We start from the raw sequence: 57041 nt of genomic DNA on the forward strand, positions 1-57041 counted from the left end.
AAAGCGTAGATGCCATCGCCCAGATCATGGGTTGTGACCGGCGGAACATCCTGCGCGAAAGCCGGGGCAGCGCAAAGCGCGATAGATGAAAGTGCGTAAGTGATCGGGCGCATGGTAAATCCTCCAGAGTTAAATGCATAAAGTGCGGCGTTCAGAGGATTGGGCAAGCCAGTTCAAGCGAATGTCATGAGTTCCGGATGTAGAGATATTCCGGATCATAGTGCGTTCCCACCCGGTATTTGTACTCTTTGAGCAGGCCAAAGCCGTAGCGATGATAAAAACGCTGCGCACCGTCATTGAATTTATAGACACTGAGATAGAGCGGCACCCGCCCATTCCTGTCGATCCAGGCCAGCATCTGGTCCATGAGCTTATGCCCCGTACCCTGCCCGTGAAACGCTTCATCCACATAGAGACGCGCAATCTCCATCGCCCCCTCAGGGCAATCATCTACCGGCAGCGTGCACGGACCTGCTACCGCATATCCAACCAGCGCGCCGTCGTTCGTAACAGCAACCCAGATCCGCGTTTGCGGATCGCTGAGCGCTCGCTGATAGGCTTCAACGCTATGGCTCTCATCCAGAAACTGCTGCAGGTCTTCCGGCTTATAGAGATGGGCAAACTTGTCAGAAAACGTCTTCGCGCCAAGCGCGGATAGCGCTTCAGCGTCAGAGGCTGCTGCTGTGCGGATCGTAAGGTCAGACATGCCAGCCTCTTAGCGAGTGCACTGCATCAATTGAACCCCATTTCTGAGGCAGGCCGTCAATTATACCTGAACGGGCTGGGATACCCAGATAGAGGGCGGTATAGCGCGGCGCAGATCATCCTCGAATTTGCCGAGCTCTTTCTCCAGCTGTTTCAGCTCCTTGTCGGTATTGTCGTAGAGCTTTTCGCTGTCTTTGTCGTTTTGCTTGAAGCCAATCGCCCAACGCTTCACATCCCGAAACGCGTCACGCAGCTCTGACGTGAGCCCTTTCACAAAGTTCGTAAATTCAAGGTCGCCGCGAAGCTCCATAGCCTCCGGCGTCTGATCCAGCCTCACCCGTTCATACTGCATGACAGCTTCCTTTCGCTGCGTGTCGGGTAGATTGTCTGCCTCGGCAACGGCATCAGGATCGACGTCGTCTGGCTGTCCAATGTCAGACTCCGCCGCAGCTTCGTCGTCAGACGTATCCTCGCTATCGCCAGACGCTCCAGTCGCCATAGAGGCTCCGAGACTACCGACATCTGGCATAATCATGCCGCCACCGGCTGCGCTGCCCTGCAAGTCGGCGAGTTCTTTCTGGACCTTTTTATAGTCGTTCAGAACCTCTTTCAGCTCTTTAGCGAGGCGCGCAATCTGCTTGGCCATTTCACGAGGCTGAAACTGCCAGACCTTTCGCATGAGCTTAATTTCTTCTCTGATACGCAGGAGCGCTTCGCGCGCACGTCCCTTCTCCCGCGAAAGCGCCTCTATTCGGGCATCATCTGGGGAGGACTTTTTCGCGTCACTTTCCGCCGCGGTTTGAGCCAGCGGCGAAAAATTCACATCATCACGGACGAAAGACACTGCAGACCGGTTTGGTTCGGAAGGGACCGTTTTGACCGCCTGATAGGCGGACACGCCAGCACGGCGCACGCGAGCCGTTTCGGTATCACTTCGTAAGGATACACGCGGCATTAGCTGATCAACGGTCAGGCTCATTTTCTGAGCTCCTTTTTATGGTCCGCATTCTGCGACAATGGTCCGACCATAAATCAGAGCCTGTTAAGGCCCACCCTGCGCAATCTCACAAGTTTGCGTAAAATTATACGTGAGATTGCACCGAACACGCTGGACAAAATAGTCAGCTACACTGACACTCCCACCAATAATAACGGGAGGACATATCCATGAAATCAGCTTTGAGATCGGGCATCGCCTTTGCCTGCCTCATCGGCGCAGCGTGCGTACCCGCCAGCCTGTCAGCCCAGGAAGCCGCTCCAGCCGAAGCATCCATATCGGCTGAACGCCCTGTCGCCATGACACAGTATGGCGCAGTACGCGGAACAGTCGAGGAAGGCATCAATGTCTTTCGCGGCATTCCCTATGGCGCAGACACGCGCGACACGCGTTTCCAGCCAGCGAACCCACCAGAACCATGGGATGGCGTACGCGACGCGGTAGACTTCCCCGATAGCATTGTTCAACTCGGTAACAGCAATGGTCTCTTCCGCTCATGGGCACCTGATCCTACGCCGGGCATGAGCGAAGATGCGCTCGGCCTTAACATCTGGACACCGGCGCTTGATGATCACGAAAGACCCGTCATGGTGTGGCTTCATGGCGGCGGCTTCCAGAACGGCAACGGATCGAGCGCAGCCTATGAGGGTATCAACCTCGCCACCCGCGGCGATGTGGTTGTCGTCACAATCAATCACCGCCTCAACGCATTCGGCCATCTCTATCTGGCAGGACTGACAGATGATCCGGCCTATGCAGATAGCGGCAATGTCGGCAGCCTCGATATGGTCATGGCGCTGGAGTGGGTTCGCGACAATATCGAACAGTTTGGCGGCAATCCGGACAATGTGACGATTTTCGGTGAGTCCGGTGGTGGCCGCAAAGTCTCAACCATGCTCGCCATGCCGCGCGCTGAAGGCCTGTTCCACCGCGCGATTGTGCAATCAGGCTCGCATTTGCGTTTTCGCGAACCAGAAGAGGCAACTGAGCACACTCTGAGCTTCCTCAATATTCTGGGCATTTCACCGGACAATCTGGAAGCGCTGAACGATGTGCCTGCAGAGACCTTCATGGAGGCGCTCCGCACAGCCGCAGGTGAGCAAACCACCTCGCTTTACTGGAGCCCTGTGCGTGACGGAAATTCTCTGCCGCATCACCCGTTTGAAGCCGAAGAGAACGAACCGAGCCAGTCGGTTCCGATGCTCGTTGGCTCCAACAAGGATGAACTCTCTCTCTGGCTGGTGCGGCCCGGCAATATGCCGACGCTCGACTATGCAAATGCCGAAGGGCTGATCGGCGCCTATGCGACCGAAGATGAGTTCAATGAGTTCGTAGCCGGTTATCGCGAGATTTATCCGGATTACACAGACGCCGATCTGATGGTCGCAATCGCATCTGACCTTCGCTATTCGGGTAATGCCTATCGTCAGGCGCGCCTGCGCGCCGCACAGGAAGGCGCTGCACCCATCTGGGTCTATCAGTTTGACTGGGAAACACCGGTTGCTGGCGGCGTGTTCGGCGCACCGCACGCGCTCGAAATTCCATTCGCCTTCGATACGCTCGGAAATTCTGAATCCATGGTCGGCGATCCGGCTACAGCTCAACCGGTCGCAGATCAGGTGAGCGAAGCTTGGATTTCCTTTGCCCGCCATGGTGATCCAAATGCCCGCGGCCTGCCTTACTGGCCTCCGGTTTCGATCAATCAGACGCCAGCCATGCGCTTCAATATGGAATCAGAAGTCGATGAAAATTACTTCTGGGACGAGATGAATGTGATCTACCGATACGACCGGTAGTCACTCCTTATTCTCATAAAAAAGGGCGGCTCTTGCGGGCCGCCTTTTTCGTATCCGTCAGTCTTTCTTGTTCGCCATAGACAGCATATCCCGCTGCAGGGTGCGCCCTGCGAGCAGGTAATGCACAGATGCCCAGAGATAGAGGCAGGCAAACATCACGATGGCATATTGCAGTCCTTTGGCATCTGTACGCTCACACATAGCGGCCTGCGCTTCGGTGAGGTTTACCGCTGCCGTGCACACTTCAAGTGAAAGCCCGAGTTCAGAGGTCGAGAGCATCAACCCCTTCAAGGTCGTCGACAGAATACCTGACGCTGGCGGACCGAGGGCAAGACCCACAAGGTTCACCACGAACAGAGCAACCGCGACGGAGGTCGCCCGCATACGGCTGTCCACGACACCGCCAAAAACCGCATACATCGGGCCAAGATAGAAATAGTGGAGCAGCGCCGCCGCGCAGAGCGGGATAAGTGCGATGAACAGCTCCGGCACGAGGAAGCCAATCACGTACAGCGGTACAGAAACCGACATGCCGAGCGCAGGCAGCCAGGACAGTGCATTCGGGTGACGCTTTGAAATCCTGTCCGAAATCCAGCCCGACGAGAACACGCCAATCGCCGCAAACAGCCCCATGACAAGGCTATAATAAATCGCCGCTTCGGTAAGCGAGAGGCCGTGCACACGGCGCAAGAAGGCCGTTACAAAATGACCAATACCATAGCCGACAAAGGATGCGATGGCCGCACCAAGAACCACGTGAATATAGGCCGGCTTACTTTTCAGAATGCTCAGCACTTCCGACAGCTTTGCTGTTTCTTTGGTCTGCGTGGACACCGGATCGGTATACCCTCGAGGCGGCTCTTTCAGCGTAAAGATCAGAACAAAACCAAGCAAAAGGCCCGGCAATCCAACCGCCGCGAAGGCAATTCGCCACCCTTCAAGGGCGACCACATTGAGACTGTCGGCAAGGCCTTCCAGCCCCATCGATGCCATCAGATTATAGACGTTCTGGCCTGTGACATAGTCGTTAATCGGCCCCCCAGCGACGCCTGCGAACATAGCGCCCAAAGGCACGCCCAAGGCATAAATCGACACCGCGGTCGCACGGCTCGACGGCTTGAAATAGTCAGCAATCATGGACTGGGCGGGCGGTGTGCATCCGGCCTCACCAATGCCAACACCAACTCGCAACAGGAAAAGCATCAGAAAGCTTGTCGCAAAGCCGCAAAAGACCGTCATCAGGCTCCACAGCGTCAGTGCCGCCAGGATAATCCATTTGCGGCTGCGCGTCTCAGATATGCGAGCAATCGGAATACCGAGCGTGACATAGAACAGCGCAAACGCCGTGCCGCCAATCATGCCCATATGCCAGTCTTCAAGCCCGAGCGATATTTTGATCGGGTCGTTCAGAACGGCCAGAATGGCGCGATCAATGAAGTTGAAAATATAAACGAGAAGAAGGGATCCGAGCACATAGGCGCGATAACCGCGCGATCCATACCCTTCATTGATATCAGACGCCACCGCCTCTCCAGGCGTTGCCAGACTTGCCATTTTTTTTCACTCCCTCGAATGGGACAAGGTCTGCCGTTCAGCCCCGGCGCCCGTCCTCATTTTTGTACCCACAGGTAATCATCTGGCGCTCTAAAGTGCCAGACTTAGTTTTTATACGGGTCGGTAAACATATTCAGTCGCGTGAAGTGATGCGATTGGAAATATCTATTCGCAAGCGCCCTGAGACGCGACGCTCACACCGGCCGCAGCTGCGCCGCAAGCGTTGGAATAAGTGCGCCCGTCACAACCACACACAGGCGCATATTCCATAGTGCAGATTTCCGGACGCGGTGTGCATGTGCCCGCTGCATCGGCAATGGCCATGCAGGTATTTGCCTCCATCGCGCAGTAATCGGTAGCCGAAGCGCATTGGAAGCCTGCGATCCCGCCGCAAATACCGCCCGTCTCGCCCGGCCCCGGACCAGCGGGAGGCGCTGGCTCAGTCGCGCAACCGACCAGAAGCAAAGCGATCAGAGAAAGAGAGAATGTGCGGAGAAAGGTCATTTCGGAGGTGCCACCGTACTGCGCTCGACAATCTCGATGGTCTGAACCTGCAGATGCTTATCTGACAGGAACCGGACAGCCGGATCATCTTCGCGGATTTCAACATTGGAGATCAGCTTTACCGCAAGATTGGCCATGAGTGAAATCGGCTGGCGCACCGTCGTCAGGCCCGGGAACGCAATCCACGATATTTCAGAGTCATCAAAGCCTGTTACGGACAGATCATCAGGCACAACCAGTCCGCGCCTGTTTGCTGTCGCCATAACGCCCGTCGCCATGTCGTCATTGGCGCAAAAGATTGCGGTTGGCGGATCATCAAGATCGAGCAGATTATTTGCCAGCCGTGCACCCGACAGGAGCGAATAATCACCCTCAATGTAGAGCTCAGGCATGAGCGGCAAATCATGATCTGTCAGGGCCAGATCAAACCCCATCTTGCGCGCACGGCTCGCCGGGCATGAGGCAGGGCCCGACATAAATCCGATCCGTTTATGGCCCTTCTCAATGAGATAGCGTGTCATGGCCCGAGCACCGCCGCGGTCATCAAAACTGACCCGGCTGATATCAGGGCTGCCATCCATATCGCCCAGCATGACGAGCTTGGTGTTCAATTTGGAGAGATGATCAATCAGTCCTGCCTGCTGCGTTTGCAGCGGCGGCACGATCAGACCATCCAGAGACAGGACATTCAGGCGCGTTGTGGTCGTTTCACCGTCAAACGTGCCATCCGGAAGTTCATCAATGTCTTCTACGACCAGGTGATGCCCAAGCTGTCGGCTGGTGCGCAGCGCCGAGATCAGAAGCTGGCTCAGATAGGCGGAGCTGGTATTGTGATACAAAAGCCCGAGCAAGAGAGACTGACCACGTGCTAGGCTTCGCGCCATCGGGTTCGGGCGGTAATTCAGTTCGGCAATCGCAGCCTGAACACGCTCACGGGTGTCCGGCTTCACAGACGCGGACAGGTTCAGCACACGCGAAACCGTCATCTGTGAAACGCCGGCCAGATCGGCTACGTCCTTGATTGTTATGGCGCGTCGTTTAGGCACGCTCTCCCCCTGGCCATGTCGTCGCTGATACCCGCCCCGCGACAACACGCCAATCCTTACTGCACAGCGTATAGCCGCCGGTCAACAAGCCTGTCCGGCGGCGTACATAAAAAACCTGTGAGCAAACAGCTTAGTGCTGGCTTTCCGGGGTCGTGACTTTCATGCCTTCCAGCTCTGCGCCGACTGAAATCTGGCAAGAAAGACGGGAGTTTTCCTGAACACCGTCAGCGAAATCGAGCATGGATTGCTCCATCGCTTCCTGCTCGCCGGTTTTAGCCAGAAACTCAGGATCCACATAAACATGACATGTCGCACATGCACATGCGCCGCCACAGTCAGCATCAATGCCTGGAATATTGTTGCGAACTGCCGCTTCCATAACACTCTCGCCAACATTGGCGTCGACTTCACGTTCCGTACCTGAGTGATCCGCGAAAATAATTTTTACCATAGGGGTTTGCTCCTCTATTTCTGGCCAGCCATAGCTTCTGCCAGAATGTCCTTCATTGTTTTTGTCTGATCAACAACCAGTTCCGGTGAGATGTCAGCATTGACGGCGATTAGCCTCTTTGCCGTGAGAAACTCTGCCGGAGCGTTAACAGCGTCCACAGAGATCAGGCGTCCCGACCGGAAATAGAACACTGCGAAACTGTTTGTAGTTGGTTCGCCGCGAACAACGGCTTCGTCATAGTCCTGGGACAGACCTGCAATCTGCAGCTTCACGTCATACTGGTCAGACCAGAACCATGGAACGTCTTCGACCGGACGCTTGGCGTCCATGATATGCGCCGCGACGATCTTGCCCTGCTCGATCGCGTTGTGGACACTCTCAAGGCGTCCATCGCGACCGTAATGGACCAGTGGACGGTGCGCGCAGTCGCCGATGGCGTAAACGCTCGGGTCGTTCGTGCGTGCATCGCGGTCGACCAGAACTCCGTTTTTGCAGGCAATACCGGCGTCGGCAGCTATTTCTTGATTTGGAAGAATTCCGATACCAACAAGCACCAGATCACATGGGATGACATCACCAGATTTCAGAACACCGGCCGTTACAGCCCCGTCCTGCGTTTGCAGTTCAGCGAGCATAGCGCCCGTCTTGATCGTCACGCCGTGGGTCTCGTGCAGTTTCTGGTAAAACTCGGACATGACCGGCGAGGTAACACGCGCCAGAACACGGTCCGCCATTTCGAGCACAGTGACTTCCAGACCAAGTTCACGCGCTGCCGCAGCCGCTTCAAGGCCGATATAGCCTGCGCCAACAATCAGAAGGCGGCGGCCTTCCTGAACATTCGGCTTGAGCACATCAATGTCTGAGAGCGTACGCAGGTCGAACACGTTAGAGGATTCAGCACCCGGCAGTGGAAGCGCACGCGGGCGAGACCCTGTCGCAATAATCAGCGTGTCATAGTCGATCGTCTCACCATCGCTCAGCGCGACGGTTTTAGCCGCGCGATCAATCTTCTGCGCGCTGACGCCGGTCTTCAGCGTGATATTGCTGTCTTCATAGAATTGTAGCGGCTTCAGAAAGAGACGCTCCCGGTCGAGCTTGCCCTTCAGATAGGCTTTGGACAGCGGCGGACGCTGATATGGCGGCGCAGGTTCGTCACCAACTATGGTGATCATACCCTCAAAACCGGCCTGACGCAGTGAGACAGCAGCCTGACCACCAGCCTGTCCAGCGCCAATAATGACGATCTTTTGATCCGCAGACATTTTCCAACCCTATAGTTCACCGCGATTTATGACGCCTGCGTCATTTTTTTGCAAGTGCTTGATTGCCTTTTATCTTCACCCTAATCAGATCAGATGCGACAGGACCCTGATATTGAAATTTCCCTCGTCGGGGAAGAAGCCACCATCGATTTGGGGGCAAAGCTCGCATTGAATTTACAAGCGGGTGATTGCATTTCGCTAATTGGCGACCTTGGCGCGGGCAAAACCACCCTGTCTCGCGGGTTGATTCAGGCACTTCTGGGTGCTGATACCGAAGTGCCCAGCCCGACCTACACCATCGTTCAGACCTATGAGACAGCCCCTGCCCCGATCTGGCATTTTGACCTTTACCGGATTGAAAGCCCTCACGAACTGATCGAGCTGGGGTTTGAAGATGCCGAAGACGACATCATGGTCATTGAATGGCCTGAAAACGCAGGCAGCCTTCTGCCGTCGCAGCGACTCATCGTAGAGCTGATCTTCACGGATAACGGTCGGTCTGCCCGCCTGACCGGCACCACGCCAGAATGGAAGCAAAGACTGAATGACATCTTCGACCGGAGCTGACCGCAACGCGGCCATCAATGCGTTTCTGGCAGAAGCCGGATGGGGCGGCGCCGAGCGTCGCTCGCTGGGTGAAGATGCGTCCACGCGCCGATATGAGCGCGTCTATCAGGGAAGCGATGTCGCCGTTCTTATGGACGCCCCGCCCGCTGCCGAAGGCAAACCGTGCGGGCCTGATGCGAGCGCCCAGGAACGTATACTGGCAGGCTGGAATGGCCGGACACGTCTCGCCGCCTGCCGCGTGGATGCCTTTGTCGGCGTCGGCGAGCATTTGCGCTCCCTTGGCCTTTCCGCGCCGGAAGTCATCGCCTTTGACGTCGAGCAAGGCTTTGCCCTCCTCGAAGACCTTAGCGACACGATCTACAAAACCGAGATCGAAAATGGTGCCAGCGAACGCGAGCTTTATCTCGCCGCCACGGCTGCGCTGGCGCATGTCCATAATGCACCGGCGCCGGAAATTGTCAGCGCTGCTGAATGGCGCTGGCCAATCCTCGAATATGACACGCTGGCCCTGACGACAGGCGCAGACCTCTTCCCGAAATGGTATCCCGCCTATGATAAAGGCGTTAAATTCTCCGGCAGCCTGCAGCTGGAATTTGACGGCATCATCCGTGCACTGAGTGATCATCTGGCAAGCCTGCCGCAAGTCCTGATGCTACGCGACTACCATGCTGAGAACCTTCTCTGGCTTCCGGAACGCGACGGTCTGAAAAAGGTCGGCATCCTCGATTATCAGGACGCCGTACGCGGCCCTGCGGCATGGGACCTCGCCATGTTCATTCAGGATGCCCGCCGCGATGTGTCACCAGCGGTCGCCCGCGAAGTTTTCCGCGGCTATCTGGCGCTTACCGGCAATGAAGAGGAAAGCTTTAAACGGGATTTCGATATTGCAGGGGCCATCAACGCGCTTCGCATTATAGGCGTGTTTGCTCGCCTCGTTCGCCGCGACAACAAACCGAAATATGAAGCCTTCCTGCCTCGCGAATGGGGTCATCTGAAATCAAGCCTTCAAAACCCCGCGCTGAAAGATCTGAAGCGCGTCCTTGAGATCGCTGCACCGCAACTGAAAGACGCCTGATATGGGACAGCCTATCCGCACCGCCATGTTCCTTGCTGCGGGCCTTGGCACCCGCATGCGCCCGCTCTCCAACGAGACGCCGAAGCCGCTAATCAAAGTCGCAGGCAAAGCGCTTATGGATTTCTATCTCGATCAGGCAGTTAAAGCGGGCGTCGAGCGCGTCGTGGTGAATGTGCACTGGCTTCCAGAACAGGTCGAAGCGCATATGGCTGCACGTACTGATGTCGAAGTATTTCTCTCCGATGAACGCGAGGAGCTTCTGGAAACGGGCGGCGCCATCGTAAAAGCGCGTAAGCTGCTCGGCGATGATCCAATCTTCATGGTGAACACGGACGCCTTCTTTGCGAGCGGCAACGGCAATCCCTTTGCGGCCTTAGCTGCCGCTTATGATCCAGATCGCATGGATGACCTGCTTCTGCTGGCAGACCGCACAACCAGTATCGGATTTCCGGGCCCTGGCGATTTCTATCTGAAAGAAGACGGCCAGCTGGAACGCCGCGGCGAGCGTGAAACTGCGCCTTGGGCTTATGCCGGCGCACGTATTACCAAAGCCAGACTCTATGACGGCGAAGCGCTTCGTCCATTCTCGGCCAATATTATCTGGAATAGAATCCTCACAGAAAATCGCCTCTTCGGCCTACCCTTCAAAGGTCAATGGATGCATGTTGGCGAACCGGCCACCATTCAGGAGGTTGAGGACTGGATGAGGACGCACCCGACAGCATGACATCACATCTCTCAGACGCGCTTTTTGGTGATACCCGCGTATTCACCCTGCCTGCGGGGGCAGACTTTCTGGGAGACCTCGCAAAAACGTTGATTGATGTGACCGGTGCGCGTGAGCATCCGGAACAGCTATCAGATGCGCTTGTCTTTGTGCCGAACCGGCGATCTGCGCGTGCGTTCGCCGCACGTCTGTTCGCCGAACTGAATTCGCCCGGTTTTCTTCCGCCTGATATCCGGCCGCTTGGCGATGCAGGCGATAACGACCCTGCACTCCTCGGTGAACTCACAGACGTAGATGTACGCCCGCCAATGCCCAAAGGCTCCCGCCTGGGCGCACTGACGCTGCTGGTCAATCAATGGCATGACACACGCGGCGAACACATCACGCTGGCCTCAGCCATGTCGGTTGCGCGCGATCTCGCTCGCCTTCTGGATCAGGCCGCACTGGCTGGCGACGTACGCTGGGAAGAGCTTCCAAATCAGGTCGAGAATGCAGAGCTTGCCAAGCACTGGGAAATCTCGGTTCAATTCCTCTCCATTCTGACCACGAAATGGCCAGACTTTCTGGAAGAGAATGGATATTCTGATAGCAATGTGCGCGACCGAATGGCCGCAGAAGCGCTCTGCCAGCGCTGGGAACGCCAGCCGCCAAATTCGCCCGTTATCGTCGCTGGCTCTACCGGTTCCAGCCCGTCTACGCGCCTTTTAATGGCCGCCGCAATGAAATTGCCGAAAGGGGCCGTCCTCTTTCCGGGCCTCGAACATGATGTGGATGCCCAGACATGGCATGCCATCTCCAAAGCGCCGAGCCACCCGCAATTTGCCTTTGCCGAAACGCTGTCTGCCCTGCAGAGCCATCCGGATAAGGTCCTCCTCTGGCCGGGCTATACCGAACGCCCTGCCCTTCAGCCACGCCGTCAGATTATTCAGGAATCGCTTGCACCTGCTGACACGACAGCCGACTGGGTAACCCGTCTCAAACAACGCGCGGCGCCTGCTTCTCCGCAGAGCCTCACCACCAATGGCCTGAAAGGGCTCTCTCTGATCGAAGCCGCGAGTGAGGCTGAAGAGGCCAACGCAATCGCCCTGTTGATGCGCGAGGTTCTGGAAACACCGGAACGCACCGCCGCGCTGGTCACTCCTGATGCCACACTGGCACGCCGCGTCTCTGCTCTGATGGAACGCTGGGATGTGCATGTCTCGCCGTCAGCGGGCTGGCCTATCCTGCAGACGCGTGCAGGCCGGTTTATGATTGCCGCTCTGGACTGGGCGCTCGACCCTGGCGGCCCGCTGGCAATTGCGCGCCTTTTAAAACATGAACTGACTGTTCTCTCCGACGACACGTCCCGAGACGCGTCTATCTCTGCACTGGAACGCGGGCTTCTGCGTGATCTGCGCAGCTGGAAAACCCTGTCAGAGCTCGGCGACAAAGCCGTTTCTCAGGCTGAACGCGCCGAGAAAAAGCCCAAGCACGCTCTGGTATCCGCAGACGAATACGACCTCGCCAACCATCTGATCGAAGACCTGCACACACGCGCCGAAGGCAGGATCGAACCGATCCTTGCAATGATCGAGGACAAGTTCGAGCTTCGCGCTTTCGCAGAAGCCTTCGCCGAGCTTTGTGACACGCTTACCCGTCACCCCGACGATGAAGGCCCGTCCCTCCTCTGGTCCGGCCAGGACGGCTCGAGCCTTGCCCGTTTTCTTGAAGAGATAGCCGAGATGGGCGACTTCCTGCCGCCAATCGAGCAGGATGATTTGCGGCCTCTGATCACCCAGCTGGCGGGCGACCTGCGCGTTGTAGATGATCTGCCATCCCATCCGCGCCTCAACTTTTGGGGCCCTCTGGAAGCGCGTCTTCAGTCCTGCGATCTCATGATCCTCGCAAGCCTCAATGAAGGCTCATGGCCTGAAGCTCCGAGCACGGACGGTTTCCTGCCACGTAACTTCAGAGCCAATATCGGTCTGCCTGATACCGAGGCCCGCGTCGGCCTTGCCGCGCACGACTTTGCACAGCTTGCCTGTTCGCCGGAAGTAGTGCTGACGCGGTCCGAGCGAGTCGATGACAAGCCAGCCGTCGCGTCGCGCTGGCTCTGGCGACTGCGCATTCTGGCAAGCGGTGCGCTTGAAAGCCTTGAAGACACAGACGCACTCCTTCATGCGCCAACCGCCCATATTCTTGATTGGGTAGCCCATCAGCATGACGCAGAGGATGCCCCTGCCGTCACCTCTCCGGCACCCAAGCCGCCTGCCGACAAGCGCACAGACACAATTAGCGTGACAGAAGTCGAAACGCTAATCCGCGATCCATATGGCTTCTACGCAAAGAACCTGCTCGCGCTTGAACCATTGGAGCAAATCGATCCGGACCTCAGCCCGATGTCGATTGGTATCGCCATGCACAAAGCGCTTGAGAGATTCGATACACTGAAAGCGCCTTATGTGACCGTTGACAGCATGGTTGCGAGCTTCGGAGACGAACTCACTGCCGTTGGCGCAGATGATCTCTTCATCGCCGAGCGGGAAATGCTCTGGCAAAAGGCTGCAAATGAGTATCTGGACTGGATGCGAAGCCGAGATGAGATCGTCGCCACGCGCAATATGGAAGTGAATTACTCAGTCGACCTTACCGTCAAAGGTCGCAGCGTTTACATGTCGGGCCGCGCAGACATGGTCGAAACCCTGCAGGACGGCAAAATCACCATCACCGACTTCAAAACCGGGAGCCCGCCTTCGGCAGCGCAGGTTGCATCCGGCCTCGCCCCGCAGCTTCCATTACTCGCAGCGATGGCACGCATCAACGAAGATGACGCCAAACCGAAAGGTGAACCGGCGGACCTGTTCTATGTCGGCTTCGGGTCGAACAATGGTGTCACACAAATTGCCGACAGAAAGGGCAAACGCCCAATCCCTCAGCTGGTGGATGATGCGTTTGCTGGTCTGAAAGACCTGCTCTCTGTCTTTGCCGATGCGAACACCCCTTATCTTTCCGGCCCGCGCATCCAGTTCCTTTCAAAGTATAGCGATTATGACGGCCTGTCGCGCAAAGCCGAATGGGCAGACCCCGGCCATGAAGGCATGGAGGATGCACGATGAGCGAACAGATGACAGCTTACGACCGCGTCGTTGCTGCCCAGAAGCAAGCCGCCCTGCCGGAAGCCTCTATCTGGGTTTCAGCCAATGCCGGTTCGGGCAAAACCAAGGTTCTGATCGACCGTGTTGCGCGCCTCCTTTTGACGGGCGTGCAGCCGGATAGCATTCTCTGCATCACCTATACCAAAGCCGCCGCAAGCGAGATGCAGCAGCGTCTCTTCAAACGTCTTGGCGCATGGTCGGTCATGGGGAATGACGAACTCGCAAGAGACCTGAAAGACCTGCAGGGCATGGACTATTCCGGCGATGGCGAAGCCCTGAAAGCGGCACGTGCCCTGTTTGCGAAAGCGCTTGAAACGCCAGGTGGCCTTCGCATTGAAACGCTCCACGCGTTTGCAGGCCGTGTGCTGCGCCGCTTCCCGCTGGAGGCGCGCGTCCCCCCCGGCTTTAAAGAGCTGGACGAGGTCGACAATAAAGCGCTCTGGACAAAGGCTGCCCGTAAATCCTTCGACAAGCTGAAAGCCAATCCGCACCGCTGGCCGCTCTTTGCTGACCTCATGAAAGAGACTGGCGGGAAGCGCTATGACGGCGCCATTGAGGTGATCACAGGCAGCGCGTCCAAGCTGCACCGATTTCTTCATGACGCACCCTCGCCAGAGCAGCGCTTTGAAGCGATCAGTACGACGTTAGGCGCGCCCTCTGAATCGGCCGAGAAGCTCCTTTCCGATCTCATGGACACCCAACTTCCACGCGCTGAAATATCGAACGCGGTTACTGACTTAACCGCAAGCGGAGGGAATGATAAACGCCTCATCGGCGCCTACTTACAAGCTACGCTTAGCGCCACAGACCCAAAAGTCGCTTTCGATAGTTATCGAAAAGTTTTTTATGATTCCAATAACAACCGCCGAAAAAAGAATCCGTTTACGAAGAAATTTGAAGGCACATTTATCGAGGGACTATTTTCTTGGGAAAACGGCTCAGAAACCGACCGCTTTCTTAGAAAAGAAAACGAAATCAAAGCCGCGCTGCTACGTGACCGCACCGTTACGCTTCTGGAAATCGCAGCTGATGTCATGGCCGAGCACCACCATGAAAAGCGCATTCGTGCCGGCCTCGACTTTGATGACCTGATCGCCAATACACGCGACCTGCTCACGGGTCCCGGCCTTGCTGAATGGGTGCTGTACAAGCTTGATGGCGGCATCAGCCACGTCCTCCTCGACGAGGCGCAGGATACAAGCCCGGACCAATGGGTGATCGTGAACTCTCTCGTGGAAGAGTTCTTCTCCGGCGCCAGTGGTCATGATCTGATCCGTACACTGTTTGTCGTGGGTGATGAGAAGCAATCCATCTACTCATTCCAGGGCGCAGACACAGCAAAGTTTCAGTCCGAACGCCAGCGCTTTGCCTCCCGACAGACCGACGACACGATTGGCGGCAAAATCCATCTGCCGCAGGTGGAGATGTCCTTCCGTTCGACCCAGCAAGTCCTGAGCTTTGTCGACGAGGTGTTTAACGGGCCCGCCTCATTTGGCTCGGCGCCATTCTCGACCGCGCCGCCGAGCGAAGCCGATAAAATCTCACATCAGGCTTTCCGCGAACCGCATAGAGGACTTGTCGAATTCTGGCCTCTGGACGAGCCGGAAGCGGTACCGACGGGTGTTCCATGGCATGCGCCAATGGATATGGAGCGGCAGGTGTCAGCACCGGCCCAACTTGCGGGTAAACTAGCAAACTGGATTGCTGCGCGGCTCGCACCCGGCGCACCAGCCGTCTATGAAGAAGGCAAGGAAGGAAAGCCACGCCCTGCGCGGCCGGGCGATATCCTGATCCTTGTCCGGTCCCGCAAGGCGCTGTTCCATTCCATTATCCAGCAGCTAAAAGCCAAGGGGCTTCCTGTAGCTGGCGCCGACCGGCTCAACCTGCAGGATACGCTGGCGGTTCAGGATGTGATGAACCTTGTGCGCTTTGCCCTGCTTCAGGAAGATGATCTAACGCTGGCGGAAATCCTGAAAGGCCCATTCCTCGGCCTTCTGGATGATGACACGCACCTCTTCCCGCTGGCCTATGATCGTGGACCAAGCAGCCTCTGGCAGCGCCTTCAGGAAAGCGACCACGGCGATCACAAGAGGGCGGCTGCGTTCCTGAAAACGGTTTTGGAACGCAGCCGCCTGCCAGCCTTTGAATTTCTGAGCTGGGTAATGAATACGCGGCACGCAAAGCTCGGCCAGACAGGTTGGCAGTTGATCAATGCGCGTTTCGGAACACCTGCACATGACCCGCTTGAGGCTCTGATCTCCATCTCGGCCAATCTGGAAGATGCAGAAAGCGCCAGCCTGCAGACCTTCCTTGCCGCCGTTGAAGCACAAGATAGCGAGATCAAACGCGAACAGTCCGGTCCTGCCGACGAAATCCGCGTCATGACCGTACACGGATCAAAAGGTCTGGAAGCACCTATCGTCATCCTGCCGGATACCACGGGCATGGGTAATAATACGCTCTCCGGCAATCTCAGCTTCACCGAAGATGGCGTACCGGTCTGGATGGTGAAGAAGGATGAAGACTGCGCCGCCAGCGCAGCCATCCGCGCACAGGAAGAAGCGAAATCCCGCGCTGAAGCCAACCGGCTTCTCTATGTGGCCCTCACCCGCGCTAAAGATCAGCTTCTCATTTGCGGCGCATGGAACGGCGCGAAGACCGGTCAGGGCTATAAAGACGGTAGCTGGTATGATCTCTGCCAGCAGACCATTGCGACATGGGCACTAGGCGACGCAGAACGCGATGAACATGGTATCTGGCGATTTGGCGGCCTGCCACAGCCTGAAAGCGATGCGCCTCTCGTGCGCGAAGAAAAGACCGTCGCCCCGCTGCCGGACTGGATTTTCAAGCCACGCGCTGTGAGCACATCCGAACATCAGGACCAGTTGCGCGCGCCAAGTTCACTTCTGCCTGGCGACACACCTGTGCTTCCGCCCTTCGGCAAGGACCATGTGCGCCGCTTCCAGCGCGGACGCCTCATCCACGCGCTTCTGGAAATCCTGCCCGATACACCATACGAGGACCGACGCGCGCGGGCGTCCCGCTTTATTGATACCTGTCTCGATGCAGATCAGGCGCACCTCAAAGACGATATTATTAAGGTGACCTTCTCGGTTCTGGAAGCACCTGAACTTGCACCAGTCTTCGGGCCGGGCGGACGCCCTGAAGCGCCCGTGGTGGGGCGTGGCCCGAACATTCCAAAGGGTGTCATCATCAACGGTCGAGTGGACCGCCTGCGCGTCACCGAGGATGAAGTCTGGGTGATTGACTATAAAACCGACAGGCCGCCACCCAAGCGCGCAGAGGACGTGGCCATGCCATATCTGGCCCAGCTCGGCGCCTATAAGGATGTCCTGTCTGTTACTTATCCTGACAAGTGCGTTAAATGCGCTTTATTGTGGACTGACGGTCCCCACTTTATGGTCCTTGACGAATCCGCCATGCTGGCGGCGCTCGTGAAAGCGAAAGAAACAGATTGACGCGATGCGGGAGACGATTAACTCCCATCGCAAATTAGATGACGGAGACGCAAATGGCGGCCCTTGAGATTAATGACGATACTTTTGACACCGAAGTCCTGGCTTCTGAGGTTCCTGTAGTAGTGGACTTCTGGGCGGAATGGTGTGTGCCTTGTAAAAAGCTCTCACCGAACGTTGAGCGCGTTGCAGAAGAAATGTCTGGCAAAGTTAAAGTTGCCAAGCTGAACGTGGACGAGAACCCGATCACCATGACGAAGTTCGGCGTGCGCGGCCTGCCAACACTCATCCTGTTCAAAAACGGCAAGGTCACAGCTACGCACCTTGGCGATATGAGCAAAGACAAGCTGGAAGAGTGGATCAAATCTGAAACTGCTTAATCGGCAGGTTTCAGTCGATCACTTCGCCGTTCAGGCGCAGAACATCACCGGCAAGATAAAGCGATCCGCAGATTAATGCGTGGTCGCTTTTTTCTTGGGTGAGACGGGCAAGCGCCTCATCAATGCTCGTGTAGGCTGTCGCCGGAATACCGAGCGATGTCGCGATCTCGCAAAGTGTGTTCGGGTCCGCGCCATTCTGGCTGGTTTGCATAGGGATGCAGGCCAGATGGCTGATCATCGGCGCGAGGTCCGCAAGATAGGATCTGGCATCCTTATTCTTCAGCATACCAAAAGCCACTGGCATAGGCGCATAAGGCGAAATGGCCTTGGCCACCGCTGCGGCCGCATGCGGGTTGTGCCCGCCATCGAGAATTACCGTTTTGCCCGGAAGCTGGCGCGTTAGCGGACCATCCGCCAGCGTCTGCATGCGCGCAGGCCATTCCACGGTTTTGAGGCCTTTCAGCGTATTCTCTACCGTCAGCTCAAACACGCCCGCACGCTTCAAGCCAAGCAAAGCGAGCATGGAGTTTGAAACCTGATGTGGCCCCTTCAGGCCAAGTTCGACGCCTTCGAGTATTAGGTCATCGATTTGCATCGTAATGCGATCACCCTCGATGCGTGCTTCACCAGCATCAGCCACCGTATGGAACGGCGCGCCCTTATAGATCGCTTCGGCTTTCAGCGTGCGCAGAACATCAGGCGCCTGACCGCCGGTGCAAACTGGCGCGTCTTTCTTGATGATGCCCGCTTTTTCCCATGCGATCTGGCAGATATGGCGACCCAGAAATTCCTTATGATCAATATCAATAGGCGTGATCACGCAGGCGGCCGGATGATCAATTACATTGGTGGAATCAAACCGACCACCAAGCCCGACTTCAACCAAGGTCAGGTCAGCCGGATTCTCAGCGAAAGCCAGATAGGCAACGCAGGTCATGCCTTCGAAAAAGGATAATGGCTCACCAGCATTTGCCTCGAGCACGCGCGCTGAAAGCTCCATCAGATACGCGTCAGAGATAAGCTCGCCCGCAATCCGGATACGCTCATTCACGCGCACCAGATGGGGCGACGTATCGACATGAACTTTCAACCCGTGCGCTTCAGCGACGGCGCGCATGAAGGCTGTGGTAGAGCCTTTTCCATTCGTACCTGCGACATGGATGGCAGGTGGCATCCCGTCTTGCGGACGGCCAAGCTGCTCCAAAACCCGCTGCACAGGTTCCGTCGTCAGTTTGAAAACGCTCGGTTTTGGAAGTGCATCATAGGCTGACAGAAGCTCTGTCAGCACACTGGATGTATCAGTCAGGGCTTTGCCCCCAATAGCTACTCGACGACGTCTACGCGTGGCTGAGACACAGGCGGCACGCCTTTGGACGAGCTTTTGCGGCGGGACATGAGGTGGCCCAGAATGCTGCCGATGACCTTGCCCATTTCGCGGCGGTCAACGACCATATCCACGACGCCTTTATCCTTCAGGAACTCAGAACGCTGAAAGCCTTCCGGAAGTTTCTGACGGATTGTCTGCTCAATCACGCGCGGACCAGAGAACGCAATCATGGCTTCCGGCTCTGCAAGGTGAACATCACCCAGCATCGCGTAAGATGCGGATACACCGCCTGAGGTCGGGTCTGTAAGAACCACGAGATATGGCAGACCAGCTTCGCGGACGTCTTCAATCGCAAGCGTTGTGCGCGGCATCTGCATGAGAGACAGCGTGCCCTCTTGCATACGCGCGCCACCAGACGCTGTGCAGACGATCAGCGCTGCATCGCGGGCAACGGCTGTTTCAGCCGCTTTGATGAAAGCCTCACCAGCAGCCATGCCGAGTGAGCCGCCCATGAATGCAAAATCTTGTACCAGAACCACTGCCGGCTTGCCGCCGATCAGGCCGATCGCAGCGGCCATACAGTCATCCTGAATGATGTTTTCGCCGTTCGGGTCCGCCTTGTTGCGGTCAGAAATCTTGGCTTTAGCGCCCTTCAGACGGTCGACATAACGCTTGTCGTCTTTGAACTTGAGCGGGTCACGTGGCACCTCCGGCAGTTCGATCGCCTCCCATTTTTGGTCGTCGAACATGGCGCGAAAACGGACCAGAGGTCCGACGCGCAGGTGTGCGCCTGAAGGTGTTACCCAGAAGCTCGCTTCGAGGTCTGGTTTAAAGATAAGCTCACCTGATTTCGGGCATTTTACCCAGAGATTGTCAGGTGTTTCACGCTTACCAAATACCGATTTGAGGCCCGGTGGGCTGATATTGGAAAGCCAGTTCATGCGTTTCTCCGTCAAGCGACGCCGCCATTTCTGTTTAGACCAGAGCTCAGATCACGTGTGAGACGGGCAACCGACTCCACAATCTCTTCGCGTGACTTACCCTGCGCCATCTCAGATATAATATCAACGAAGGCCGATCCAACCACAACGCCATCACTGATCGCTGCCATTTCACGAGCCTGCTCACCTGTTTTTATACCAAAACCAACGCATACGGGAAGGCCAGAGATGCGTTGAGCCATCTGGACGCCCGGCGTAATGTCGCTGGCAACAGGTTTTTTCGCGCCCGTTACACCCGTAACAGACACGTAATAGAGGAAGCCGCTGGCACCATCCGCAACGGTTTTCATGCGGCCTTCATGCGTGGTTGGTGTCGCCAGACGAATGACCGCCAGCTCATGCGGCGCATACGCCTCGCGCAGAGGCATGTCTTCCTCCGGCGGCAGATCGACAATGATCGTACCATCGATGCCAGCATCACCTGCAGCTTCGGCAAAAGCCTCATAGCCCATCAGGTGAACCGGGTTCGCATAGCCCATAAGAATAAGCGGTGTTGTCTGGTTCGTTTCGCGAAAGCGCTTGGCCAGCGCCAGAACGTCCTTCAGCGTCGTACCAGCAGCAAGGCTGCGCTGACCGGCGCGCTGGATAGACGGTCCATCTGCCATCGGGTCTGTAAACGGCGCACCAAGCTCGATTACGTCCGCGCCGTTCTCGACGAGCGCGTTCAGCACCTGATAGCTGGTTTCCAGGTCAGGGTCGCCAGCCATGACGTAAGAGACCAGCGCAGAGCGGCCGTCAGAGCGGGCTTTGTCGAATGCAGCGGAAATACGGGAAACTGGCATTAGTTGGACCTGGTGTTTTCTAGAAGCCACGCTTCATAACGGGGATTGGCTGATACGCAAGGCGTAGCAAGGATGGCGGGGGTGTCAGACGGGTGAAGCGCTGTCACCAATTCATGGACAGCGTTCCACTGGTCTTTGCGGGTTTTAAGCACCAGCACGAACTCTTCATCCTGCTGGATAACACCGTCCCAGCGGTAGACCGAGCGGACCGGCCCCTCAATATTGGCACAGGCCACTAAGCGGCCATCCACACAGGATGACGCCAGCTTGTGTGCCAGATCCTGAGACGGGCAGTTCACGCGTATGAGAATAATATCAGTCATGATCGCTCCAGACGGGGCGGCGTTACATATCGATGCCAAGATGACCGGCAACAGAAAAGATATCCTTATCGCCGCGACCGCAGAGGTTCATGATAATAATCTGATCAGGCCCCATCTCTTTGGCGACCTCGCCAATGCGGGCAAGCGCATGAGATGGTTCGAGCGCCGGAATAATACCCTCCAGTCGCGTGCAGAGCTGGAAGGCTTCAAGCGCTTCGTCATCGGTACATGTCAAATATTCGGCGCGCCCTGAATCCCGCAGGAAAGCATGCTCAGGACCAATCCCTGGATAGTCGAGACCAGCCGAAATCGAGTGCGCATCGATGATCTGGCCGTCATCATCCTGCAGGAGATACGTGCGGTTTCCATGCAGAATGCCCGGCTTGCCACCATTCAGCGCAGCTGCATGCATGCCGGTTTCAACGCCATGGCCAGAGGCCTCAACGCCAATCAGACGAACGCCTTCATCTTCCACGAACGGGTGGAACAGACCGATGGCATTCGATCCGCCACCGATACACGCCATAACGGCGTCCGGCAGACGGCCTTCACGTTCCAGAATTTGCTCCCTGGCTTCACGGCCAATGATGGACTGGAAGTCGCGGACCAGTTCCGGATACGGGTGCGGACCAGCCGCCGTACCGATGCAATAGAAGGTGTCATCGACATTGGTCACCCAGTCGCGCAGTGCTTCGTTCATCGCATCTTTCAGCGTGCCCGTGCCGCTTTCAACCGGAACAATCTCGGCGCCAAGAAGTCGCATACGGAAAACGTTCGGCTTCTGACGCTCAACATCTGTTGCACCCATGAAGACAACACATTGCAGGCCAAAGCGCGCACAGACAGTCGCTGTTGCCACGCCGTGCTGGCCTGCACCGGTTTCCGCGATGATGCGCTTTTTGCCCATACGCATCGCAAGCAGGACCTGCCCGAGGCAGTTATTAATCTTGTGCGCGCCGGTATGGTTCAGCTCATCGCGTTTGAAGTAGATCTTCGCGCCGCCGAAATGATCGGTCAGACGCTCTGCGAAATAGAGCGGAGACGGACGACCGACATAATGCGTCCAGAGGTCATCCATCTGGGCCTGAAATTCCGGGTCCTTCTGAGCGGCCCGGTATTCTTTTTCCAGATCCAGAATGAGCGGCATCAGCGTTTCAGCGACATAACGCCCGCCGAATTCACCGAAGCGGCCATTCGCGTCCGGCCATTTATCCCAGGTATTGCGTAGATCCATCTTCAGACATGTCCTCTGTACGTCAGGGGCCTTTAGTCCTCCCACATAGCCCCGACGTCAAGACAGACTAGGCCTCGTAGAAGAATTCCTCGCGAGTTATTTTACCATCAAGCACGGAATAAAGCGCAATTTCACGTGCTTGTGTGCGTTCTCCGCTCTCTCTATCGGTAAAATCCATATCGAAAATAACCGTGAACTGATTGTCCCCGAAGCAGAACGGCCCGTCAGCTTTTGTCTCGTGAACCTCATGAGCGTTGTTCCACCAGTCATGTTTGGCTTTCAGGCCTTCAAGACCATAGGTTTCACGCTCCATGCCTGGCATGGCCGCGGCTTCGACGGAAACCACCCCCTCATCATAGAGCGTGGCGAGCGCTTCGGCCTCTTCACCATTATTGCAGAAATCGATCAGTTGATTGGCAACCGTCACCAATACCGGATTGAACATGTGCGTGCGTCCCTTAGCAGCCTGTGTTGAGGCCTCATCCTGACTCCGTTAAAAGAACAAAACAAGAACATATATTCGTGTTTGCGACGTTACTCACAAGAGTCCGCTGCTTGGCTTTTCCGGAACTCTGCCCCGCTCCTTCGCGTTACACAGGCAGATACACGCAAAAAATGGAGCAGGATTTGACACACCAGATCACGCTGAAATCAATCAAACCCGTAACGCACGACACCCATCATCTGGTCTTTACCCGTCCGGACAATTTTGATTTCGAGCCGGGTCAGGCGACAGATTTTGCACTCGATAAAGACGGCTGGCGCGATGAGCAGCGCCCCTTCACATTCACCAGCCTGCCTGAAAAAGACACGCTGGAATTCGTCATCAAATCTTATCCTGACCATGATGGCGTGACGAAACAGATCGCCAAAATGGAACCCGGCGATAAAGCCCTCATCGAGGACCCATGGGGCGCTATCGAAGACGAAGGCCCGGGCACGTTCATCGCAGGCGGTGCAGGCATCACGCCCTTCATCGCGATCTTGCGCGAACGCCTTGAGAAGAAGGGCACACTCGCGGGCTGCACGCTGATTTTTTCAAACTCCACCGAGAAGGACATCATCCTCCGAAAAGAGTTTGAGAGCATGCAGGGTCTGAAAACCATCTTTACCGTGACCGATCAGGACGATGCCTCTGTCCATACAGACTTCGTCGATAAAGACTTTTTGAAAGAGCATATCGATCCGACGCTTGGCAAATTCTACATCTGCGGACCGGATAAAATGGTGGACGAGATTTCCGAGACGCTCAAAAGCTTTGGCATTGAGGATGAGCGCATCATCCACGAAGATTTCGAATAGACGATATCGCCGCGTTGGTTATGCCAGCGCGGCGATTTTCTGATAGCTCGCAGCTGCCGTCTGGATTTGCTGCTGTAAGATAGTGTTCAGCTCGCGTCCGTCCTCACGAACCTCGTCAGAGCGGGCCTCTACGCTATCGCGGTCATCATCGCGTCGCGGCTCTCCAGCTCCCGATGCAGGTGCCGTTGGAAAGCCAAATGAATTATCCTGACCGGATGCCTCACCGTCATTCTCAGCTGCAGGGTTTACGTCCGCCGGCGGCGCAGCCCCCAACGGCTCCGCTCCCTCAACCGGCTCACCCTCACCTGCCTCTCCAGTGCGTTCAGCACGAGATTCCGCCGCGAGTTCTGATTGCGCCTCACGCAAAGCCGCAGCAGCGGCCTGAGCGACCTTACGATCCTGATCAGAAGGTTCAGCTGGTGCGAGTGCGGCGGCCTGAACCTGCTGCAGTTTATCAATCGTCGCCTGCGGGTCGCCTTCGATTGGCGCCGTATCAATCTTCACTTCGCCGCCAACCGCATAGCGCTTCCCGTCAGGCCCGACCTGATATTCATAAGATGGGGAACCAGCAAAGCTGCCACCTGTTGCGGCGTGCGCTGCCTCATGCGCGCGGACTTCAGCGTCGCGCTCCTTCAGCTCTTTCACCTGAGCCTGTTCTTCATCGCTCAGTTCGTTTTTGGCTTTGGTGCTTTTATCGCCGCAGGTGTTGCAGATACCGGCTGCGCATTCAGGGCATTCTTCGGCTTTCACCGTGGTCTGCGTCTCGGTGACTTTCGTCACTTGCACCTGCGTGGATTCAACAGCCTGGAGCGCCGCATCAGAGATTTCGACACGGTCAACTGGGTTGATTGCGGATGGAGACGGCGCAGATGCAGGCGTCTGCGCGGCAGGGTATCCTGTCGGCAGAGGAATAAAGGATGTCTGCGGCGAACTGCTGATCTGCATGGCAATCCCGTACGTCGAACGAGCACCAAGTATACATGTTCAGTCTTCATCAACCCTGACTGGCTGGATGTAATTTTAGGCCGATGGATTCACCGGCCCGTAACTATAACTTTCCGCAGAAAGCTTTAATCAGCACAACGTCCTTCACGCCCTTTTCGGACTCCACACCGGATGAGACATCCACCGCTTTCGCGCCAGAAATCTCTACGGCCTCTGCAACATTGTCAGGATTAAGCCCGCCTGCCAGCAACCATGGCCGGTCACAGGAAAAGTCTTTCAATATGGTCCAGTCAAAACTGTGCCCCCATCCGCCAGGCCGGTCTGCATCTTTTGGCGGTTTCGCATCAAACAGAAACCGGTCGGCGGCGGGAAAGGCGGCGACAGCCTCAAGATCGACGGGCGCAGAGACCGGAAGCGCCTTCCATATCTCACCGCTTTTGCGTCGTGCCCTGATATCTGAAATCAGCTGATTATCCTCAGAGCCGTGAAGCTGGATGTGATCGACACCCCATTCGTCGGCAAGACTGACAGCCTCGTCCACCGTCGGATTAACGAGCAGGATGACCGTCTCAACGTCTGGATTGATCGACTTGACGGAGGCCACAAGTTCAGCCCCCTCACTGCGCAGCACATGGCGCGGGCTTTTTTCGAAATGGACAAAGCCGAGCCAGCGCGCTCCGGCTTTGATTGCCTCACGCACACTGCCCCGCTCTTTCAGACCACAGATTTTGATATCAGTCTCACTCATGGCCCTTCATGTGCGTGAGAAGTGATGAAGGTCAATCCGTCAGGGTCTTGCTTTTAGCGATGCCTCACGCAAAACATGCCCGCTGAATATGTTTTGAGTACAGGATTTGAGCCATGCCTTTTGATATGCCCCGCCATGACTGGAGCCGCGACGAGATTAAAGCGCTTTACGAGCTGCCTCTCGACACGCTGATCGGCAGAGCGCTGGCCGTGAAACAGGCTAACTGGGCCGACGGCAAAATCCAGAAATCCCAACTTCTGTCTATCAAGACAGGCGGCTGCGCGGAAAACTGCGGCTATTGCAGCCAGTCAGCGCATTTCGACACCGGCCTTGAAGCCTCCAAGCTTATGCCACTCAACGAAGTTGTTGAAGCTGCACGCGAAGCCAAAGCAGGCGGCGCAGACCGGTTCTGCATGGGCGCAGCGTGGCGCGAACTGAAAGATCGTGACCTACCAAAAGTTGCTGACATGATCCGCGCGGTAAAAGCCGAAGGCATGGAAACCTGCGTGACGCTCGGCATGCTGGGCGAAGGTCAGGCTGAAAAGCTCGCTGAGGCCGGGCTCGATTACTACAACCACAATCTCGATACCTCGCGCGAATATTACGACAAGGTCGTCACAACGCGCACCTATGAGGACCGGATCGATACGCTCGGCAAAGCCCGTGAGGCTGGCCTGAACCTCTGTGTGGGCGGTATTCTCGGCATGGGCGAGAGCCGTGAGGACCGCATTGGCCTCATCCATGAACTGGCACAGCTCACGCCGCATCCGGAGAGCGTTCCGATCAACATGCTCGTACCGATCGAAGGCACGCCGCTGGGCGATTCTCCTGAAATCCCAGTTACCGAAATGGCGCGAGCGATTGCGGTTTGCCGCGTCGTCTTCCCGAAAAGCTGGGTACGCCTTTCCGCAGGCCGTGAAGGCATGAGCGAAGGCGAACAGGCGCTCTGTCTGCTTGCGGGCGCAAACTCCATCTTCGTAGGCGCACGCCTTCTGACGACGGACAATCCGGGCGAGGACCGTGACGCGTCACTCCTGAAGAATACAGGCTTTGAAGCCGTCGCCCGCGACGTGATGCAAGTTTAAGAAAACCAACGGCGTTCTGGTGGGCTAGTCCCACCAGAGGCTAACATCGCGAGTAATCACTCAAGCCTCACACCTCTGTCATTACTCGTCAGCGTGAGTTTATTCGCGCCTGAGGCTGGCATCACCTAGGATCAGGGCTCCAGACACACCGGAGTTTTCACATGATCCGCACATTCCTCGCCGCATCTCTGATCGCGGCTTCCGCCCCAGCAGCCCTCGCACAACAGGCGATGGCTGACCAAGCCCCGATGGCCGACGAAGACCAGATGATGATGCATGTCGGCCCAGCCGTGGGCGACAATTTTGCCGACTTCACCGCGCTGTCTACAGCGGGCGAGGCGCAAACGCTGGCAAACCTTTCTGGTGAAGCAGGTGCGGTCATCGTCTTTTCCCGCTCGCTGGACTGGTGCCCATTCTGCCAACGCCAGGCGATCGATCTGAAAGATGCTGCTGCACCGCTGGCGGAGCTCGGCTGGGATCTCAACCTCATCACGTATGATGATCCTGAAACACTTGCTGATTATGCGGGCAACAATGAAATCCCGTACACGCTGCTCTCCGACAAGGATTCAGCGATGATCAACGCGTTCCACCTTCGCAACACCGAAGTTCCGGCAGGCAGCCGATATGACGGCATACCGCATCCAGCCATCATCTTCCTCTCCCCGGAAGGCGAAGTACTCGCCATGCTCCGTGAGGAAGGCTACCAGAACCGTCCGCCAGTAAATGTGGTTCTGGAAACCGCCGGCGAACTGGCGAGCTGACGCAGAAACAGGGAAGCGGCGAAATCGCCGCTTCCTGCGTTGACTTGAGAGCGCCACCGGATGAAGTTTCCTCCCGATCCAAATCAATTCGGGGGGCTCTCTTGGACACGATCTACACTCTTCACCATTTTGCGTGTTCCGGCGGCACGGTGCTGTCACGCATTATCGGCGGCATTGATCGCGCAGTCGTTCTGAGTGAAATCCATCCGGACCGGCACCTGCCGCAGGTGTTCAACCCGATCTTCCAGTTTCGCAAATCCTATGGCCTCGACACGCCCGAGGATCAGGCCGCGTTCGACAATGTTTTCGTCGAAGAAATCCGCGCCATTCAAAACATCTGTAAGCGCGAAAACCGCGTCCTCTTCGTGCGCGACCATTATCATCGGGACATTATCGTCAACCGCCGATCAGAGAGCCGGCTGACTGAAGTTCTGCTGCCGCATTTCAACATTAAGCGCATCTACACTTTCCGCGACCCGCTGGAAGTCTGGACAAGCATGAAGCTGAAAAACTGGCTCGAAGGTGCGAGTGTCGATGAATTCCTCGACCTTCAGGTAAAAGCCCTCGACGAATTCAAAGGCGATCTGAACCTGAATTACCATGACGCCTGCGTGCGGCCCGGTAAGTTCAAACGCGCCGTGTTTGATTATGCCGGCATGTCTGAAGCTGAGGGTGATTTCGGCGGCCCGATGGATGATCGCCAGCACTATACCGGCCAGAGCGGACGCTTTGGCAAGGAAATGGCGCCGCGCCCGACACGTTGGGGTGCATTGTCAGACGGTGACATTCTCGCCTTCGCGAACTCTCCGGTTTACGCCGAATTATGCCAAAGGACGGGCCTGAAACTGATCCCTGACCGGGATATTCCACCTCGCGTCCAGCGACTTCTGAACGCCTAGTCGGTCGAGATAAGCCCTTCGCGCTGAAGAAATTCGGTCATAGGCGTCTCGACATAGTATGCTGACAGATCAGACGTTTCCCACATCGCAAGCAAGTCTTCGGCATCGATGAAGTATTGCTTGAGCGCCGCGAAGATGGCTTCTGCGGAAACCTCATCAATCGCGATGTGAGGCGCGTTGGCGACGTTCGCTATCTGCTCCATCGTACTGCCGCGCGGCACCACGGGCAGAACATTCAACTCGATGGCCTCGATGATGATACCGGATGACGAAGACTGATACCGGTCACTATAGGGCAGCAACACAACGTCTAATCCGGCAAAAGCGCGATAGTATTCATCCTGCGTCGCAAAGCCGGAGCGGATCGTGACATTGGGATCCTGCTCCAGCCTGTCGATGTCAGCCTGCATAAAGGGCTGGTCACGAAAATCGCGCGCCTGAACCTTATCGAACTGCAACCGCCATTCGACCGGAAAATTGCTATCATCCGCCAGCGATATAAGGTCGGGCAGCACGCCATAGCCTTTATCTTCGCGAGTCGCGCCCATCATGCCGACGCGAATTTTACGTGGCCCGTCTTCAACGCCCCGCGGGCGCCGGTGAGCACGCGCCGTCGACGCTACAGGATAGACCGCTTTTTTGAACACCTGCCCGCGCGGATCACGTTCACTGAGTTGCTCGGAAACTGCACTGAACTCAGAATGCATAAGCACATTGATCGTTCGTAGTTCGGCAAGTTTATCGAAGGGCTGAAGCACCAGCTCAGCCATCCGCGCATTGGCTTCCCGATTAAGCTCGCGCGGTGCGTATGCTACAGGCAGAAGATCGATGATAACACTGAACGACCGCTGCCCATCCTGTTCGGCCAGCCAGTTATAGACAGCCTTCAGCATGTTAGGCGTAACAGTCTTGAATACGATCAGATCGACATTCTCAACATCAAGCCGGTCGAGATCCTGCCTTAGCCATTTATTCTTTCGGTTCGGAAAGCGACCAAGGCTATTTCCGTGCGGCACTCCGGCATACGTCCGAAATGTCAGCGCATTGCTCTGAGCAACGCCGAGCCCTTCAACCGGCCGACTTTCCAAAGAAGTCAGGACACCAACCTCATCTAGCGCAAACCCTGTCTCCTTCAGATATGCGAGCATATGCTGCAAAGAGTTATAATGGTGGGAATTCTGATAATGGATTGCACCCGTATCAATAATCCTGACGCGTTTGTCGCTGACGTCTCCCAGTTCGGATGAAAGAGTTGCTCTCGTCGCCAGATATTCCGGGACGAGCCCTGACATGCCTACTGCAAACTCGGCAGCCAGATTTCTGTCATCCTGCTGCGCAGCATCCGACGCCAGCCATTTACGCATTAGCCTTTCGGCTGCATGCCATTCCCGAAACCGGATCATTATCTGCGCTAAAGCTACCAGCATATCCGGTGTCAGTGCCTCACCGAGACGGCTCAGATACACATCGTATACGCCTGAATTTTCTTCCGCGGCCGCAATACCAAAATGGTCAGCTACCCAAAGCGTCAGAAGCGGACAATCATGCGGTGCCTCATTCGCATAATTAAAAAAGTCGCGCACGACCTCGTTCTCGATAAAAATAATCCGGTTGGTCGTTAGCTCACGCAATAGGGTGAAACGTAGTGAGACCGAAAGGGCATGATAAACGTCAAAAAACCGCTCCGGCGCGCCAGCCTTCATTGCTGCTCGTAGCAAGCCGAGCAAAGGAGCCGGATTAGCAGGTTTTCGAGTATGTGCAGCGAGCCAGGCATTCATCGCGCCCTCCCACCTGCCCTGAAGCTGCGCCTCCCAGGCCAGGGCACGAAACGTATGAAGGCTGTCCGGCTCCAGGTCTTCCAGTCGCGCCCTGACAGCTGAAACCTCAGCAAGATCACGCGACCTGATTGCATGCCCGAGACGCTGCTTTAACTCGCTTTCCAAAAGCCAACTCCTGATTCACGGAGTTGATCACACTGTAATTCGAGAGATTTGTCAGCGCCTCAGCTGAACAGATCTGTGAGCTAGTCGCTAAACTGCTTTTGCGTGGCGGTTTGCAGGCACAGCATTGGGCGAAGAATAGGCGTCAAAACACTGAGCCACGCTGCGCAACAGAACGCGCGCTTCCACAGGCACCTGAACGACGCTGCCTGTGACATCACAAATGCCCAGACGCTCCAGCCCGCGCAAAAGTTCAAACGCGTCTGCGAAATGAGAAAGTGGCACATCGAATCGCTGACAGACCTTAGCCACGTCGACTTGCATGTCGCACATTAGACGCTCGATCACTGCGCTGCGCAGGCGGTCTTCATCGGTACGTCGTACGCCGCGGCGATGCGGAATATCACCCGCCATCACGCTCTCGGAATAGTCACGAATGTCTTTTGCGTTCTGAACAAAGCCGCCTGGGAACTCCGAAATGCCTGACGGACCGAGCGCGATGAGCGTCCGGCAGGAATCCGTTGTGTAGCCCTGAAAGTTGCGGTGCAGCGCGCCTATTTTCAGCGCGCCAGCAAGTGCGTCTTCTTCACGTGCGAAGTGATCAAGACCAATCTGCACATAGCCGAAATCCACCAGCGTTTCAGACAGAGCTTCAAACTGGTCAAAGCGGGCTTTGGTGTCCGGAAGAGTTTTCTCATCGATTGCGCGCTGGTGTTTTGCAAACCATGGCACATGGGCATATCCAAACGCAGAGATGCGGTCCGGCTTCAGGCTGGCAGCCATTTCTGCAGAATGCGCAACGCTCTCAGCTGTCTGGTGCGGCAGGCCGTAGAGAAGGTCAAAATTGATAGCCGTAATATCGGCACCACGCAGCGCCTCAACAGCCCCCTTCACCAGAAGGAAGGGCTGGATGCGATTGATCGCTTCCTGAACCGTGCGGTTAAAGTCCTGTACGCCAAGGCTGGCACGCGTGACACCGCCTGCTGCCAGTGACTGGATCATTTCCGGGTTCAGCGTCCGTGGATCCAGCTCGATCGAGATTTCGGCATCATCATCAATGCAGAAGGCATCGCGCAGCGAGTCGAGTACGCGCAGCATGTCTTTAGGGTTCAGCGCGTTAGGCGTGCCGCCACCAAAATGAAGATGCACACCGCCCCCATGCTGCGGCAGCTTCGCCTTCCAGAGTTCAATCTCTTTCAGAAGAACATCAACGAAGCGCCCGATACGGGTATAGCCGTTCGGAACCGTGGTATGGCAGCCGCAATACCAGCAAAGCTGTTCGCAGAACGGCACATGCACATAAACAGAGATCGGTTCACTTGGCCCGATACCGGCAATCCAGCTCGAAACAGCGTCCGCATCCGGATTATCCTCAAACTGCGCGGCAGTCGGATAACTGGTATAGCGAGGTACGGGCTTCTGAGCGAGATCGAACCATTCCGGGCGCATGCTGAACTCCATAAGTGTCTGGGGAGTTGCAATATCTACGCGCAATTACCCCTTCTTAGAATGTGGCCATCTGGCACTGAGACAGTTTGAAGCGCTTAATGGGGCTTTTCATCCGATGAGAAGGTCATCTTCGGATAGACATTCGTGACAAATTTTGGTCTACAGCCTTCAACAAAAATCTCTTCAGTGCGGAGCGCATCAGCATGTCAGGTGAATTGATCACGGTATTCGGCGGGTCAGGTTTTCTCGGTCGCTATGTTGTGCGCAATCTGTGCCGCGCCGGTTACCGCGTTCGCGTCGCGGTTCGCAAGCCGCATCTGGCAGGTGATCAGCGCCTCGCAGGTGATGTCGGCCAGGTCCAGATCGTTCAGGCCAATGTCCGCAACCGCCCGAGCATCCAGCGTGCTCTTGAAGGTGCGTCCGGCGTCATCAACCTTGTTGGCATTCTGTTCGAGCGTGGCCAGCAGACATTTGAAGGTACGCAAGGCCTTGGCGCGAAAAACGTTGCTGAGCTTGCAGCTGAAGCCGGCATTACAAACTTCGTCCAGCTCTCTGCCATCGGCGCCGATGCTGAAAGCGAAGCCGAATACGCCCGCACAAAGGCTGAAGCCGAAGCTGACGTACGCCAGTATATGCCAAGCGCGGCAATCGTACGCCCAAGCATTATTTTCGGCCCAGAAGATGACTTCTTCAACCGTTTTGCCAGCATGGCCCGCTTCACACCGGCCCTTCCGCTGATCGGTGGCGGCGAAACCAAATTCCAGCCAATCTTCGTTGGCGATGTTGCCGATGCTGTTGTCAAAGCACTTCAGTCTGACGCCGCGAACGGCCGCACCTTCGAAATCGGCGGCCCGGCTGTCTACACATTCAAGGAAATCCTTGAATACATCACCAAAGAGATCGACCGCCCGCGTCTGCTTGCGCCGTTGCCATTCTTTCTCGCCAAGCCAATCGGTCTCATCACAGGTACGATTTTCAGCATCTGGCCATTCCCTGCGCCGCCAATCACTGGCGATCAGGTCGAAATGCTGAAAACTGACAATGTGGTCGGCATTAGCGGCGAAGAGAATATCGGCACGCTGGCAGACCTTGGTGTGACTGAGCTTGAGAGCATTGAGACCATCGTTCCGACTTACCTCTGGCGTTTCCGCCCGCAGGGCCAGTTCCACGAAGTCAAAGACGCTTAAGCTTTTCAGGAACAAGTGAGGGGCCCCACCCGTTCTGTCTTCAGTAGGTTCAGACAGAATGGAGGCCCTTAATGAAACGCACAGGCACAGCTAAATGGAGTGGTTCGCTTAAAGACGGCAGCGGCACAGTGTCAACGCAGTCAGGCGTCCTCACCAACTCACCTTACTCGTTCAAAGGCCGCTTCGAAGACGAAGACGGCAAGACCGTAACCAATCCGGAAGAGCTGATTGGCGCGGCCCATGCAGGCTGTTTCACCATGCAGCTCTCGCACATGCTGGCCGAAGCAGGCCACCCGGCAGATATGCTGGAAACCACAGCCAATGTGTCGGTCGAACCGGCAGATGGTGGCGGCTTCGAAATCACCAAAAGCCATTTACAGCTTTCGGCACGCGTCCCTGGCATCGATAATGACGAGTTCATGAAGCTCGCGAACACAGCAAAATCCGGCTGCCCTGTATCGAAGGCCCTGGCAGGAACCGAGATTTCTATGGAAGCCAAGCTTCACGACTAAGCAAACAACAAAAAAGGCGCCTCTGGGGGGCGCCTTTTTCTTATCCGTGAACGGTGCGGAACTTAGTATTCCCGCATTGGCTCTTCTTCCATCTCACCTTCGAGCTCCGGCTCATGCGCTTCATGTTCAGCGTGATCGCCATGCTCGACGCGCTCACGATGGATGATAACCCGCGCCTCGCCATCAAGCTCGATATCGAGATCGCGCTCCAGCTCTTCCAGATCAATAATGCCAGCCAGGCCTTCTTCATCCAGCAGAGCCTGCAGCTCCTCAAGACCTGAGAGATCAATCTCTACGCCTTCAAGTTCGGCAATGCGTGCGATCTCGTCGGTATCAATCTCCTGAACGACGATTACGGCACGAGCCGCCTCACGCACAGCGGCGCGCGCTTCATCACGTGCACGCGCAATTTCAATGCGGATATGCTCGCGGTCAGCAAGTTCCATCGCCTGCGCGCGTGAGATGTGCGCCTCGATGTTCATCTCTTCGATTTCGGACAGGCGCTCCATCGTCCGCTCGATGATCTCCTGGATCTCTTCGTCAGACATATCTACGTCGACATTTTCGACCCAGCGATGCTCGCGAACTTCAATCTCACCATCTTCAAGCGAACCCAGCTCGGTCCGGTTCACCGTAATGACACGGACTTCCTCGCCTTCGTCGCTGATAAAGACATTATCATTCACGCCCGTGACGACAGCTTCGGAATTGAACTCGTCAGCCGAAATCTGGCCATCACCATTCGTGTCGAGGATTTCAAAGACAGCGCTGTCATTAGCGGAAATTTCGCCCGCGGTGAGAACACCGTCGGAGTTTCGGTCAAGCCGCTCAAAGGCTTCGTCAGAAGCTGCTGATGGCATAGCGAGCAACATCGCGCTGCTGGCCGCGACTGCGCCGGCAGTTGCCAGCGACTTTCTAAGATTACGCTTCATAAGGGTCACAACGTCCTTCATCTGGAATTGGCGTTGTGACTGCCGGTCGTGCTCGTCGAGGAAACCCTCAATGCCAGCGCGCAGAGCTTCACTCGCGGTGAGGCCTTCTTTTTTGCATGCTTCCATGAAAGCGATTTTCTGCGAGTAAGAGAGCCTTACCTCGAGACTTTCACTCTTTTTTTCTTCACGCATAGCGCACTGCCTTTCGGGTTCACGACCATTCAGTCACGCACTCAGCGGACCAGTAATTCACGTAAAAGAGAAACGAACTCACGTCTGGATGCCAGAAAAAACGTGTCCGGACACCTGAAATTTCGGTCATTTTAGCCCTGATGGCCTACCACTTAATGCCCATTTTCTGCTTCGCCCATTCGGCGAAATCAGCCGGCCGGTCATAAGCACGCTCATCCAGCGAACCGAAAGCAAGAAGTATCTGTTCAGCCGTTTCAAGGCGAACACCTTTCGGCGGGGCCTGCCCTTCCAGCCAGTAGGATGCGTTGTTCATATCCTGGCTTGGGTCGATGACGAACATAACACGTGTACCGCCATTGCCTTCTTCATCACGGCCAAAAACAAGACCGTAAATCGTCTCACGTCCCCACATGCCACGACTGATCTGCTGCACTTTGCCATCAAGCAGAACTTCATCATGGGACATATGACGACGCCACTGCAAAATGTGCATGTCATTGCCGTTGACGATTTTGATGTCGATTTTCCAGTGCGCCATGCGCACGATCGTCGCGTCCATTGAACCCTCCAGCATTTATCGAAAAGCAATACTATCGTTTTTCGATAAAATCAAGCTGTCAGTTTTTGTCCGGACAAGCACCAGTCGCTAGCTGATCCAGCCAAATGCGAGCGGAGAGGACAGAACGAGCACAATAGCGAGTGCGACACGATAAACCACAAAAGGCAGGAAGCTCATCTTCTCAAGCAGCTTCATCAGCGCCCAGATGGAGAAGATACCCGAGAGGAATGAAAGCGCCGCCACGATCAGACCATCCGTCAGGTTTGCTGCGCCCGTTGTTTCTGCGGTGAGCAGCTCCAGCACTGCATAAGCGCCGGTCGCCGCAAGTATCGGCGCACCGATCAGCATTGAGAACCGCGCAGCCTCTGTACGCTTGTAACCAAACCAGCGCGCTGCCGTCATGGTAATGCCGGACCGGCTCGTGCCAGGAAGAAGCGCGGCAATCGCCTGCGTCGCGCCGATGAGCACAGCTTGCATCACGCCCATTTCATCCATGGACTTTTCATTCCCGCCGCGCGTATCAGCCCACCAGAGCGCGATACCAAAGACCAGCGTTGTTGCCGCGACTGTGAGCGGCCCGCGAAGACCATCTTTAAGCTCGTCACCTGCCAGCACCTCGAACCCGCCAACAACGGCCAGAGTGATCGGCATGGACAGAAGAATGAGCATGGCATGGCGCGCATTTGAAGAGAGCGCCTTACGGGTGGCAGCAGCGCCAATCAGGTCGAACCCACCACCAATTGCCCGGCCTACATCCTTCCAGAAATAGAGAAGCACCGCGAAAAATGTTCCCAGATGCGCCATCGCGTTGATCAGAAGTTCATCATGCGCGCCAAAACCGAAATAACTTGAGGCCAGAAGCACGTGTCCCGACGAGGAAATCGGCAGCCACTCGGTAATTCCCTGCAGAAGTGATATAAGTATGATCTGCATTAGCGACATAGCGTGCGTCCCGTCCCACGTTTCCGGCCCGTTCCGGCATATCGGACTTCTGCAGAATCGACTAGCTGATCGTCCAAATTTTTAGATTAAAATCATTTTGATATATATTAATCCCATGCGAACCAGTTGCAATTCCTGAAACGCGCGATATTCCCTCTATATAAGTATCATATTGATATCTGATGCCGATTCTTCGCTTGCTAAGGCCATTTCCCAGAGATATGTTTCGGCCAAATTCAGGAGAAGCCCATGTCGACACGAATGCTCAAATTCGTTTCGACCGAGCAGGAGCGCCCGGTTAAACGGAGCGCTGAAGACCGGTCGGATGATTTCCACGAAATCTATCGTGAGTTCATCGAAGCTAAAGCCGAAGAACAGTCTGGTCGCTGTTCACAATGCGGCGTGCCATTCTGTCAGGAACACTGCCCGCTCGGAAACAATATTCCGGACTGGCTGATGCTCACAGCAAACGGCCGCCTTGAAGAAGCCTATCAAGTCTCGTCTGCAACGAACAACATGCCGGAAATCTGTGGCCGCATTTGCCCGCAGGACCGCCTGTGTGAAGGCAGTTGCACGACCGAGCAATCCGGTCATGGCGCAATCACAATCGGCGCCGTTGAGAAATACATCACCGACACAGCCTGGGAAAACGGCTGGATCAAACCGATCACACCGCCGCGCGAGCGTGCTCAAAGTGTTGGCATTATCGGTGCGGGTCCGGGCGGCCTTGCTGCGGCTGAACAGCTACGCCGCAAAGGCTATAGGGTCACCGTCTATGACCGTTATGACCGCGTTGGCGGCCTTCTGGTTTACGGTATTCCGGGCTTCAAGCTTGAAAAAGACGTTGTCCAGCGCCGCGCTGACTATCTGGAAGCATCCGGCGTCGAGTTCGTGCTGAACTGCAATATCGGCGAAGATATTTCCTTCCAGGACCTGCGCGCCAGGCACAACTCCGTTCTGATCGCGACCGGCGTTTACAAAGCCAAGTCTCTCAACGCACCGGGCGCTGGCGCCGAAGGCGTCTTCCCAGCGCTTGAGTACCTGACGACATCCAACAAGCAGAACCTTGGTGATGCTGTTCCGGATTATGACAGCGGCAAGCTGAACGCCAAAGGCAAGAAAGTCGTCGTCATTGGTGGCGGTGACACAGCGATGGACTGCGTACGCACAGCGATCCGTCAGGGCGCAAGCTCTGTGACATGTCTCTACCGTCGTAACCGCGAAAACATGCCGGGCTCCCAGCGTGAAGTCGCAAACGCGGAAGAAGAAGGCGTCATCTTTGAGTGGCTGGCCGCGCCTAAGGCAATCATCGACAATGGTGGCAAAGCATCAGCGGTTCGCGCGGTTCGCATGCGCCTCGGGCTCCCAGACGCATCCGGTCGTCAGTCACCTGAAGAAATCCCGGGCTCTGACTTCGACCTCGAAGCAGACATGGTGATTCAGGCACTCGGCTTTGATCCGGAAGACCTGCCAATCCTCTTCAACGAGAACCAGCTTACAGTGAACCGTTGGGGCGCTGTCCGCGTCGATTACTCCACCATGATGACAAGCATGGATGGCGTATTTGCTGTCGGCGACATTGTCCGCGGTGCATCGCTCGTCGTCTGGGCCGTCAAAGAAGGCCGGGACGCTGCCGAAGCCATGCATGAATTCCTTCTCGCCCGCGCGAAGGAACGTCCGGTCGCGGCTGCGGAATAAAGACATGAGCGAGCCCATTCACGGACAATGCCTTTGCGGCGACGTCTCATTCCGAGTCGAAAGCGCGATCGACCACGTCGATGCCTGCCATTGCAAAATGTGTCAGCGCTGGAACGGAGCGGCGGCGGTCACAGCGATTCTGTCTGAAGGCGGTCTGGTCTTCGAAAAAGACCAAACACTCAGCTGGTATAATAGCTCTGAATGGGCGCAGCGTGGCTTCTGCTCCAAATGCGGCTCCAGCCTGTTTTATCGCCTCAAGGACAATCCGGACTTCTGGTCGATTTCGAGCGGGTCGCTCGATCTACCAGACGGAATCGCCATGAAGCACGAAATTTTTATAGACGAAAAGCCAGCCTATTACGCGTTTACAGGCGACCATCCGCGTCTCACGGGTGAAGAAACCATGGCAATGTTTAACACGACGACCGACGGCGGAGACTGATTTGACAAACTCGACCGAAACTTATCTCGAAAACCGCCAGAAGCTGATCGACGCTCATGCTTATGACCCGCGCGATGAAAGCGATGCCTGCGGTGTAGGCCTCATTGTTGCGCTGGACGGCCAGCCGCGTCGTGAAATCGTTGAAAAAGGCGTTCGCGCTCTCAAAGCGGTCTATCACCGCGGCGCTGTCGACGCAGACGGCAAAACAGGTGACGGCGCGGGTATCCGCGTGGACGTGCCTCAGGACTTCTTCAAAGAGCAGGTCGCACGCACGGGCCACAACCCAAGCCGCGCGCCAATCTGCGTTGGCCAGATCTTCCTGCCACGTACAGACCTTTCTGCTCAGGAAGCTGCCCGTACAATCGTGGAAGCAGAAATCCTGAAATACGGTTTCTACATTTACGGCTGGCGTCAGCCGCCTATCGACCCAAGCATTATCGGTCAGAAGGCGAATGACACACGTCCGGAAATTGAGCAGGTCCTCTTCTATGACGCGCAGGACCGTTCACGCGCCGATCTGGAGCGTGCGCTTTACATCTGCCGTCGTCGGATTGAACGCCGCGCGCGAGAAGCCGCTATCCCGAGCTTCTATGTCTGCTCTCTGTCTCAGCGGAACCTGATCTATAAAGGAATGTTCCTCGCCGAAGACATCGACAACTTCTATCCAGACCTCAAAGACGAACGTTTTGTTTCTGCTGTCTGTATTTATCACCAGCGCTACTCCACCAACACCTTCCCGCAATGGTGGCTGGCCCAGCCATTCCGCATGCTCGCGCACAATGGTGAGATCAACACGGTTCGCGGCAACGAGAACTGGATGAAATCACACGAAATCCGCATGGTTGCGGATGCGTTTGAAGGTCACGAGAACGACCTGAAGCCGGTCATCTCGGCCGGCGCGTCTGACTCCGCCTCTCTCGATGCTGTCTTCGAAATGCTGGTTAAGGCTGGCCGCTCTGCGCCGATGGCGAAAGCGCTTCTCATGCCGGAAGCCTGGTCGAAGCGTGACAGCGTCATGGCTGACGAGCATGCAGCGCTCTATTCTTACGCTAACTCCGTGATGGAGCCTTGGGATGGCCCTGCTGCGATTGCAGCGTTTGACGGCCGCTGGGCGATTGCCGGCCTTGACCGTAACGGTCTGCGCCCGATGCGTTACGCCCTCACCCGTGACAACATTCTGGCTGTCGGCTCTGAATCTGGCATGTGCCCGCTCGACGAAGAAGAAATCGTCAAGAAGGGCCGTGTGCGTCCGGGCGGCATGATTGCTGCCGACATTGAAGAGCACAAATTCTACGAGCACAAAGAGATCGTCTCCAAGCTCGCAGCCAAGCACCCGTATCTGGAATGGCTTGAAAACGTCAAAGAACTCGAGCCTATGATCGGCCCGGGTGAAGAACCTGTAGCCTATGGCGCGGACGAACTGCGCCGTCGTAAGCTCGCTGCCGGCTTCACCATGGAAGACATGGAGCTCATCCTCGCGCCTATGGTCGAAGATGGCAAAGAAGCTATCGGCTCAATGGGTGATGACGCGCCTCCAGCGGTCATTTCCGACACGTATCGTCCGCTGTCTCATTTCTTCCGCCAGAACTTCTCTCAGGTGACAAACCCGCCAATCGACCCGCTTCGGGAAGATCGCGTGATGTCCCTGAAAACACGCTTCAAAAACCTCGGCAACATTCTGGCCTCCGACGCGACACAAACCGATGTGTTCGTTCTGGAAAGCCCGGTTCTGTCGAACGGTATGTATAAGCGCTTCCGCGAGATGATGGGCGACCGCGTCTGCGAGATCGACTGTACATTCGCGCCGCCACTGGCAAATGCCTACACTGGTGACAGCCTGCGTGCCTGCCTCGATCGCATCCAACAGGAAGCTGAAGACGCTGTGCGTTCCGGCCATGAGCACATCGTCCTTACCGACGAATTTCAGGGTCAGGACAAGATCGCAGCGCCAATGATCCTCGCAGCCAGCGCGGTTCAGTCTCACCTTGTAAAGCAAGGTCTGCGCTCTTTCTGCTCGATCACGGTCCGTTCGGCCGAGTGTCTCGACACGCACTATTTCGCAGTGCTCGTCGGCTGTGGCGCAACATGTGTCAACGCTTACCTTGCGCAGGATTGTATCGCAGAACGCCACGCCAAAGGTCTGTTCGGCGACCTGTCTCTTAACGAGTGTGTGCGCCGTCAGAAGAATGCGATTGAAGGCGGCCTTCTGAAGATCCTCTCAAAAATGGGTATCTCGGTCATCTCGTCATATCGTGGCGGTTACAACTTCGAAGCGCTGGGCCTTTCCCGTTCGCTCGTCGCTGAATACTTCCCGGGCATGACAAGCCGTATCTCAGGTATTGGCCTCGGCGGTCTTGAGAAGAAAGCCATCGAAATCCACAACAAGGCATATGATGAAGACGTCATCTCCCTGCCAATTGGTGGTTTCTACCGCATCCGTCGCAATGGCGAGCGTCACGCGCTTGATGGCAAGCTGATCCACCAGCTCCAATCTGCGTGCGACACAGGCTCTTACGCCCGCTATAAGACATTTTCTCAGGCGCTGCGCGATCAGGACCCGATCCAGCTTCGTGACCTTCTGGACTTCAAACCAGCAGAACGCTCTGTTCCGCTCGACGAGGTTCAGTCCATCAACGAAATCCGCAAGCGCTTCCTGACGCCGGGCATGTCGCTTGGTGCGCTCTCTCCGGAAGCACACGGCGCGCTCAACATCGCCATGAACCGTATCGGCGCGAAGTCGGTTTCCGGTGAAGGCGGCGAGGACCGCGACCGCTACAAACCGCTTCCGAACGGTGACAACCCGAACTCTGCAGTGAAGCAGGTTGCGTCCGGTCGCTTCGGCGTGACCGCTGAATACCTGAACCAGTGCCGCGAGATCGAGATTAAAGTCGCTCAGGGCGCTAAACCGGGTGAAGGTGGCCAGCTTCCGGGCTTCAAAGTCACCGAGATGATTGCACGTTTCCGGAATTCTACACCGGGCGTAACACTGATCTCGCCTCCGCCGCACCACGACATTTACTCGATCGAGGACCTTGCCCAGCTCATTTACGACCTGAAGCAAATCAACCCGATCGCACGTGTCTGCGTGAAGCTGGTGGCCCGTTCGGGCGTCGGCACAATTGCGGCAGGCGTAGCGAAAGCGAAAGCGGACGTCATCCTGATCGCTGGAAATAATGGCGGCACGGGTGCCTCCCCTCAGACGTCGATCAAATTCGCAGGTCTGCCATGGGAGATGGGTCTGGCTGAAGCTCACCAGGTTCTGTCACTGAACAATCTGCGCGATCAGGTTACCCTGCGTACAGATGGTGGCCTGCGCACAGGCCGTGACATTGTCATGGCGGCTATGCTGGGCGCTGAGGAATACGGCATTGGTACACTCTCGCTCGTCGCGATGGGCTGCATCATGGTTCGCCAGTGTCACTCCAACACCTGCCCTGTCGGCGTATGTACACAGCGCGACGACCTCCGCGAGAAGTTCACCGGAACGCCGGACAAGGTTGTGAACCTGATGAGCTTCATCGCTGAAGAAGTCCGTGAAATCCTCGCCGACCTCGGCTTCACAAGCCTTGATGAAGTGATCGGCCGTACAGACCTCCTGTCTCAGGTGTCTCGCGGCGCGGCTCACCTTGATGACCTCGACCTGAACCCGCTTCTGGTCAAAGTCGAGCAGGACAAGCCGATCAGCTACAAGCCGAACCACCGCAACGAAGTTGCCGAAACGCTCGATCACCAGATCCTGCGTGACGCGCAGCCATTCTTCGAGCGTGGCGAAAAAATGCAGCTGGCTTACGGCGTGAAAAACGTAATGCGCGCCATCGGCACGCGTGCGTCTTCGGAAATCGTTCGCCAGTTCGGCAATGATGCGATCCCGGCTAACCGCCTCTGGATCTCGCTTCGTGGCTCTGCGGGTCAGTCTCTTGGCGCATTCGCTGTCAAAGGCCTCACCCTCGAAGTCACCGGCGACTCCAACGACTATGTCGGTAAGGGCCTGTCCGGCGCGACCATCATTCTGAAGCCGTTCTCCCACCTCGCGACAGAGGCTGCGACGAACACCATTATCGGCAATACCTGCCTTTACGGTGCGACCTCGGGCAACCTCTTTGCAGCAGGTCAGGCGGCAGAACGTTTCGCGGTTCGTAACTCCGGCGCAACAGCGGTCATCGAAGGCTGCGGCTCTAACGGCTGTGAGTATATGACGGGCGGTAAAGTCGCGATCCTCGGTGAAGTTGGCGACAACTTCGGCGCGGGTATGTCTGGCGGCATGGCCTTCATCTACGATCCGGACAACAACTTCGAAAACGTTGTGAACCCGGATTCTGTCGGCTGGTATCGTGTTCAGTCTTCTCACTGGGAAGGCGTTCTCAAGAAGATGATCCAGAACCATCTGAAGCGCACAGACTCCCGCCGCGCCATGACCATTCTCGACCAGTGGGAAACAGAGCTGCCACACTTCTGGCAGATCGTTCCGCACGAGATGAAGGATCGTCTGGATCAACCGATTTCAGAGACTGCGGCAGCCTGACGAACCTCCGGCTGACTGCACCCTCCGGCGAGCCCCAATATTTCGCCGGACCCTTGAGTAGAGTGCCCTTACCCCGGCTCTGTTTGCCCACAGAGCCGGGGTTTTCATTTTGCATATAGCGCATAGCAAAAACCCCGGAGGAGCGAACTCATCCGGGGCTTTTGAAAGACTTCACGTCTTATGGGGTGCTGGCGTTACGCAGCAGCTTTCTCATTTACGCCTGTTTCGGCGATCATGGTCATGCGCTTGTCGCCACCCATGGTGTCATCAAGACACTTATAAAGGGCACGGGCCTCATTCTGCTTACCAAGGCGGCGAGCAAAGGCTGCACTTGAGCCGTAACCGGCCATCGCATAGTGCGCCATGCGCTGGTACTGAGTGATAATCACGGCGTCCTGCACTTCGCTGTTTTCGAAGTCCGCTTCAATGCCGTGGGCTTTTGCCTCTTTTACGAGACCTTCCATGCCTTTGCAGAACTCGCCCTTCGGGTCGGCATTATAGCTTTTCAGAATATCCGCGACGATTTCCTTACCGTCCTGAATACCTTTTACGCCGTCATTCAGCGCCTGTTTCAGGTTCGGATCTGTTGCGTGTTCCGCCAGCTTGCGCGTGGCTTTTTCGGCCTGATTGTTCGCGCTGTAAATGTCCTGAAGCTGGTCGATATATACGTCTCTCAGTGTTGCAAGAGCCATGGGTGTCTCTCCTTTCAATTGGCGGGCACGTTCATCGCGCCTCTTCAACAAACTAACGGAAAGCCCCCTCTCAATGTTCCGAAAAAATTCGAGGCATGCTAGGAATCCCCTATGAAACTGGATGAGTATAACGCCTTCTGCGGCAGCCTTCCTCACACCACGCATGTCGTGCAATGGGGCGGCTCTCATGTCTGGAAAATTGGCGGCAAGGTTTTCGCGATTGGCGGCGCAGACGCTGACAACAAACTCAGCCGCTGCTCATTCAAAATTTCCCGCATGGGCTTTGATATCCTGAAAGAACAGCCCGGCCTTCAGGGTGCGCCGCATCTGGCCTCACGCGGCATGAGCTGGATCCAGCGCACAACCGACGAGACCATGTCAGACGAGGAGCTCCTCAGCTATATCCGCGACAGCTATACGATTGTCGGGCGCGGCCTGACGAAAAAGCTGCAGCGTGAGCTGGGCCTGCTGACCGAATGACACGTCCCGACACCTGGCCCTTTGATAAGTACCTGCGAGACGATGAGACGATCATCTGGCGTCAAAGGCAGGTGCGCGCTCATTGGGGGCGAATAGCTTTGTGTGTTTTGTTCGGCATTTTCTGTTGGCCCGTAACTTATTTCGGTGAACGGATGCTATTCGAGACTTACCTAAAAGTAGAGTTCATTGATTTCCTGCAATACGCAGTGGTCCTGATTCCGCTACATTATATCGCCATTGTCGGCTTTCTTAGCCTCATCGGAATTCCTCGAAGTTTCTTCTACCACTATGCTCTTACGAACAAGCGCGTTTTGATCGTGAATACCTTCCTCGGAAGAGACTACCGATCCCTTTCCGGTCGTTGGATGAATCCGTCTTTCATATTGCCAAACAGCCTCGGCAAAACGGGAACGGTTATAATGCTTGCGCTCACATGCTCGGACTAGGCGGAATAGGAAAGCGAACTACCGATTGGAATATCGCTGCCCACGGTACTGGCTACAGCCTATGCTGGATGTGTGCGCACATCCCAAAAGATCTAATTGGCGTTAGCGAACCGCAAAAACTTGCTAACCTGATCAAAACCACACTTTCACCACTACAACAGGCCGATCAAAAGGCTAGGGAAGACGCCCATCCTGATTAGGGCTAGTCCGCTCTTCCACGGACGCTCGATTACATGACACATCATACACTTAATTCACTCTGCCTTGCTCTTGCGCTCACGCCTGTTGCGGCCTGCGCGGAGGACACGCCATCCCATTGCGCACGTGAAACCGTTTATAACGCGCCTTTCGTCATTTGCCGGTTTGATCAGAGCGCGGACATGCGCCTGTTCCTCACCGCGCCCGATGGCGAAGCGTTCGGCCATTTTGAACTGCTGGAGGAGACACTCAATACAGATGGTGAGACTCTCGTCTTTGCGATGAATGGCGGCATGTATCACGAGGATCGCACGCCGGTCGGCCTTTACATTGAGGATAGCGAACAGGCCCAACAGCTGATGACGCGCGAAGGGCCGGGCAATTTCGGCATGCTGCCGAATGGCGTTTTCTATATAGACGCGTCCGGCGCGCACGTGCTGGAAAGCCTCGCCTACCGCACGCTTGCGCCCGAAGCGATTTACGCCACCCAATCAGGTCCCATGCTGGTCATTGATGGCGAATATCACCCCTCGCTCAATCCGGCGGGCACGTCGCTCAAACGCCGCAATGGGGTCGGCGTCAATGAAGAGGCCGGCGAAGTCGTTTTTGTAATCTCGGACACGTTCGTGAACTTTTACACCTTTGCCCGCGTGTTCCGAGATCATCTGGGCGCGCCCAACGCGCTATACCTCGACGGCACGATCTCACGCGTTTATGCACCTGAGCTATCACGCAATGAACAAGGCCTCCGCATGGGGCCAATCATTGGAGTTGTGGAAAGCACAGAAGAGTAGGCATGACAGATACAATCACGGTTGGCAGCCGTTTCAATGGACCACCAGGGTCTGGAAATGGCGGTTATTCAGGTGGACTGCTGGCCAAAAAGATGCAGACCTCCGGCGCTGTGCTCGTCCAGCTGCGTGCGCCGCCGCCGCTCGATACGCCGCTGAGCGTTACGACGTCAGATGACGGCCTCGATGCCATGCTCGGCGAGACGCTCGTCATCAAAGCCCGCCCGGCCGATCCTCTGAGCGCCGCGCCTCAGGCCCCAGCTCAAAGCCTTGCCGCGAAAGGCCCTGAAACCTTCAACTCAGTTGAAGACCATGTCTTTCCGGCGTGTTTCGTCTGCGGGCCGCTGCGCGAACGGGGCGACGGACTCTGCCTCTTCACCGGCCGGCTTGAAGGCTATGATGGCGTTGGTGACCTCTGGATGCCGGACGACAACTTCTGCGATGAGGAAGGCCGCGTCTGTGATGAATTTCTCTGGGCCGCGCTTGATTGCCCGGGCGCCTTTGCGATTGGTAATCAGAAGAATCCGATGGTGCTTGGCCAGATGACGGCGCAGATACACGAGCGCCCGAAAGCGGGTGAGACACTCACCGTTACCGGCTGGCTGAACTTTCATGACGGACGCAAACATGGTGCAGGCACAGCGATCTACCGCGCCAACGGCACATGCCTTGCGCAGTCAGAGCAGATATGGATCGAACTCAAGCCCAAAACCGCCTGATTGCAGCCAGTCGCCATCAGAAAAGGCTTTCGCCAGACGCCCATTCTCCGTAAAGAGGGGCAAATCCCACCTGCCAATACAGGGGCACTCAGATGAAATTCTTTGTCGACACAGCTGAAATTGACGAAATCAAAGCCCTTCTGGAAACCGGCCTTCTGGACGGCGTCACGACCAACCCGTCGCTGATCGCAAAATCTGGCCGCAACATTCTCGAAGTTCTGAAAGAAATCTGCGCACTGGTTCCGGGTCCTGTTTCCGGCGAGGTCACAACGACTGTTGCCGCTGACATGATTGCAGAAGGCAAGAAGCTCGCAGAGATCGCTGACAATCTCGTAGTGAAGCTGCCGCTTACATTTGACGGCATCAAAGCCTGCTACGCGCTGAGCCAGGAAGGCATCAAAACGAACGTCACGCTGTGCTTCTCTTCTGCGCAGGCGCTTCTGGCGGCAAAGGCTGGCGCGACATACATCTCACCATTCGTTGGCCGTCTTGATGACATCGCGCAGGACGGCATGGGCCTGATCTCTGACATTTGTCAGGTCTACTCCATGTATCCGGACATCCACACAGAGGTTCTGGTCGCGTCTATCCGCAACCCGATTCACCTGATGGAAGCTGCAAAAATGGGCGCTGATGTTGCGACCATTCCGCCAAAAGTCATTCACCAGCTCTTCAAGCATCCGCTGACAGATGCCGGCCTTGAGGCATTCATGAAAGACGTCGCATCGACCAAACAATCCATTCTGTGATACGTCATATAAATTGATTAGAATAAAAGCGCAGGCGTCACGGTCTGCGCTTTTTCTTTGTCTTACGTGAAGACGCCAAACGCAGTTACAAGGTTCTTTCGGGCGCCAGCAAACAACTTTCGTCGCTGAGCAATGACATCGCCCGTGCACTCCAGAACTCATACCTTCACGACCACCTTCCCGCGCGCGGCACCGGCACCAACCTTTGCTATCGCCTCATCACAACGCTCCAATGGGAACACGTCATCGAGCAAAGGCTTTAACTCCCCGGAAACAGCGCGGCGCGCGATGTCAGCAGTTACATCGGCGCTCGAAGGAACTGCGAGAACGCCAATCTGCCGCCCTCCAGCCCTATAAAAGAAGGAACCTCCCATCAGGCTAAGCAGAGTAGAGACTGAACCGCCTACGGCCTGATAGCGACCACTCTCCGCAAGCGCCCTGGCAACTGTCTGCGCTGAGCGCGTCGCCACCAGATCCAGAATCAGATCCCATTTCTGTCCCGTTCCTGCGAAATCCGTCGTCTCGTAGTCAATCACCTGATCAGCGCCGAGGTGAGTGAGATAATCCAGCTTGTCACCTCGATCCACGCACGTCACGATCGCGCCTCGTGCTTTGGCCAGATGCAGAGCTATTGGCCCGGCACCTCCGCCTGCACCATTGATGAGAAAACGCACACCGTTTTCGGCACCAGCCACGCCCGCGAGAGCTATCCCGCCCGACTGAGGCAGGGCGGCCGCCACCTCGTCAGACAATTCTAATGGCACGCGGTTGCAATAAGCTGCTTTAACAATGGCATATTCAGCAAAACCGCCACGCGTCATAACAAAATCGCCCATGACCCTTTCGCCAGTTTTCCAACCCTCAACACCCTCCCCCAGAGCGTCGATCTCACCGACGATGTCAGACCCGAGAACGCTGCGCCACGGCCGAACAAAGCCCCCAGCCAGTCGCGCATAAAACGGGCTTCCGGTCAAAAACTCCCAGTCAGACAGGTTCACTCCACAGGTTGAAACCCGAACCCGAACCTCGCCTTTTCCAGGTGAGGGGCGCGGCACCGTCAGCAGCTCAAGCCGTTCAACACCTCCATAGCCAGACTGGACCCATGCACGCATATCCCGCTGCGGCGGCATAGACATCGCTTTAGCCAATCGCATACCAGATACAGCCCACCGCTGTAGCCAGCATAACAAGCGCGGTCAGAAACGTTCCGGCAGAACGGCCCCATTCAAGCCCTTTGACCAGGCTGATACCCATGGCGTGGAGAACGCGCCCAAGGATAAAGGCGATCCCCAGCATATGGATCAGCCAGACCGGCGCAGACAAAGCGGCGAGCGCAAGCCAGCCGACAAGCACAATCGGCACATCCTCGATCGCATTGCCCTGCGCGCGAATGGCCCGCAGCATACGGTCACTACCACCATCGCCAAGGCTCACTTTTTCGGCCACGCGTACACGGCCGACATTTCCCTTCAGCACAAACATCAAGATGATAATGAGGCCGATATAAAGCCCGACAGCTTCAAATCCTGTCATAACATCCTCCCCGAATTTTCTTTATCTAATCAACGCAGAGCGTAGCGCCTACCTGCCCATTCTCAACGGTCGCGCAGCACCCGAACGGGCTGGTCGTCATCTGGCACGTACCCGTCATAGAGCCTTCCGGCAGCATGTTACTCCCCGCAATATCTGCACGGCACTGGCCCTCACACTCTGAACTGTCAAAGCACGGCTCACCGGCATCCGGATACGAATACACGCATTGATACCAGCCGCGCATACCGTCGCGGACATAGTCACCGCCTGCGTCCCGGCAGATGTCAGCATTCGCTGCAACAAAGGCTTCAGTGGCCTCAACCTGCGGACGCTCCGCAACCGGTACTTCGGTTACGCAGGCCGCAATGAGCAGTCCTGAAGCAATAATGATCAGATTGCGCATCGTGTTTCCCTTCTCTTACGTTAAGCATGCGCTGCGCTTGAGACATGGGCAACAAAAAAGGGCACCAACCGAGGCGCCCTTCTGATTTAGTCCTGTTAAAATTACTGCGCAGACGACGCAATCTTTCCGCCTTCAGCACTCATCATCAGTTCGACAATGGTTCGCGTGACTTCTGGCTCAAGTCCTTCAGTATGTCCTTTATCAAGCCGGATAACGTCCGCCACAATGCGACCACCATCACAGTTCGGATACACAAAAACTTCAGATGTGCCGCCACGCGGCAACAGACCCCATACAGGGTTCGGTACGCGCTGAGCTGATCCGTCATACACATAGCCAGGCTCTGTATCGATTACGTCATCCTCGCGAATGCGCGCATCACAACCAAGACGATCTGCCCACTCGGACGTGTCTGGCAGTTCAACAATCTCCAGCTCGCCATTCGTATTGATATGGCTGAACTCACAGATTGGAAACTCCTCTGGCGGAAGCACGCGCGGCTCACGCGGCGGGCGCGGACCTGTATCATCCGGACCCGGACGATAGAAATTTGGCGATAGCTGAGATCGACTGACACGGCCGCCTGACAAGCTCAGAAAACCGTCGACCTTATCAGCATAAAAGTCGGTACAGATCAGACGACGTGACGTCATCCCACCCTGAGAGTGACCAGCCATCCAGAATGAATTGATATTCTCCGCGCCAATCTCATCGATCAGGTTTGTGACGATACCTTCCAGATGGGCATCATCTGTTTCGCGCCAGAACTGGATTGGCGAATTGGGCGTAGCGACAATCAGATTATAGTCGTCGATATGATCCAAAATCGGGAAGTAGTGACGCTGCCAGTTTCCGTATGATCCGCCGCCATGAAGGTTCAGAACGATTGTGACCGGATCGCCCTCGCGCAGATCACATGAGTAATCCAGATAGTAATTGCGTTCCGTTTCCGGATTCATGGCTGGTCCCTGCTCAACAACCAGCGCGCCGCAATCTTCGCCGCGCACACAACGGTCTACCGGTGGTGGCGTGCATGGTGCAGCACTTAGCGTGAGCGGCACGGACGGCGCCGTTGTCTGACACGCGGCAAGCGCAAACAGCGCACCGCACAAGCTAGTTATGCCTGCAGCAGATCGTTTTATATTCATGGAGTCCTCCCTATCAGCCCCGTTTTCAACTTAAGGCTCAAAGTCAGAAATTCATGAGAGCCCGCTACAGTCAAGTGAGGTGCTAAATTAGTTCAGTTTTTACAGCGTCGCGCTTTCCAAGGTCGTCTGCCCGCTCTAGCCTGTTTTCCGATTTGGGGGACAAGGAATGAACGCAGAATTTGCCAGCCGGAAGCTGAACCGGAAGCTACAGAAGAAACTAAAGCCCGGCGAAACCGTGCGCTGGACCGATGAGGGCTGTCGCGCGACACTCGATCTTCAGATTTTCTACGCGATCTACGCCGCCATAGGTGCCGCAGTGGTTTACCTCGCTGTCTTTTATATGCCCTCGCATCTGATGTTCGACATCTTCCGTGAAACCAACCCGTTTTCATTCGTCTACTACATCTGGGCGACAGTGATCACGCTGGCTGCTTTTGGCATGCCCGCTTTCGCCTTCCTCCAATCGTTCAGCTTTGCTTACGCAATAACAAGTGAGCGCTTACTTATTATGAACACATTTCCGCCTTCACTCTGCCGAACCATGCCGCCAGAAGAGATTCAGTTCGTGAAGGTTTCTGCAAACGGGACGCGCGGCAGCATCAAGCTGAGGCGACCTCAGCTGGTTCATATGTTCCGCAAGTATCGCGGGCATTGGAACTTTCTGATGCCGCGCAGGCTGATGAACATCGCGAATGTCGAAACGGCGGCCGACCACCTCAACACGCTGATGAACAAGCGTTGATGGCCGCTCCAATGTGAGGACAAAAAGGGGACGAAACATGACTTTCTCACTGTGGATACAGGATCTCGACTATAACAATGTCGTTGACCAGCCGGTTGAATCGGCGAGCCCGGCTATCTCACTTCTGAACGAGTATGACTGGCCGCCGCACCTTCAGAAATTCGAAGCCTCCGGCGGTATTCAGGGCGAGGCCTGCCCGCCTGTTCTTGGCGTGACCGACCAGACAACAGAGAGCTGGATCACTCTGCTCCCGAAGACGGATGGCAGCTACCATATCAGCTGGAACATGATCAGCGATGGTGGAGCCAATGCTGCGACAGGTGACCGCCAGGGCGTCGGCCATGCCGATGCCGAGTTTGCTATTCGCTGCTTCATGGCACGCGATACAGACTGGCTGCGCGACCACATCTGAGCGGCCATCTTCTGCTTGCATATCGCCCGTTTTGCGTTTCCACTAAACGCGGAACAGGCGTTTAAGCGGCGGGGGTCAGATGCCAGAACACACAGTCACTGACGGCGCCGAAAACGAGCTACCCGTAAAGGCGGTAAAGCTGCTTCAGGGCATGATGCTGCCCGAAGAGCAGCTTATCTGGTCCGGCCAGCCCACGCGCATCAAAAAAGCGCCGATCATCATCATGATAGTCTGCGCTCTGATCGCCCTGCTTATGCAGATTCCGTTGATTTTGGATGATCCGGAAAGCCTGCCGGTTGTGCTCGGAAGCTTTGGCGTTGTGATTCCCATCGCCGCCATCAGCCTGTTTTTCATCGTCCGCGGCCAGTTTCGGAACACCTGGTACTTTGTGACGACCAATCGCGCGATCGCCTACATCCCGATGCTGGTCATTTGGGGGAACGCGTTTCAGTATCTGATTGGCCCGAATTCTTCGCTCGAGCTGAACGAGAGAAACGAGGTCGGCGACATCGTCATTCGCTCACCCGACTATTACAAGAATACTCATAAGCCGGGACGCTTTTTGCGATTGTCCAGTGTCGCTGCGCCGCAGGACGTGCACTACAAAATCGCCTGGGTAATCGCGGCAAAACGGCAGACTGACGGAACGACATCCCCGTGACTGTAGGCAAAGACGTCTTACTCCACACGGTTCTGCGGGATGGAGAGACACTTCTCTGGAGCGAAATGGTGCATCCTGCCCGTATCCGCTGGCAACAGTTCAGAGATGTCGCAGGTGGTGTTCTGTACCGTGTGCTTGGCTTATTCACCTGTCTGGTTATCTCGGTACAGCTCGTTTCAGCCATTCCCATCTATGTGCAGCGGGACGAGATAATCCGGCTATCAGGTAGTATCATCGTTCTGGCACTCTGCGTGCCGATCAGCCTCGCCGTCATTTATTCCCTCATACAACGGCTCCGAGATACTAATGATGGTGTGGAGCGATTTCCTATCGCATACGGAGTCACAAACCAGCGTCTTTTTGCAATCCGAAACGACGGCGACATGCACTCAAGCCTTGAGATCGACCACATTTTGCGCGTGGAAGACGTAACATCAGAATCAGAAATTCTGGTGACCGGAACCGACGCCGACGACATGTTCATCATGGTCATGCTCACGGATAAACAGTCAGCCTGTGAGGCCATCGCTAAAGCCCGTGGACTAACCGCATAACCGGCTCACGTCGAAATTTCATATGTCCTCTTAACCGGAGCACCAGTCTCCCCCGCTAAACTGCAGATGGAGGGACGCCAATGCTCATCACACCTAAGAACATCACCCATGTCATCATCATGGCGGCCTGCGTGTTCGGCATGGCCTTTTTCGTGTTTCTGTGGGCCGTTGAAGATCGAAGTGCCGGAGAGACGAGCTATTTCTTCGGGCTGATCGCCGCCTTCGCATTCGGGGCAATTTCACCGTTCAAAGCGGGGGCATGGATTGGCCGGATGATTATTGCGCTCAGCCTGTTCGGCCCAACCATTCTGATCCTTTTTTTCCATACAGGTCCCGTCAGCCATTTTGATCTCTGGCCAGCTTTTGTTGTTGGCGGGCTTATGGCCAATTCTCATTATATCGAGATTGCCATCCGGTTCGTGATGGACATGCAGCGCAAATTTGCGCGCTAGGCATCCGAACGCGGAAACATCTGCCTGCGGCGCGCTGTCAGCATCGGCCAGAGGCGTTCAAGGTCCGGCTCTTCCAGCCCGAACAGATCACGCAGGACTGTTCTCATCTCATCGACTGATTCAATGATGCGCGGCGCTTCCTTGCTGCCTGGATGATTGGTTTCCAGCATCTGACCGCGTAGCGTGTGATAGGACCGCCCGCGCCTGATCTTCGCCGTCATTGTCTTGCGGAAAATGGAATTCGGATCTTCCACCTGAACATCATGCTGTTGCTGAAGAAGCGCGTTATCAGCTGGCTCGGCGCGAAAGTCATAACTCATCGCAGAGCGCCAGCCGCCCTCATGCATACGCCAGTATCCATCCCCTGCATCCAACAGAGCCATGCGTAGCGGACGGTGCAGCGTTTCGGCTTCCTCCAGTGCAATGGCGGAAATCTGCGAGCCGCCAAAGCCGACATCCACAAGATAATCACGGTCCAGCGACACCATCAGGCAAAGATGATTTCCAAGCGCGACATCACCCATTTTCTCGCGCCGCACACCGCCAGACAGCCGCATCACCTCAAAGCCGATTTCGCTGAGCACCCACTCAAACAGCGTGTTCATTTCAAAACACCAGCCACCCTGTTTGCGCGTGACGATCTCATCATAGGCGGCTTCAAGCGACCATTCGACGGGGCGACCGGCATAGATATCGAGATTCTCAAACGGCACCGCGCGCACATGCGCCTCAATCAGCCCGTTCAGCGTCGCAAGATCGACACGGAGCGGTGCGACGTAATTGATCCTTTTGAGATATTCAACGAGTTTCATTGCGCACGGGTAGATCGTGCCAGTGAATATGGCAAACCAATATGCTCACAGCGGCTATCGGAAAAACTCAACATTCGGTAGCTCCTTTTCCTCTAATTGCAGCGTGGATACTTGAGCGGAGCAGGAAGTCCCGTTTATTTTTATCACAATCATAGGGGACGTGATTATGTGGAAAACACTCTCGGCTGCTGTTCTGCCCTTGGTATTCGGTGCGTTCTGCACTGCCAACGCGGAGGCCGACTTATGCAACGAAATCGAATGGTGGATTATTGAAGGCTTGACCGAGACTCCTTTTGTCTCTCTCGATCCGGCCTTTCGATCAGAGGACAATGGGGGCTATCGTCCCGGAGCATCTCTGGAACCCCTGAATGGGGAACCTTGTGGTTTGAACAGAGAACTGCCGAATCACGCTGAAGGCACCATGAAAGTCACGTCATTGACCTGCCGCTTTCCCGTTAATGGAGAGGCAAGAGGACGTCTGCGCGACGCGCGAGACGGATATTATCGCCTGAAAGAACAGCTTGCAGAATGTTCGGTGCTTCAGGACTGGCAAGTTCGCGAAGATGAAGGCTATTCGCGTTATGCTACAAACTGGTCTCATCCGGGCAGTGAACAACTTTCGCTTATACTGCGGAGCGAAAGTCTCTACACTTCAAATTCGAGCGATCTGGATATCACTCTTGAAAGGGTTGAGTTCGAGTCAGAGACTGCGCCGCCAAGAACGGGAACAACAAGACCACCGGCAATGCAAACCGTCCGGCCTCGCAACCTGAATCGGTGGGCAAGCCGCGTGTCCCAGGCCTATCCTGAAATTGCCAGAAGACTGGGTTGGGAAGGAACCGTTGGATTGACTGTCATCGTCGATGAGAGTGGACAACCGCAGGACTGCGAGATCACGCGAACTAGCGGCTGGCCCATTCTTGATCATACTGCCTGCGAAAGCATGATAGGCTATGCGCAATTCCATACGGCTGTGGACGATCAGGGCAACACCCAGCCAGGACAATACAGCACCCAAATCCTGTACCAGTTGGACTGAACAGTCCTGCTGGCCGCCTTGTGGAGCACTTGCTTCGCTATGGCAAGCATAGCCTCGCGACCACACCAATATGGTCTGTCAGCTGATTACCGCCTGACATATTCTCAATGCGCGTCAGGCTGCCAGCCGTAGCGCCCCTGACAGCAATATGATTGAGCAACCGTCCTTCGAATGGCGGTGCCTCCGTCGCGAGCTTCAAATCAAACCGTGCCAGAAAATCTGACACCATTGCATGCGCCGCTTCGTTGGTGCGTGCCCGCGGGAAGGTATGATTGAAGTCTCCGCCCAGAATGACCGGCAAATCGGTTTCCAGTACGGGCCCAAGCTCGTCCGGCAATGCAGCCAGAAAGGCTTTATGCTCCTGCCAGCGTTCACTGTCGCGCTGACCAGACGTCACGTGGCAGAAGGACCATGGAATACACATGCCGATGACCAGGCAATCCTGCCCCTCAGCATTAGTAACCCCGCTCACAAGCCGGCCTTCAAGCGGACGCCCCGATCGCGGTGTATGAACGTTTCTCCAGGGCGATTTCGAAACGAGAGAAATTTTCCTTGCTTGCGGATGCGCAGAATACGCCCAGTCCGGACTCGCGAAGATTGCATGCCCGTCAGGCATGGCGTCAGCCCTGACCTCGCTCAGAATGCCAATATCGGCGTTAGTCGCCGCATAACGGTCCTTCAACACAGGAAGCGCTTTGCCTCGTCGAGGGGCGAATTCAAAGTTCCAAGCCAGAATATGCAATGCCGCCTCCCCACACCTATAGCATTGAATGAAAGCCGCATTCCTTCAACCCACCTGCGACAAGGGCGCGCCTTATAAAGTCCGATCTTTCAGGTATGTTACTGAAAGCGAAGTGGGGGACACGACAATGAAACTCTTCATCTGGGTGGGGCATCCACGCGAAACGTCTTTCTGTCACGCACTGGCAGATGCTTACGCCGAAGGTGCAGCCGGGAAAGGCGCGGACATCCGCCGGATGAACCTAAACGATATGTCGTTCGATCCGGATCTCACACTCGGCTACACGCAGCGCAAAACGCTGGAGCCCTGCCTTGAAGAATGGCGCGAAACGCTCCTATGGGCCGATCATATGCTGTGGGTATATCCGCAATGGTGGGGCGGCATGCCCGCAAAGATGAAGGGCGTTCTGGACCGCGCCTTTCTGCCCGGTTTTGCCATGAATTATCACGAGAATGATCCCTGGTGGGATAAGCTGCTCTCAGGGCGCACAGCCGACGTGATGATCACCGCAGATGCACCAGCCTTCTTCGACCGTCTCGCCTATGGGTCACCCGCCCAGCATCAGGTAAAAAACCTCGTCCTGAAGTTTTCCGGCATCAAGCCGCTTCAGGTCAAACAGATGGGCACAGTGAAATCCGCTAAGCCGGAGAAGCTCACACGCTGGATTGCCGAAGCCAGAGCACGCGGCGCGAAGATCGCCGGCTAGCGGACTGTTTAGGCCTCCAGAACGGCTTGCATTTTCGCTATCGCGGCAGTCCACCCTGCTGCAACGTCGTCGAGAATTTCACTGCCAGAAACCGCCGCCGTCTGCAGCGTCACCACCATATGAGTGCCATCCCCGTCAGGCGCGATGCTGACAGACACCTGACTGACGCCCTGCACCTGATCTTCCGACTTGATGATTTCGGTATAGATAATCTGCTCGTCAGTCGCGATATGGTGATAAATGCCCACCACCTCAGCCACGATATAATCTCCCACAAGGCAGAGCGACACGTCTTTCCCACCTACAGAGAAATCATCTTCGGTGTAGCGGATCACCACATCATCAGACGGTGAATTCCATTTTGCCCGCTGCTCCAGATCAGCCCACGCAGCAAACACGCGTGCCGGACTGACGTTGAAATGTTTTTCCAGAACCGACGTTCTGTGCTGCATAAGTGCGGTCATGTTTCGTCCCCTTCCTTGAACATGGCATCCATCCGGCCCAGCCGGTTCTGCCACCCTTTTTCATACTCATTGATCCACCCCGACAGCCGGGCGAGCGCCTTCTGATCGAGCGAGCAGATACGCTTGCGCCCTTCCTTTCGCGTGATGATCAGCCCACCGGCTTCCAGCACTTTCAAATGCTTCATGAAGCTTGGCAGCGCCATCTCGAACGGTTCGGCAAGCTCTGTAGCTGCCGCCTCCCCCTGATGAAGCCTCGCAATCACGGCCCGCCGCGTTGTATCGGCGAGCGCATGAAACCCGAGATCAATCTGACTTTGCGTAGATGAATTAAAGTTAGCCATAAAGCTAAGTATCAGCACGGCGCACACCCGTCAAGATAGTTAGCTAATTGGCTTTGTATTATTCGATTAGTCGTTCTGGGACGGTGCGGTCTCGACTGGCTCTGGCGCATCAGCATCCGGTTCTTCGTCGTCGCCGTCCTCGGTGCTGGTTTCGCTCGCAGGCTCTTCGACCATCACCTCGATCACTTCACCGTCTTCCACCGCATAGGCAGGCCTGAAGCGCGGGAAAGCGCCGGGCGCCTGATTATCCTCAGGCATGTCGCGCGGCACAAATACCAGCGGGTCGACCTCATCACCAATGCGAAGCGGCGCGGTAAGAAGATGGCCGACATCCAGCACAATGCCCCGTGTGGCATCATAGTTTCTGACCAGCGCATTCTCATTGAGGATGGCACTGCCCAGATGGCCAACAATGTCTGGCGCCGTCAGGAAGCTTGAATGACGCATACGGTCACCGCCCGGCACATCCGTCAGGTCCAGCACAGTGATGCCGCCAGC

The 57041-nt window shown here is 56.0% G+C and carries 58 protein-coding genes (2 of these 58 cut by a window edge); 27 read left to right on the forward strand and 31 right to left on the reverse strand.

What is annotated here, in order from left to right; genetic code table 11:
- The 3 genes from G523_RS0101515 to G523_RS0101525 form a co-directional block, all read right to left on the reverse strand.
- Positions 1–113: the 5' end (the start) of an MBL fold metallo-hydrolase gene (locus tag G523_RS0101515; RefSeq protein WP_022693248.1), read on the reverse strand. It extends 787 nt beyond the left edge of the window; 113 of the gene's 900 nt are visible here — the first part of the coding sequence; the start codon lies at positions 111–113; the stop codon falls past the left edge of the window.
- A 71-nt stretch (positions 114–184) separates the two neighbouring features.
- Positions 185–706 carry a GNAT family N-acetyltransferase gene (locus G523_RS0101520; RefSeq protein ID WP_022693249.1) on the reverse strand — a complete coding sequence of 174 codons (522 nt, stop codon included), beginning with the start codon at positions 704–706 and terminating at the stop codon, positions 185–187.
- Between the two features lie 60 nt (positions 707–766).
- Positions 767–1684, reverse strand: coding sequence for a hypothetical protein (locus G523_RS0101525; RefSeq protein ID WP_022693250.1), 918 nt, complete (start codon positions 1682–1684; stop codon positions 767–769).
- Positions 1685–1872: 188 nt separating this feature from the next.
- Between G523_RS0101525 and G523_RS17445 the strand changes: the two genes are divergently transcribed.
- Positions 1873–3498, forward strand: coding sequence for a carboxylesterase/lipase family protein (locus tag G523_RS17445; protein ID WP_022693251.1), 1626 nt, complete (start codon positions 1873–1875; stop codon positions 3496–3498).
- A gap of 57 nt (positions 3499–3555) precedes the next feature.
- On the opposite strand, the gene G523_RS0101535 is transcribed toward G523_RS17445, so the two are convergent.
- The 5 genes from G523_RS0101535 to G523_RS0101555 form a co-directional block, all read right to left on the reverse strand.
- Positions 3556–5052, reverse strand: a complete 1497-nt coding sequence (locus G523_RS0101535) for a spinster family MFS transporter (protein ID WP_022693252.1) — start codon at positions 5050–5052, stop codon at positions 3556–3558.
- 165 nt (positions 5053–5217) lie between these two features.
- On the reverse strand, positions 5218–5556 hold the full coding sequence (locus tag G523_RS0101540; RefSeq protein WP_022693253.1) for a Kazal-type serine protease inhibitor family protein: 339 nt from the start codon (positions 5554–5556) through the stop codon (positions 5218–5220).
- Positions 5553–6602 carry a LacI family DNA-binding transcriptional regulator gene (locus tag G523_RS0101545; RefSeq protein WP_022693254.1) on the reverse strand — a complete coding sequence of 350 codons (1050 nt, stop codon included), beginning with the start codon at positions 6600–6602 and terminating at the stop codon, positions 5553–5555. The genes G523_RS0101540 and G523_RS0101545 overlap by 4 nt, the downstream gene beginning before the upstream one ends.
- A 130-nt stretch (positions 6603–6732) precedes the next feature.
- Positions 6733–7053, reverse strand: coding sequence for a 2Fe-2S iron-sulfur cluster-binding protein (locus tag G523_RS0101550; protein ID WP_022693255.1), 321 nt, complete (start codon positions 7051–7053; stop codon positions 6733–6735).
- A gap of 14 nt (positions 7054–7067) precedes the next feature.
- Positions 7068–8315 carry an NAD(P)/FAD-dependent oxidoreductase gene (locus tag G523_RS0101555; RefSeq protein WP_022693256.1) on the reverse strand — a complete coding sequence of 416 codons (1248 nt, stop codon included), beginning with the start codon at positions 8313–8315 and terminating at the stop codon, positions 7068–7070.
- Between the two features lie 93 nt (positions 8316–8408).
- On the opposite strand from G523_RS0101555, the gene tsaE reads away from it, so the two are divergent.
- Genes tsaE through trxA form a run of 6 tightly spaced genes read left to right on the forward strand, consistent with a single transcriptional unit; the run spans position 8409 to position 17674 of the window.
- Positions 8409–8882 carry a tRNA (adenosine(37)-N6)-threonylcarbamoyltransferase complex ATPase subunit type 1 TsaE gene (gene tsaE / locus G523_RS0101560; RefSeq protein WP_022693257.1) on the forward strand — a complete coding sequence of 158 codons (474 nt, stop codon included), beginning with the start codon at positions 8409–8411 and terminating at the stop codon, positions 8880–8882.
- On the forward strand, positions 8860–9957 hold the full coding sequence (locus G523_RS17450) for an aminoglycoside phosphotransferase family protein (RefSeq protein WP_022693258.1): 1098 nt from the start codon (positions 8860–8862) through the stop codon (positions 9955–9957). The genes tsaE and G523_RS17450 overlap by 23 nt, the downstream gene beginning before the upstream one ends.
- Before the next feature lies 1 nt (position 9958).
- Positions 9959–10684: a nucleotidyltransferase family protein gene (locus G523_RS0101570; protein ID WP_022693259.1), complete on the forward strand. Its 726-nt coding sequence runs from the start codon at positions 9959–9961 to the stop codon at positions 10682–10684.
- A complete protein-coding gene (gene addB / locus G523_RS0101575) occupies positions 10681–13779 on the forward strand; it encodes a double-strand break repair protein AddB (RefSeq protein ID WP_022693260.1) in 3099 nt (1032 codons plus the stop codon). Before G523_RS0101570 ends, addB begins: the two co-directional genes overlap by 4 nt.
- Entirely contained in the window at positions 13776–17297 is a 3522-nt protein-coding gene (gene addA / locus G523_RS17455) for a double-strand break repair helicase AddA (protein ID WP_022693261.1), read from the forward strand. The genes addB and addA overlap by 4 nt, the downstream gene beginning before the upstream one ends.
- Before the next feature lie 53 nt (positions 17298–17350).
- Positions 17351–17674, forward strand: coding sequence for a thioredoxin (gene trxA / locus G523_RS0101585; RefSeq protein ID WP_199285717.1), 324 nt, complete (start codon positions 17351–17353; stop codon positions 17672–17674).
- Positions 17675–17684: 10 nt separating this feature from the next.
- Here trxA and G523_RS0101590 read toward each other — a convergent pair whose 3' ends face one another.
- From G523_RS0101590 to G523_RS0101615, 6 genes are all read right to left on the reverse strand, one after another.
- Positions 17685–18962, reverse strand: coding sequence for a bifunctional folylpolyglutamate synthase/dihydrofolate synthase (locus G523_RS0101590; protein ID WP_022693263.1), 1278 nt, complete (start codon positions 18960–18962; stop codon positions 17685–17687).
- A gap of 35 nt (positions 18963–18997) precedes the next feature.
- On the reverse strand, positions 18998–19942 hold the full coding sequence (locus G523_RS0101595; protein WP_027441360.1) for an acetyl-CoA carboxylase carboxyltransferase subunit beta: 945 nt from the start codon (positions 19940–19942) through the stop codon (positions 18998–19000).
- Positions 19943–19953: 11 nt separating this feature from the next.
- The gene (gene trpA / locus G523_RS0101600) at positions 19954–20784 is read right to left on the reverse strand and encodes a tryptophan synthase subunit alpha (RefSeq protein WP_022693265.1); all 831 of its coding nucleotides are present in this window, start codon (positions 20782–20784) and stop codon (positions 19954–19956) included.
- Positions 20784–21107 carry a divalent-cation tolerance protein CutA gene (gene cutA, locus G523_RS0101605; protein ID WP_022693266.1) on the reverse strand — a complete coding sequence of 108 codons (324 nt, stop codon included), beginning with the start codon at positions 21105–21107 and terminating at the stop codon, positions 20784–20786. The genes trpA and cutA overlap by 1 nt, the downstream gene beginning before the upstream one ends.
- A gap of 22 nt (positions 21108–21129) precedes the next feature.
- Positions 21130–22341, reverse strand: coding sequence for a tryptophan synthase subunit beta (trpB, locus tag G523_RS0101610; RefSeq protein WP_022693267.1), 1212 nt, complete (start codon positions 22339–22341; stop codon positions 21130–21132).
- Between the two features lie 67 nt (positions 22342–22408).
- On the reverse strand, positions 22409–22786 hold the full coding sequence (locus G523_RS0101615; protein WP_022693268.1) for a SnoaL-like domain-containing protein: 378 nt from the start codon (positions 22784–22786) through the stop codon (positions 22409–22411).
- A 182-nt stretch (positions 22787–22968) separates the two neighbouring features.
- Here G523_RS0101615 and G523_RS0101620 point away from each other — a divergent pair, with 182 nt between their 5' ends.
- Positions 22969–23643 (forward strand): FAD-binding oxidoreductase, encoded by a 675-nt coding sequence (locus G523_RS0101620; protein ID WP_027441362.1) that lies wholly within the window; start codon positions 22969–22971, stop codon positions 23641–23643.
- Between the two features lie 18 nt (positions 23644–23661).
- On the opposite strand, the gene G523_RS19975 is transcribed toward G523_RS0101620, so the two are convergent.
- Together G523_RS19975 and G523_RS0101630 are read right to left on the reverse strand one after the other, a co-directional pair.
- Positions 23662–24588: a putative metalloprotease CJM1_0395 family protein gene (locus G523_RS19975; protein ID WP_022693270.1), complete on the reverse strand. Its 927-nt coding sequence runs from the start codon at positions 24586–24588 to the stop codon at positions 23662–23664.
- A 103-nt stretch (positions 24589–24691) separates the two neighbouring features.
- Entirely contained in the window at positions 24692–25336 is a 645-nt protein-coding gene (locus tag G523_RS0101630; RefSeq protein ID WP_022693271.1) for a phosphoribosylanthranilate isomerase, read from the reverse strand.
- A 113-nt stretch (positions 25337–25449) separates the two neighbouring features.
- Here G523_RS0101630 and bioB point away from each other — a divergent pair, with 113 nt between their 5' ends.
- The 3 genes from bioB (at position 25450) to G523_RS0101645 (ending at position 28084) form a co-directional block, all read left to right on the forward strand.
- Positions 25450–26421: a biotin synthase BioB gene (gene bioB / locus G523_RS17465; RefSeq protein WP_022693272.1), complete on the forward strand. Its 972-nt coding sequence runs from the start codon at positions 25450–25452 to the stop codon at positions 26419–26421.
- 161 nt (positions 26422–26582) lie between these two features.
- Entirely contained in the window at positions 26583–27185 is a 603-nt protein-coding gene (locus tag G523_RS0101640) for a peroxiredoxin family protein (RefSeq protein ID WP_022693273.1), read from the forward strand.
- Positions 27186–27286: 101 nt separating this feature from the next.
- Positions 27287–28084: a hypothetical protein gene (locus G523_RS0101645; protein WP_022693274.1), complete on the forward strand. Its 798-nt coding sequence runs from the start codon at positions 27287–27289 to the stop codon at positions 28082–28084.
- Here G523_RS0101645 and G523_RS0101650 read toward each other — a convergent pair.
- Complete coding sequence (locus G523_RS0101650; RefSeq protein WP_022693275.1) at positions 28081–30027, reverse strand: glycosyltransferase family protein; 1947 nt, start codon at positions 30025–30027, stop codon at positions 28081–28083. The genes G523_RS0101645 and G523_RS0101650 overlap by 4 nt on opposite strands.
- A gap of 87 nt (positions 30028–30114) precedes the next feature.
- Complete coding sequence (gene hemN / locus G523_RS0101655) at positions 30115–31518, reverse strand: oxygen-independent coproporphyrinogen III oxidase (protein WP_233347248.1); 1404 nt, start codon at positions 31516–31518, stop codon at positions 30115–30117.
- Between the two features lie 158 nt (positions 31519–31676).
- Here hemN and G523_RS0101660 point away from each other — a divergent pair, with 158 nt between their 5' ends.
- Together G523_RS0101660 and G523_RS0101665 are read left to right on the forward strand one after the other, a co-directional pair.
- Positions 31677–32660, forward strand: a complete 984-nt coding sequence (locus G523_RS0101660) for a complex I NDUFA9 subunit family protein (RefSeq protein ID WP_022693277.1) — start codon at positions 31677–31679, stop codon at positions 32658–32660.
- A 71-nt stretch (positions 32661–32731) separates the two neighbouring features.
- Positions 32732–33172, forward strand: coding sequence for an OsmC family protein (locus G523_RS0101665; protein WP_022693278.1), 441 nt, complete (start codon positions 32732–32734; stop codon positions 33170–33172).
- 62 nt (positions 33173–33234) lie between these two features.
- Here G523_RS0101665 and G523_RS19980 read toward each other — a convergent pair whose 3' ends face one another.
- The 3 genes from G523_RS19980 to G523_RS0101680 all read right to left on the reverse strand — a co-directional run bounded on the left by G523_RS19980 (position 33235) and on the right by G523_RS0101680 (position 35797).
- Positions 33235–34296: a hypothetical protein gene (locus G523_RS19980; RefSeq protein ID WP_022693279.1), complete on the reverse strand. Its 1062-nt coding sequence runs from the start codon at positions 34294–34296 to the stop codon at positions 33235–33237.
- Between the two features lie 145 nt (positions 34297–34441).
- Positions 34442–34855, reverse strand: a complete 414-nt coding sequence (locus G523_RS0101675; RefSeq protein ID WP_022693280.1) for a hypothetical protein — start codon at positions 34853–34855, stop codon at positions 34442–34444.
- 87 nt (positions 34856–34942) lie between these two features.
- Positions 34943–35797, reverse strand: coding sequence for an undecaprenyl-diphosphate phosphatase (locus tag G523_RS0101680; protein WP_022693281.1), 855 nt, complete (start codon positions 35795–35797; stop codon positions 34943–34945).
- Positions 35798–36046: 249 nt separating this feature from the next.
- Here G523_RS0101680 and G523_RS0101685 point away from each other — a divergent pair, with 249 nt between their 5' ends.
- Genes G523_RS0101685 through gltB form a run of 3 tightly spaced genes read left to right on the forward strand, consistent with a single transcriptional unit; the run spans position 36047 to position 42459 of the window.
- Complete coding sequence (locus G523_RS0101685; RefSeq protein WP_027441364.1) at positions 36047–37495, forward strand: NAD(P)-dependent oxidoreductase; 1449 nt, start codon at positions 36047–36049, stop codon at positions 37493–37495.
- Positions 37496–37499: 4 nt separating this feature from the next.
- Positions 37500–37937, forward strand: a complete 438-nt coding sequence (locus G523_RS0101690) for a GFA family protein (RefSeq protein WP_022693283.1) — start codon at positions 37500–37502, stop codon at positions 37935–37937.
- A gap of 1 nt (position 37938) precedes the next feature.
- Positions 37939–42459 carry a glutamate synthase large subunit gene (gltB, locus tag G523_RS0101695; protein WP_022693284.1) on the forward strand — a complete coding sequence of 1507 codons (4521 nt, stop codon included), beginning with the start codon at positions 37939–37941 and terminating at the stop codon, positions 42457–42459.
- 194 nt (positions 42460–42653) lie between these two features.
- Here gltB and G523_RS0101700 read toward each other — a convergent pair whose 3' ends face one another.
- Positions 42654–43151, reverse strand: a complete 498-nt coding sequence (locus tag G523_RS0101700) for a YciE/YciF ferroxidase family protein (RefSeq protein WP_022693285.1) — start codon at positions 43149–43151, stop codon at positions 42654–42656.
- Positions 43152–43262: 111 nt separating this feature from the next.
- Here G523_RS0101700 and G523_RS0101705 point away from each other — a divergent pair, with 111 nt between their 5' ends.
- The 4 genes from G523_RS0101705 to fsa all read left to right on the forward strand — a co-directional run bounded on the left by G523_RS0101705 (position 43263) and on the right by fsa (position 46534).
- Positions 43263–43631: an MmcQ/YjbR family DNA-binding protein gene (locus G523_RS0101705; RefSeq protein ID WP_022693286.1), complete on the forward strand. Its 369-nt coding sequence runs from the start codon at positions 43263–43265 to the stop codon at positions 43629–43631.
- Positions 43632–44310: 679 nt separating this feature from the next.
- Complete coding sequence (locus tag G523_RS0101720) at positions 44311–45069, forward strand: phosphodiester glycosidase family protein (protein WP_022693289.1); 759 nt, start codon at positions 44311–44313, stop codon at positions 45067–45069.
- 2 nt (positions 45070–45071) lie between these two features.
- Complete coding sequence (locus tag G523_RS0101725; RefSeq protein ID WP_022693290.1) at positions 45072–45785, forward strand: hypothetical protein; 714 nt, start codon at positions 45072–45074, stop codon at positions 45783–45785.
- Between the two features lie 92 nt (positions 45786–45877).
- Positions 45878–46534, forward strand: a complete 657-nt coding sequence (fsa, locus tag G523_RS0101730; protein WP_022693291.1) for a fructose-6-phosphate aldolase — start codon at positions 45878–45880, stop codon at positions 46532–46534.
- Positions 46535–46692: 158 nt separating this feature from the next.
- Here the strand turns inward: fsa and G523_RS0101735 are convergent, their stop codons facing one another.
- The 4 genes from G523_RS0101735 to G523_RS0101750 form a co-directional block, all read right to left on the reverse strand.
- Complete coding sequence (locus G523_RS0101735) at positions 46693–47670, reverse strand: quinone oxidoreductase family protein (RefSeq protein ID WP_022693292.1); 978 nt, start codon at positions 47668–47670, stop codon at positions 46693–46695.
- Positions 47671–47674: 4 nt separating this feature from the next.
- Positions 47675–48067 carry an MAPEG family protein gene (locus G523_RS0101740; RefSeq protein WP_022693293.1) on the reverse strand — a complete coding sequence of 131 codons (393 nt, stop codon included), beginning with the start codon at positions 48065–48067 and terminating at the stop codon, positions 47675–47677.
- A gap of 25 nt (positions 48068–48092) precedes the next feature.
- Positions 48093–48470 carry a hypothetical protein gene (locus G523_RS17475; RefSeq protein WP_022693294.1) on the reverse strand — a complete coding sequence of 126 codons (378 nt, stop codon included), beginning with the start codon at positions 48468–48470 and terminating at the stop codon, positions 48093–48095.
- A 101-nt stretch (positions 48471–48571) separates the two neighbouring features.
- The gene (locus tag G523_RS0101750) at positions 48572–49618 is read right to left on the reverse strand and encodes an alpha/beta fold hydrolase (RefSeq protein ID WP_155802558.1); all 1047 of its coding nucleotides are present in this window, start codon (positions 49616–49618) and stop codon (positions 48572–48574) included.
- A 166-nt stretch (positions 49619–49784) separates the two neighbouring features.
- Here G523_RS0101750 and G523_RS0101755 point away from each other — a divergent pair, with 166 nt between their 5' ends.
- The 5 genes from G523_RS0101755 to G523_RS0101775 all read left to right on the forward strand — a co-directional run bounded on the left by G523_RS0101755 (position 49785) and on the right by G523_RS0101775 (position 52439).
- Positions 49785–50360, forward strand: a complete 576-nt coding sequence (locus G523_RS0101755; RefSeq protein ID WP_022693296.1) for a hypothetical protein — start codon at positions 49785–49787, stop codon at positions 50358–50360.
- A gap of 37 nt (positions 50361–50397) precedes the next feature.
- Positions 50398–50772, forward strand: coding sequence for a hypothetical protein (locus tag G523_RS0101760; RefSeq protein WP_022693297.1), 375 nt, complete (start codon positions 50398–50400; stop codon positions 50770–50772).
- A 79-nt stretch (positions 50773–50851) separates the two neighbouring features.
- On the forward strand, positions 50852–51433 hold the full coding sequence (locus G523_RS0101765) for a hypothetical protein (RefSeq protein ID WP_022693298.1): 582 nt from the start codon (positions 50852–50854) through the stop codon (positions 51431–51433).
- Complete coding sequence (locus G523_RS17480) at positions 51430–51987, forward strand: hypothetical protein (protein ID WP_022693299.1); 558 nt, start codon at positions 51430–51432, stop codon at positions 51985–51987. The genes G523_RS0101765 and G523_RS17480 overlap by 4 nt, the downstream gene beginning before the upstream one ends.
- Before the next feature lie 80 nt (positions 51988–52067).
- Entirely contained in the window at positions 52068–52439 is a 372-nt protein-coding gene (locus G523_RS0101775; protein WP_022693300.1) for a hypothetical protein, read from the forward strand.
- Here G523_RS0101775 and G523_RS17485 read toward each other — a convergent pair.
- Complete coding sequence (locus tag G523_RS17485; protein ID WP_022693301.1) at positions 52436–53251, reverse strand: arylamine N-acetyltransferase family protein; 816 nt, start codon at positions 53249–53251, stop codon at positions 52436–52438. The two genes, G523_RS0101775 and G523_RS17485, sit on opposite strands and share 4 nt — an antisense overlap.
- 166 nt (positions 53252–53417) lie before the next feature.
- On the opposite strand from G523_RS17485, the gene G523_RS19985 reads away from it, so the two are divergent.
- Positions 53418–54290 (forward strand): energy transducer TonB, encoded by an 873-nt coding sequence (locus G523_RS19985; RefSeq protein WP_022693302.1) that lies wholly within the window; start codon positions 53418–53420, stop codon positions 54288–54290.
- A gap of 37 nt (positions 54291–54327) precedes the next feature.
- Here G523_RS19985 and G523_RS0101790 read toward each other — a convergent pair whose 3' ends face one another.
- Positions 54328–55032, reverse strand: a complete 705-nt coding sequence (locus G523_RS0101790) for an endonuclease/exonuclease/phosphatase family protein (protein ID WP_022693303.1) — start codon at positions 55030–55032, stop codon at positions 54328–54330.
- 127 nt (positions 55033–55159) lie between these two features.
- Here G523_RS0101790 and G523_RS0101795 point away from each other — a divergent pair, with 127 nt between their 5' ends.
- On the forward strand, positions 55160–55738 hold the full coding sequence (locus G523_RS0101795; RefSeq protein WP_022693304.1) for an NAD(P)H-dependent oxidoreductase: 579 nt from the start codon (positions 55160–55162) through the stop codon (positions 55736–55738).
- Between the two features lie 8 nt (positions 55739–55746).
- Here the strand turns inward: G523_RS0101795 and G523_RS17495 are convergent, their stop codons facing one another.
- From G523_RS17495 to G523_RS17500, 3 genes are all read right to left on the reverse strand, one after another.
- Entirely contained in the window at positions 55747–56202 is a 456-nt protein-coding gene (locus tag G523_RS17495) for an SRPBCC domain-containing protein (protein ID WP_022693305.1), read from the reverse strand.
- Complete coding sequence (locus tag G523_RS0101805) at positions 56199–56543, reverse strand: ArsR/SmtB family transcription factor (RefSeq protein WP_027441367.1); 345 nt, start codon at positions 56541–56543, stop codon at positions 56199–56201. The genes G523_RS17495 and G523_RS0101805 overlap by 4 nt, the downstream gene beginning before the upstream one ends.
- Positions 56544–56609: 66 nt before the next feature.
- On the reverse strand, positions 56610–57041 hold the 3' portion of the coding sequence (locus tag G523_RS17500; protein WP_022693306.1) for an alpha/beta hydrolase. It continues 921 nt past the right edge of the window; the window shows 432 of its 1353 coding nt (coding positions 922–1353); its start codon lies off the right edge, out of view; the stop codon is at positions 56610–56612.

The sequence above is a fragment of the Ponticaulis koreensis DSM 19734 genome (assembly GCF_000420665.1).
Lineage (GTDB): Bacteria > Pseudomonadota > Alphaproteobacteria > Caulobacterales > Hyphomonadaceae > Ponticaulis > Ponticaulis koreensis.

Excerpts from the sequence above, each read along its gene's own strand:
- G523_RS17475 (WP_022693294.1), bottom strand. The coding sequence starts at position 48,470 with ATGCGCAATCTGATCATTATTGCTTCAGGACTGCTCATTGCGGCCTGC.
- G523_RS0101550 (WP_022693255.1), bottom strand. The coding sequence starts at position 7,053 with ATGGTAAAAATTATTTTCGCGGATCACTCAGGTACGGAACGTGAAGTC.
- G523_RS0101595 (WP_027441360.1), bottom strand. The coding sequence starts at position 19,942 with ATGAACTGGCTTTCCAATATCAGCCCACCGGGCCTCAAATCGGTATTT.
- G523_RS17450 (WP_022693258.1), top strand. The coding sequence starts at position 8,860 with ATGACATCTTCGACCGGAGCTGACCGCAACGCGGCCATCAATGCGTTT.
- G523_RS0101755 (WP_022693296.1), top strand. The coding sequence starts at position 49,785 with ATGAACGCAGAATTTGCCAGCCGGAAGCTGAACCGGAAGCTACAGAAG.
- G523_RS0101660 (WP_022693277.1), top strand. The coding sequence starts at position 31,677 with ATGTCAGGTGAATTGATCACGGTATTCGGCGGGTCAGGTTTTCTCGGT.
- G523_RS0101685 (WP_027441364.1), top strand. The coding sequence starts at position 36,047 with ATGTCGACACGAATGCTCAAATTCGTTTCGACCGAGCAGGAGCGCCCG.
- G523_RS17495 (WP_022693305.1), bottom strand. The coding sequence starts at position 56,202 with ATGACCGCACTTATGCAGCACAGAACGTCGGTTCTGGAAAAACATTTC.
- G523_RS0101570 (WP_022693259.1), top strand. The coding sequence starts at position 9,959 with ATGGGACAGCCTATCCGCACCGCCATGTTCCTTGCTGCGGGCCTTGGC.
- G523_RS0101725 (WP_022693290.1), top strand. The coding sequence starts at position 45,072 with ATGACAGATACAATCACGGTTGGCAGCCGTTTCAATGGACCACCAGGG.
- G523_RS0101665 (WP_022693278.1), top strand. The coding sequence starts at position 32,732 with ATGAAACGCACAGGCACAGCTAAATGGAGTGGTTCGCTTAAAGACGGC.
- G523_RS0101705 (WP_022693286.1), top strand. The coding sequence starts at position 43,263 with ATGAAACTGGATGAGTATAACGCCTTCTGCGGCAGCCTTCCTCACACC.
- trxA (WP_199285717.1), top strand. The coding sequence starts at position 17,351 with ATGGCGGCCCTTGAGATTAATGACGATACTTTTGACACCGAAGTCCTG.
- tsaE (WP_022693257.1), top strand. The coding sequence starts at position 8,409 with ATGCGACAGGACCCTGATATTGAAATTTCCCTCGTCGGGGAAGAAGCC.
- G523_RS17485 (WP_022693301.1), bottom strand. The coding sequence starts at position 53,251 with ATGAAACTCGTTGAATATCTCAAAAGGATCAATTACGTCGCACCGCTC.
- G523_RS0101750 (WP_155802558.1), bottom strand. The coding sequence starts at position 49,618 with ATGAATATAAAACGATCTGCTGCAGGCATAACTAGCTTGTGCGGTGCG.
- G523_RS0101675 (WP_022693280.1), bottom strand. The coding sequence starts at position 34,855 with ATGGACGCGACGATCGTGCGCATGGCGCACTGGAAAATCGACATCAAA.
- G523_RS0101525 (WP_022693250.1), bottom strand. The coding sequence starts at position 1,684 with ATGAGCCTGACCGTTGATCAGCTAATGCCGCGTGTATCCTTACGAAGT.
- trpB (WP_022693267.1), bottom strand. The coding sequence starts at position 22,341 with ATGGATCTACGCAATACCTGGGATAAATGGCCGGACGCGAATGGCCGC.
- G523_RS0101535 (WP_022693252.1), bottom strand. The coding sequence starts at position 5,052 with ATGGCAAGTCTGGCAACGCCTGGAGAGGCGGTGGCGTCTGATATCAAT.
- G523_RS0101630 (WP_022693271.1), bottom strand. The coding sequence starts at position 25,336 with ATGAGTGAGACTGATATCAAAATCTGTGGTCTGAAAGAGCGGGGCAGT.
- bioB (WP_022693272.1), top strand. The coding sequence starts at position 25,450 with ATGCCTTTTGATATGCCCCGCCATGACTGGAGCCGCGACGAGATTAAA.
- G523_RS0101795 (WP_022693304.1), top strand. The coding sequence starts at position 55,160 with ATGAAACTCTTCATCTGGGTGGGGCATCCACGCGAAACGTCTTTCTGT.
- G523_RS0101540 (WP_022693253.1), bottom strand. The coding sequence starts at position 5,556 with ATGACCTTTCTCCGCACATTCTCTCTTTCTCTGATCGCTTTGCTTCTG.
- G523_RS0101720 (WP_022693289.1), top strand. The coding sequence starts at position 44,311 with ATGACACATCATACACTTAATTCACTCTGCCTTGCTCTTGCGCTCACG.
- addA (WP_022693261.1), top strand. The coding sequence starts at position 13,776 with ATGAGCGAACAGATGACAGCTTACGACCGCGTCGTTGCTGCCCAGAAG.
- G523_RS0101680 (WP_022693281.1), bottom strand. The coding sequence starts at position 35,797 with ATGTCGCTAATGCAGATCATACTTATATCACTTCTGCAGGGAATTACC.
- G523_RS0101735 (WP_022693292.1), bottom strand. The coding sequence starts at position 47,670 with ATGTCTATGCCGCCGCAGCGGGATATGCGTGCATGGGTCCAGTCTGGC.
- G523_RS19980 (WP_022693279.1), bottom strand. The coding sequence starts at position 34,296 with ATGCGTGAAGAAAAAAAGAGTGAAAGTCTCGAGGTAAGGCTCTCTTAC.
- addB (WP_022693260.1), top strand. The coding sequence starts at position 10,681 with ATGACATCACATCTCTCAGACGCGCTTTTTGGTGATACCCGCGTATTC.
- G523_RS17445 (WP_022693251.1), top strand. The coding sequence starts at position 1,873 with ATGAAATCAGCTTTGAGATCGGGCATCGCCTTTGCCTGCCTCATCGGC.
- G523_RS0101615 (WP_022693268.1), bottom strand. The coding sequence starts at position 22,786 with ATGTTCAATCCGGTATTGGTGACGGTTGCCAATCAACTGATCGATTTC.
- trpA (WP_022693265.1), bottom strand. The coding sequence starts at position 20,784 with ATGCCAGTTTCCCGTATTTCCGCTGCATTCGACAAAGCCCGCTCTGAC.
- G523_RS0101690 (WP_022693283.1), top strand. The coding sequence starts at position 37,500 with ATGAGCGAGCCCATTCACGGACAATGCCTTTGCGGCGACGTCTCATTC.
- G523_RS0101760 (WP_022693297.1), top strand. The coding sequence starts at position 50,398 with ATGACTTTCTCACTGTGGATACAGGATCTCGACTATAACAATGTCGTT.
- G523_RS19985 (WP_022693302.1), top strand. The coding sequence starts at position 53,418 with ATGTGGAAAACACTCTCGGCTGCTGTTCTGCCCTTGGTATTCGGTGCG.
- cutA (WP_022693266.1), bottom strand. The coding sequence starts at position 21,107 with ATGACTGATATTATTCTCATACGCGTGAACTGCCCGTCTCAGGATCTG.
- G523_RS0101775 (WP_022693300.1), top strand. The coding sequence starts at position 52,068 with ATGCTCATCACACCTAAGAACATCACCCATGTCATCATCATGGCGGCC.
- G523_RS0101700 (WP_022693285.1), bottom strand. The coding sequence starts at position 43,151 with ATGGCTCTTGCAACACTGAGAGACGTATATATCGACCAGCTTCAGGAC.
- G523_RS0101765 (WP_022693298.1), top strand. The coding sequence starts at position 50,852 with ATGCCAGAACACACAGTCACTGACGGCGCCGAAAACGAGCTACCCGTA.
- G523_RS0101805 (WP_027441367.1), bottom strand. The coding sequence starts at position 56,543 with ATGGCTAACTTTAATTCATCTACGCAAAGTCAGATTGATCTCGGGTTT.
- G523_RS19975 (WP_022693270.1), bottom strand. The coding sequence starts at position 24,588 with ATGCAGATCAGCAGTTCGCCGCAGACATCCTTTATTCCTCTGCCGACA.
- fsa (WP_022693291.1), top strand. The coding sequence starts at position 45,878 with ATGAAATTCTTTGTCGACACAGCTGAAATTGACGAAATCAAAGCCCTT.
- G523_RS0101740 (WP_022693293.1), bottom strand. The coding sequence starts at position 48,067 with ATGACAGGATTTGAAGCTGTCGGGCTTTATATCGGCCTCATTATCATC.
- G523_RS0101640 (WP_022693273.1), top strand. The coding sequence starts at position 26,583 with ATGATCCGCACATTCCTCGCCGCATCTCTGATCGCGGCTTCCGCCCCA.
- G523_RS0101555 (WP_022693256.1), bottom strand. The coding sequence starts at position 8,315 with ATGTCTGCGGATCAAAAGATCGTCATTATTGGCGCTGGACAGGCTGGT.
- G523_RS0101520 (WP_022693249.1), bottom strand. The coding sequence starts at position 706 with ATGTCTGACCTTACGATCCGCACAGCAGCAGCCTCTGACGCTGAAGCG.